We start from the raw sequence: 56,135 nt of genomic DNA, 5'->3' as shown, positions 1-56,135 counted from the left end.
CGCTCCGGCTGCGGAGAGAGCGGCGCCGGCCGCGCAAGGCAGACTGCAGGCGCAGCAGACCGCATCCGCTTCGACCGATGTCGAGATTGCCGAGGACGAGAGCAACGATCTCAATCTCAGCATCGAGGACAATGTCATCCGCGAGTTGGCGCGCTCCCTGCGGCCTCAGCGGCGGTCGTAATTCGAAAAGCCCGGATCCTTCGATCCGGGCTTTTTCGTCAGCTCGGCAGAACGATGCAGCTTCCGCCGAGTGAACGGATCTTCTGGCACAGATCCTCCGCATCCTTACGGGTCTCGGCCGGCGCGCGGACGCGATAGAATGTTCGTGTCCCCCGATAGCGCAGCCTCGTTCCGATGATCATGGGCCGCGTATCCTTCAGCACGGACGCATAGGCCGTGCTGGCTCGCCGGTATGTGGAGAGGGCCTGATCCTTAGAAAAGTTGCCTGCCAGCTGAACGCCCCAGGGCGCGAAGGGGGCCTCGACGGCACTGGCATTGCCGCGTCCAGGCTGGCGAAGTACCGCGACGATCTGCCGGCAGCTCTCCGGCTCCGGGTCGTTCCCGCGCGGGTCCTGCGGGTCCTGGCTCTTCTTCAGGTCCTCCGCCCATGCCTCCGCGCTGCGTCCCGTGATCGAGGCGACATAGTTTCTCGTCTCGGCCGGCAGTTCCCCGCGTCCTTCGAGCCATGACGAAACCCGGGCGGGGCCGCCATTATAGGCGGCGGCCGCAAGTCCCAGATTGCCGAAGCGCCCCGAGAGCTCGGCGATCAGCTCGGCGGCTTTGGGGATTGCCTGCTCGGGATCGAACGGGTCTGTTAGTCCCCGATCCCTCGCGGTCCCCGGCATGAACTGCGCCACGCCCTGGGCTCCGGCAGAGCTCACCACGCCCGTGCGGAACGAGCTTTCCTGCCAGATGAGTTTGGTCAGAAAATCCTGCGGCAGATCCTGCTGTCGCGCCGCTCCTTCGATGAGGCGGCACAAGGCCTGCTCGACGCTCTCCCCGGAGCTGAATGGCGCCGCCGAAGCCGCTTCGCAGAGAGCGAGAACCCCGCAGAGTGGCAGCAGCCAGACGCGCATGTCACATCCTGTGAAAAGAAACGTGCCGTGAAATGAACTGGCAACCGCAGACGATCGAACCTTGAAAGATAGGCGATCGTTCGCGAGGCCAAGAGGACGCCGATCGACGTGATCGGTGATACGAGGGCATCCTGGCATGGAACCCCGTCAGCCCTGATCCGGGACTTGCGATTGCATGCGACAGGCTTGACCCTTAAAACCTCCCCAGGGCCATGCTGGCTCGAACGAATCAGAACTCCGCGTCGGTGATGTCATGGCCTCGTTTTTGAAAGATCTCTGGACCCGCCTTTCAGGGGCAAGCGACCGTGAAGACACGCGCGAGGTCACGGCCGAGGCCGTGGAGTACAAGGGCTTTCGCATCCGGCCTGCGCCCTATCCCTCGAAGGGACAATATCAGACCGCTGGAGTCATCGAGAAGGATTCCGAGGCTGGCGTGAAAGAGCATCGCTTCGTACGGGCCGAAACTCATCCGAGCAAGGATGACGCGGTCGCCTTCGCCATTGTCAAAGGCAAGCAGATCATCGACGAGCAGGGTGAGCGCATCTTTGATTGAGAGAGATTGTTTCAATTCTCTCTCGTCTATTTCCTTTCGTGCTGTCTGCATCAAGTAACCCCTTTCGCTGCATCTGAACGAGGCCGCATACCCGCGGTGGCGCCGATTGTTGGAACGGCGCCGACCATCGGCCGCATCAGCAAGGGAGCACCAGATGGCCAACAGCCCTAAAGACCCCAAATCCGGCAAGTCCCCAGCAACGAAAGGCCCGGATCAGGTTCTGACGAACCGGCAGGGGCATCCGATCGCCAACAATCAATCGCAGCGCACGGTCGGCTCGCGTGGCCCGGCGACGCTGGAAAATTACCAGTTTCTTGAAAAGATCACCCATTTCGACCGCGAGCGTATTCCGGAGCGCGTGGTCCATGCGCGCGGCTTCGTCTGCTACGGAGAGTTCGAGGCGACCGGCAAGATCGGCGACGAACCCGCATCCAAATTCACGCGGGCCAAGCTGTTCCAGCAGGCCGGCAAGAAGACGCCGCTTGCCATCCGCTTCTCGACCGTGATCGGCGGCCGTGACTCCTCGGAAGTGGCGCGTGACCCGCGCGGCTTCGCGGTAAAGTTCTACACGGAAGACGGCAACTGGGATCTCGTCGGAAACAACTTGGCTGTTTTCTTCATTCGTGACGCCATCAAGTTTCCGGACGTCATTCATTCGCTCAAGCCGGATCCGGTCACGTTCCGCCAGGAGCCGAACCGCATTTTCGACTTCATGAGCCAGACGCCGGAATCCATGCACATGCTGACGCATCTGTTCAGCCCGCGCGGGATCCCGGCGAGCTACCGGCACATGGAGGGCTTCGGCGTCAACACCTACAAGATGGTCAATGCGCAGGGCGGAACGGTGCTCGTGAAGTACCATTTCCATCCGCGCTGCGGCCTGGCGAGCCTGACCGCCGAGGAAGCCGCCAAGGTTCAGGCCCAGGACCTCGGCTCCGCTTCGAAGGACCTCTATGAGGCCATCGAACGCGGCGAGCATCCGCAATGGGACATGTATGTGCAGATCATGGAGGATCATGATCATCCGGAACTCGACTGGGATCCGCTGGACGACACCAAGGTCTGGCCGGAGAAGGATTTTCCGCTCCGCCATATCGGCGTGATGACGCTCAACCGCAACGTTCAGGATCATTTCAACGAGAACGAGCAGATCGCCATGGGGACGGGCGTGCTCGTCGATGGCCTCGATTTCTCGGACGACAAGATGCTCGTCGGGCGCACTTTTTCCTACTCGGATACGCAGCGCTATCGCGTCGGCACCAACTATCTGCAACTGCCCGTGAACCAGGCCAAGAACGCCAAGGTCGCCACGAACCTGAACGGCGGCCAGATGTCCTATGGCCGCGATCTCGCGCCGGGGCAGAACCCGCATGTGAATTACGAGCCGTCCATTCACGACGGCCTCCACGAGTCGCCTCGGGAGGAGCCGAACAATCCTCCCGAGATCCGCGGACGCCTCACCCGCAGCGTGATCGAGCGGCGAAACGACTATCTTCACGCGCGCGGGCGCTACTGCACCATGATGGACTGGGAGCGCGACGATCTGGTGCTCAACATGGGCACGCTGCTCGGCCAGTGCGAGCGCGACGTGCAGGAGCGCATGGTGTGGCACCTGTTCATGGTTCACGACGATTACGGCCGCCGGGTCGGCGACATGCTGGGCATCACGGCCGATCATGTCAAACAAATGCCGCCGTTGGCGAAACAAGTCCTCACGGAGGATGAAAAGCGCAGGCTCCAGAACCTGGGCAAGAACGGCGACAAGATCGACCCGACCGTCTGGGGCCAGTGGACGAGTTCCGTGAAGAACTACAAGGCCTCCGCCGCTGAGGTCCTGGGCGGCATGCGCAACGTGCCGACCGAGCCCGCGACCCGCCAGGCCGCGGAGTAGCGAAGCGACGAGCGGGCCGGTTCGCCGGCCCGCTCCTTCATGTCCCGTTTCCGTTGCCGGCGCTTTGGCTTCCATGCCTCTCGGCATACACCTTCGTGAATTCCGCGCCGAAGAGCAGGATGAGGGACGAGTAGTAAATCCAGAGCAGGATCGTGATCAGGGAAGCCGCCGCGCCATAGCTCGAGGCGATGTTGCTCTTGCCGAGATAATACCCGATCAGGAACTTGCCGAAGGTGAAGAGAAGGGCCGTCACGAGGGAGCCGGTCCAGACGTCGTTCCAGGTGATGTCCACGTTCGGCAGCAGCTTGAAGATCATGGCGAAGAGCAGAGTGGCGATCACGAAGGCGACGAGGCTGTTGAGAAAGCGCAGGATCGCCGTCGCGCCCGAGAAGCTCGGTTCGATATAGGCGCTGACGGCGGACAGCCCGGCGTCGATGACCAGGGAGACGAGGAGCAGAAAGCCGATCCCCAGGACGAGGGCGAAGCTGATGAGGCGCGTCCGCAGGAAGCTGAGGAGACCGAAGCTGCTCGGCGACTTCGCCTTCCAGATGATGTTCAGATCGTCCTGCAGCTCGATCACCGCGCCCGTGACGAGCACGAGAAACGTGACGATCCCAATGGCCGTGCCGATGATGCCGGAGCCCACGTTGCTGGCGCTGGCGATCATGGTTTCCAGGGTGGAGGCCTCCGTCGTTCCGATCATCCCGCCGAGTTCGGAGACGATGGCGCCCTGCGCGGCCTCGCGGCCGAAGGCCAAGCCCGCCACGGCAATGGCTGCGAGCAGGATCGGCGCGAGGGAGAACACGGTGAAGAACGCGATCGAAGCCCCAAGGCTCATGGCGCGATCGTTCCACCATCCCTCGAACGCGGCCCTGATCAGCCGCCCTGTTTCGGAAAGCATGCCTGCCCGTCTTCTGCCGCCGATACCGGCGGATACGTGTGTCGGTCGCCTTGGCTGTTAACCGGCAGGAACCTTGTCTTGTTCCTCGCCGAAGCCGAGCCGGTCGGGACGATTGAGACAGGCCTGCAGCAATCCTGCATAACGCTGGGCAGCGCCGCGCAGGCGGGCCTCTTCTTCGCTGCCCCTCAGCGCATCCGCCGCCATGGCATGAGCGCCGAGTTGGAAGGCGAGGTAGCAGGGAAGCATGAACGAGAGCAGCGCAAGGGAGACGGGAAGGCCGCTTTCCCGCTGAACCAGGCCGCAAAGATGCCGCGTGTCGGGATCCGGCAGGTCGAATTCGACGGCGGCTGCGGCAATGTCCCAGGTGATGTCCTGGCAACCGACAAGATCGTGCGTCGCGCAATGGTCGAGCGCGTCGGTCTTGATCGGTCGATCGCCGGTCAGAAGCCACTCCCAGGGGAGCATCCGGTTGTCGGTCGAGACCCGGTTCATCGCGCCCGACAGGAGATCGATGTCCAGAAGAACGCCCTCCAGAGCCCGTGCGGCGGTTTCTCCCAGGGCTTGCTCCGCGTTGTGGAGCGCCATGGTGCGAAGCTCGGCCAGCGAGGCGCCTTCATGCGGCTGCGCGGGACAATGCCGGGCCCGAAAGCCGAGATACGCGCCGATCCGTTTCACTAGTTCGGCCCGGGCGATCGGATGCCGGTCGAGGGACGATGCGTCGCCGTGCCAGCGTTCGACGAGGAAGCCGTGGCAATAGCCTGCGACGTCCGGCGTGAAGCCGGCCTGATGAAGCTGCCGGGCCGCCGCATGTTTCCTCAGGCCGTTCTCGCCGAGGCCCGCGAATTTGACCAGCCAGGTTGCGCGCTCGGTCCGGGCCAGGAATTTTCTTCGCTCCTGCTGAAGATTCGCCGCGGGCCAGAGGGTATGATCCGGGTATCGCAGCATCCGCCATGCGCCGCCCGAAATGTCCTCCAGGTCTCCCGTCAGCGGCCCGACGATGCTTTCGACCCAATCCCTGAGACGGTTCGGCGAGCCGCAGAGAAGCTCGTCCATGCCGACCACATGCCGTGACGCGCGATCCCAGCGCTCGCGATGATCGGCACCGGCCCGCGGCCCCGGCGGCCCCGGATGGCTCGGAAAGAAATGGATGCGCTCGCGGGCGACCCCGGCGTCCTCCAGCCAGTCCGCCACCGCGCCGAAGGAGCTGCCGGAGAGGCCGGGGCCTTCATCGACGACCGCGAAGGAGGCGTCCGGATCCTCCCTCAACATCGCCGTCACCCGGGGATCGACGTTGACCTCCCGGTGAAACGGATGCCCGACAGGGCGCACGGTGAAGGGAGGGCGGGCTCCAAGAGTCGTCGCGACGAGCGCGGCCAGGCCGGCGCCGATGCTGCGAATGCCGATGACCCGCGTCCGGGGACCGAGGCCCGAGCGGGCTGCAGCTTCCACATAGCTCTCCGGATACAGGGCGTAGAACGCGTAGCCTTCCGCCTGCTTGGTCCGGATCGCCAGGTCGGGATCGAAGCTCAGCAGCTTATCCCTGAAGACGTCCGGCAGGGCGGCCTGCGAATAGCCGCTCTGCCAGGATTGCGCGACGCTGCGCGCCACGAGGGACAGGCATTCGACGCCCCTGACATGAACGGGCGAAAGTGCGTCGAACCCGCGCGCACGAAAATCGTCATCGAGAATGGCCTGGATCAGCTCGCTCGTGCCGATGAAGGCGGAGACCAGCGCCGCGTGCCGTTCGCTCCCGGGCGGCAGCGTATTCAGCCGGTCGAGATGGGCCTCGATGGCCGTTTGCTTGTCGCGCACCGTCCCGGTGCATTCCACATCGCCATAGACCAACATAGGGGCTGACCGGGTGCCGTTCCGACTAGGCCGCCTCCTGCTTCAATGAGGTCATGTCGATGACGAAGCGGTATTTGACGTCGCTCTTGAGCATGCGCTCGTAAGCCTGGTTGATGTACTGGATCGGGATCATCTCGATCTCCGATGTAATCCCGTGCTGGGCGCAGAAGTCGAGCATCTCCTGCGTCTCCGCGATGCCGCCGATCAGCGAGCCGGCGAGCTGGCGCCGCTTCATGATGAGGTTGAACACCGTGGTGGCCGGGTGTGGTTCTGCGGGGGCGCCGACCAGCACCATGGCCCCGTCGCGGGCCAGGAGCACGAGGTAGGAATCGAGGTCGTGAGGAGCCGCGACTGTATCGAGAATGAAGTCGAAGCTGTTGCGCTGGGCCGCCATGGCGTCCTTGTCTCTCGAGACGACGACTTCGTGCGCGCCGAGGGCCAGGGCATCCTCCCGCTTGTTGGGCGAGGTGGTGAAGAGCACCACGTGCGCGCCCATGGCGCGCGCGAGCTTGACGGCCATGTGGCCGAGGCCGCCGAGACCCACGACGCCGACCTTCTGGCCGGCCCGGACGCGCCAGCGGCGCAAGGGAGAATAGGTCGTGATTCCGGCGCACAGGAGAGGAGCGGCGGCGGCCGGGTCGAGACCTTCGGGAATGCGTAGGACGAAACTCTCGTCGACCACGATGACGTCGGAATATCCGCCATAGGTGTTGGCGCCGGTGTCCTGTTCCGGCCCGTTATAGGTGCCCGTGAAGCCGACCTCGCAATACTGCTCCAGTCCCTCGCGGCAGCTGCTGCAGGTGCGGCAGGAATCGACGATGCAGCCGACGCCGACGAGATCACCCACCTTGAATTTCTGAACGCCGCTTCCGACCTGGGTGACCCGGCCGACGATCTCGTGACCCGGCAGGCTGGGATAGAGCGTGCCGCCCCATTCGCCGCGAACCGTATGGAGATCGGAATGGCAGACGCCGCAATACAGGATATCGATCTGAACGTCGTGCTCCCGCGGCTCTCGCCGTTCGAAGCTGAAGGGGGCAAGCGGCGTCGTGGCGTCCTGGGCGGCGTAACCGAAAGCTTTGATCACGGGAAGCTCCGTTGCTGGAATGAGCGATGGAAGAAGCGACAGCGCGACAGGCCGCAATCTTCTGCTGCAGCAAACGATAGGTTAGACGGGAGTGGCGTCAATGAGCCGCCGCCATTCTCATTCGCTCTCGCGTCATCAAGCGCTAGACTTGATGTGAAGTTTCAATATAACATGAAAAAGTGAGCGGTTGGTTCTAGTATTTGCCGCTTCGCGATCTACCTCCATATCAAGAGGGTTTTTCATGCCGAGCGGACACTGGTGCCTTGAATCAGGCGGCAAAGCGGCACATCGGAATCCGGTGTTTGAGAAAAACTTTAACTTGCCGTGTCAGCATCAATCCGCGAGGCTGTGTGAGAAAGACGGCTCGCTATCGTCACGAGCGCTCCCTTGCAGATCCGAGCATCGTGATCATAACGCGCAAGCTGCTAGCGAAGAGGGGAAGCTGCCATAGGCACGTTCTGACGCATCCTCGCACCGTCCGGTCTGGGCAACCTTAGCGGTGCAGAATCGTTATCTCTGAGAGGGATCTGAATTCGGTGGCGCCATGCATCATTCCGACGACCTGTTCTCGAGTTTCCTGAAGTCCTACGAGAACCGCCGCGAGGCGGAATTGTCCCTTGCGGAATACCTGGAAGGGTGCCGCGACAATCCCATGATGTATGCCAGCGCTCCGGAGCGCATTCTGGCGGCGATCGGCGAGCCTGAACTCGTGGATACGTCCAAGGATGCGCGCCTCGGCCGCATTTTCATGAACCGAACGATCCGCGTTTATCCGGCCTTCTCCGAATTCTACGGCATGGAAGAAACGATCGAGATGATCGTGAGCTTCTTCCGGCATGCGGCTCAAGGGCTGGAGGAGCGCAAGCAGATCCTTTATCTCCTCGGCCCTGTGGGCGGAGGCAAATCCTCTCTCGCCGAGCGCCTCAAGGCGCTGATGGAGGTCCATCCGGTCTACGTGCTCAAGGCCGGCGACGAGATCAGTCCCGTCTTCGAGAGCCCGCTCGCGTTGTTCGATCCGGAGCAGATGGGGCCGGTCCTCGAAGAGCGCTACGGAATCCCGAGCCGGCGCCTGACCAATCTGCTGAGTCCCTGGGCGATCAAGCGGCTCGATGAATTCCGAGGGGACATCACGAAGTTCCGTGTCGTGAAGATCAATCCTTCACGCCTCCGCCAGATCGCGATCGCGAAAACCGAGCCGGGTGACGAAAACAATCAGGATATTTCCTCCCTCGTCGGCAAGGTTGATATCCGCAAGCTCGAGACCCACTCCCAAGCCGATCCGGATGCCTACAGCTATTCCGGCGGACTCAACCGCGCGAACCAGGGCGTTCTCGAATTCGTGGAGATGTTCAAGGCGCCGATCAAGATGCTTCATCCCCTCCTGACGGCGACGCAGGAAGGAAACTATGTCGGGACTGAGAATATCGGCTCCATTCCGTTCACCGGCATCATCCTGGCGCATTCCAACGAAGCGGAGTGGCAGAGCTTCAAGGCGAACAAGAACAACGAGGCGTTCATCGATCGCATTTACGTGATCAAGGTGCCCTACTGCCTGCGCGTCGCCGAGGAGCAGAAGATCTACGAGAAGCTGATCCGCGGCTCCGAACTCGCGGAGGCGCCGTGCGCGCCTGCCACGCTCGAGATGCTGGCGAGGTTCTCGGTTCTGTCACGGCTGCGCCCCCACGAGAACTCAAACTTCTATTCCAAGATGCGGGTCTATGATGGCGAGAGCTTGCGGGAAGTCGACCCGAGAGCCCGCAGCCTGCAGGAATACAAGGACGCCGCCGGCGTCGACGAGGGCATGGACGGGATTTCCACCCGCTTCGCCTTCAAGGTCCTAGCGGCCACCTTCAACCACGACACCATCGAGGTCGCGGCCGATCCGGTTCACCTCATGTACGTCCTCGAGCAATCGCTTCGCCGCGAGCAGCTCCCGCAGGATGTGGAAAGGCGCTACCTGGAATTCATCAAGGGTGAACTGGCGCCCCGCTACGCGGATTTCATCGGGCACGAGATTCAGAAGGCCTATCTGGAATCCTACCACGACTACGGCCAAAATCTCTTCGATCGTTATGTCTCCTACGCGGATGCCTGGATCGAGGATCAGGACTTCAAGGATCCGGACACGGGACAGCTCCTCAATCGTGAACTCCTCAACCAGGAGCTCACCAAGATCGAGAAACCGGCAGGAATCGCAAACCCGAAGGATTTCCGCAACGAGGTGGTGAAGTTCTCACTGCGGGCGCGGGCCAGCAACCACGGGCGCAACCCCTCCTGGACGAGCTACGAGAAGATCCGCGACGTCATCGAGCGGCGCATGTTCTCGCAAGTCGAGGAACTCCTGCCGGTCATCAGCTTCGGCTCGAAGAAAGACAGCGAGACCGAGAAGAAGCACGGCGAATTCGTGAAGCGGATGATGGAGCGTGGCTATACCGAGCGGCAGGTACGGCGCCTTGTGGAGTGGTACATGCGCGTGAAGCAGGCGGGCTGACAGAAAGCGGAGGCGGAGCAGGCGTTCCTATGTACATCATCGACAGACGCCTCAATCCTGGCGGCAAGAGCCTTGCTAATCGCCAACGCTTTCTTCGCCGTGCCAAAGCGCAGATCCAGCGGGCCGTGCGCCAGACGGCAGGCGAGCGTGACATTACCGATCTCGAAAGGGGCGGGGAGGTGTCGATCCCCGCCGATGGCGTGCGCGAGCCCAGCTTCCGCCGCTCGGGGGAGGGCGGCGTGCACGACCATCTCCTGCCGGGCAACAAGCGGTTCGTGGAAGGCGATACCATCGACCGGCCTCCGGGCGGAGGCGGCGGAGGCTCCTCCGCAGGCAACAGCGGCGAGGGAGAAGACGATTTCCGCTTTGCTTTGAGCCGCGAGGAGTTCCTCGACCTTTTTCTTGAAGATCTGGAATTGCCCGATCTGGCCAAGCGCCGCCTTGCAACGGTCGAGGTGCAGGGAATGCGGCGCGCCGGCTACTCGGTCACCGGGTCGCCCGTGAATCTGGCCCTGCTGCGCTCCATGCGCAACGCGCTCTCCCGCCGCATCGCCATGCGGCGGCCCAAGCCCAGTGAGCTTGCGAAGCTCGAGGAGGAGATCGCGCTCCTCGAAAAGGAAGGCGAGAGCGAGGAACTTCTCGAACTGCGCCGGAAGCTGGAGAAGCTGCAGCTCAGGTCGCGGCGGTTCCCTTATATCGACCCGTTCGACCTGCGCTATCGCCGGTTCGAGCCGGTCTCCCGGCCCGTGGCTCAGGCCGTCATGTTCTGCCTCATGGACGTGTCGGGCTCCATGACAGAGCACATGAAGGACCTCGCCAAGCGGTTCTACATGCTGCTCTATATTTTCCTGACGCGGCGCTACAAACACGTCGAGATCGTCTTCATCCGACACACCCATGAGGCGAAGGAGGTGGACGAGGATACGTTCTTCCACAGCCCGGAGACCGGCGGCACGGTCGTCTCCTCGGCTTTACGCGAAATGCAGCGGGTGGTGGCCGAGCGCTACCCGCCGGAGAACTGGAACATCTATGCCGCCCAGGCTTCCGATGGCGACAACTCGCCCAACGACGGCGCGACCAGCGCGGCCCTGCTGCGGGATGTCATTCTCCCTGCCTGCCAGTACTACGCTTACCTTGAGGTCGGCAGCGATCACGACCGGATGCAGGCGGGGTTCATCAATCACAAGACGGCCCTGTGGCAGACCTACGAAACCCTCCAGGAGGAGGGCGTCAATCTCGCCATGCGCAAGGTCAATCACCGCCGCGAGATCTATCCCGTCTTCCGTGAGCTTTTCCGACGCCGCGATGTTGAGGCAAGGGCCCCATGAGCCTGATCGAGGAAGACACCCTGCTGTTTCATGGCGCCGACTGGGATTTCGGGGCCATTCAGCGCGTCTACGACGCCATCGAGCGGATCGCGGTCGGCGAACTCGGCCTCGACGTCTATCCCAATCAGATCGAGGTGATCACGGCCGAGCAGATGCTCGATGCCTATGCGTCGATCGGCATGCCGCTGTTCTACAAGCATTGGTCATTCGGCAAGCGCTTCGCCACGCACGAGGCCGGCTACCGGCAGGGCCTCATGGGCCTGGCCTATGAGATCGTCATCAATTCCAACCCGTGCATCTCCTATATCATGGAGGAGAACACGGCGACGATGCAGACTCTCGTGATCGCGCATGCGGCGTTCGGGCACAACCACTTCTTCAAGAACAACTATCTCTTCAAGGAATGGACGGACGCGGACGGCATCCTCGATTATCTCGAATTCGCCAAAAGCTACATCGCCCGTTGCGAGGAGCGCTATGGGCAGGGTGCGGTGGAAAGGGTTCTCGACGCCGCGCATGCGCTGATGTCGCACGGAGTCCATCGCTATCCGCGCAAGAAGCGGCCCGACCTTCGCTCCGAGGAGCGCCGCGAGCGGGAGCGTCAGATTCACCGGGAGCAGACCTTCAACGATCTCTGGCGCACGGTTCCGTCGAAGGCGGGCGCACCGAAGCCCCCACTGAGCGACGACCGCCGCCGCGCCCTTCTCGAGTTGCCGCAGGAAAACATCCTTTATTTCCTCGAGAAGTCCGCGCCGCGCCTTCAACCGTGGCAGCGCGAGATCCTGCGCATCGTCCGCCAGATCGCCCAGTATTTCTATCCGCAGCGTCAGACCAAGGTCATGAACGAGGGATGCGCCACCTATTGCCATTACCGCATCATGACCCGGCTCCACGAGACGCGGCAGATCAGCGACGGCGCATTCCTCGAATTCCTGCAATCGCACACGAACGTCACGCGTCAGCCGGAATATGACGATCCGTATTATGGCGGGATCAATCCTTACGCTCTCGGCTTCGGAATGATGCAGGACATCGAGCGCATCTGCACACGCCCGACCGCCGAGGACCGGGAGTGGTTCCCGGACATCGCGGGCTGCGACGATACCATGAGGGTGCTGCGCGACGTGTGGGCGAACTACCGGGACGAGAGCTTCATCTCGCAATTCCTGAGCCCGCATCTGATGCGGCAGTGGCGCCTGTTCCATCTGGTGGACGATCCGGACAGCCCGGAACTGGTCATCGAAGCCATTCACGACGAGCGCGGCTATCGGCGTCTGCGCCGCTCGCTCTCTCGTCAGTACGATGTCGGATGGAGCGACCCGGACATTCAGGTCGTGGACGTCGACCTCGCGGGGGACCGGCGCCTCATCCTTCACCACCATGTTCTCAACCGGACCCTTCTGCACAAGGACGATGCGCAACGCGTCCTGCAGATGATCGCCAATCTTTGGGGCTATGACGTCGTGCTCAAGGAGGTCGAGGCTGCCACGGGAGCCATCTTCCAGGAGCATGTCGCTCATCCTCACGAGACGCTCTTTTGATCGCCGTTGACGTAAAAAAGCCTATGACTCCTTTCAAACTCTGACCTCCAGGGCTTGGCCTTGGCTTCAGGGCCGGCTCCCATTGCGGAGAATACCGATGGAACATAAGCCTGTAGAGACACTGCGTGGCGTTGCTGAGGTACACGAGTTCAAGCAAGGTTTCCTGTCCCGGCGCGAGCGCCTTGAGCGCTGGGCGGAATTACTGGAGCGTCAGCCGAAGCGGCGGCTGCGCTCCCTCGGAGAGATCGAGTTCACGCCCGAGGAGAAAAGGCCTGAACTGAGATCGGACGAATCTCCGATTACGATTGCTTTCGAAGATCCGATTCTCCGTGCGGACGGGTTGAAGGGCGATCGGCTCGGAGATGCGATGGATTATTTCGATCTCTCCGAGCGGTCGGCTCACCGACTCCTCTGCTCCTGCATGAACGGCTGGAGCATGGAGGCGAGCGTCACGGCCCGCAAGGTGCGCCGCCTGGTCAATCCCGATCATCGCATGATGCTGTTTACATCGGCCAGCCTTCTGGCCGCGGTCCCGGCGGCGTTCTATTTCTTGAGCTGATGATGCGATGCGGCGTCGAACTCTTGCCTCGCACGGACGGCGAGGGTTCGATGCCCGTTCTTTTACAGGGAAGCCCGGGTGCCGGAGACGAAGAAAATTGCGCTGCCGTGGTACAACCGCGAGGATTACGCGGATATTCGCGGCATGATGGCCGATGCCCATAATCTTGCTCCGACATACGAGCAATGGCTTGCCGCCGCCGAGAACAACGAGAGCGTGGGGCGGCAATCGGGTCTCGAGATCGAGCGGATCCTGATCGAGCCCTCTTCCTTCGCCCGCTGGTGCGCCGCTCAAGGAGTGGCTCCGGACAGCGCAGCGCGCATGCGCTATGTCGCGGACATGCAGGACCAAACAGCCAAGCCTTGAAGTCTCCTGTCCCGTCTCTAGTTGCTCGGACAGAGCAATGGAGACGGTGGACTTGTTGAACGATAAGCTCTTGGAGAACGACGCATTTGCCGCTTCCGGAGAGACCGGTCAGGGCTCCGCGGAAGGCTCTGCGAGCCGGGCGGCGGCGACCATGCGGGCGGCCATTCTGACGGGCCCCGGGCAGATCAGGATCGAGGAGACGGGGCTGCCCGAACCGGGTGCGCGACAGGTGCGCCTGCGCCTTGAAGGATGCGGCGTGTGCGCATCCAACCTGACGCCCTGGGCGGGGCCGGACTGGATGCAGTTTCCCACGGAGCCCGGTGCGCTCGGGCACGAGGCCTGGGGCATCGTCGATGCCGTAGGCGAGAACGTCGAGGGATTGGCGGTCGGCGACAGGGTCGCGGCCCTGACGTACAAGTCCTATGCGGAATACGACATCGCCGATGTGGACGCGGTGGTGCGTCTGCCCGAATCCCTCGCGGGCCAGCCCTTCCCCGGCGAGCCTCTCGGCTGCGCCATGAACATCTTCCGCCGCAGCGAGATCGCGGCCGGGCAGACGATCGCCATCATCGGGATCGGTTTCCTGGGCGCCCTTCTCACGCGCCTCGCGGCCAATGCCGGCGCGCGGGTGATCGCGATCTCGCGGCGTCCCTTCTCGCTCGATCTCGCACGGCGCATGGGCGCCGCCGAGGTGATTCCGATGGAGGATCACCAGGCGATCATCGAGCAGGTGAAGGAGCTGACCGGCGGTGCGTTCTGCGATCGCGTGATCGAGGCCGTGGGCAAGCAATGGCCCCTCGATCTGGCGGGCGAGCTCACCCGCGAGCGCGGCAAGCTGATCGTGGCGGGCTACCATCAGGACGGGCCGCGGCAGGTCAACATGTGGCTCTGGAACTGGCGCGGGATCGATGTGATCAATGCCCACGAGCGCGATCCGAACATCTACATGCAGGGCATCCGCGAGGCGATCGACGCCATCGCCTCGGGCCAGATCGATCCGAGCTCGCTCTACACCCACACCTATCCGCTCGACCGCCTGGGCGAAGCGCTCGATGCCACGCGCGATCGGCCCGACGGCTTCCTCAAGGCCCTGGTGACCTTCCCATGACGCAGCAGGCTCTCATCGACATCTCCGCCGAGACGCCTCTGGTCCGGCCGCGTCTCGGCTTCCTGGGCGTGGGCTGGATCGGCCGGCATCGCATGCAGGCGATCATCGGCACGGATGCGGTCGACGTCGCCGCCATCGCCGACCCGTCTCCCGACATGGCGGCCGAGGCGGGAAAACTCGCGCCGGATGCAAGGCTCGTCTCGTCGCTGGACGACATCCTCGATCTCGGCGTCGACGGCGTGGTGATCGCCACACCCAGCGCCATGCATGCGGAGCAATCGATCCGGGCTCTGGAGCGCGGCGTCGCCGTGTTCTGCCAGAAGCCCCTGGGCCGTCACGCGACGGAGGTGAAGGCCGTCGTGGACGCGGCCCGGCAGGCCGACCGGCTGCTTTGCGTCGATCTGTCCTATCGGTTCACGGACGGCATGCGCCGCATCCGCGAGATCGTCGCCTCCGGCGAGCTCGGCCACATCTATGCGGTCGATCTCGTGTTCCACAATGCGTATGGGCCCGACAAGCCGTGGTTCTACGATCCCGCCCTGTCGGGCGGCGGCTGCGTCATGGATCTCGGCGTCCACCTGGTCGATCTCGCCTTGTGGACCCTGAGCAATCCAGGCATCGGCTCGGTCTCCGGAAAGCTCTTCGCAGGCGGTCGGCCGCTCAAGGACATCGCGTCCCAGGTGGAGGATTATGCGGTCGCGACTGTGGAGCTCGACACCGGCGCGGTGGTTCAGCTCGCCTGCTCCTGGAAGCTTCAGGCCGGTTGCGACGCCGTCATCTCGGCGACCTTCTACGGAACGCAGGGCGGCGTGTCGCTGCGCAACGTCAACGGCTCGTTCTATGACTTCACGGCCGAGCGGTACTGGGGCACGTCACGGGAAACGCTCACCGCGCCACCCGACGAATGGGGCGGACGCGCCGCGGCCGATTGGGCGTCCCGCCTCGCGGCGGGAGAGCGCTTCGACCCGGCGGCCGACGAGCTCGTCACCGTCGCCCGCGTGCTGGACGGGATCTACGGACGATAAGCCGCCATCAGGCGAGCGGGCATGACAAAAGGCGGCTGAGACTTCAGCCGCCTTTCTCCTTTAGCTCGTGTGTCCGATGCAATCAGCCTCGGAAAAGAAAGACCTCTTACAGCGCTTCGAGCACCTTCGTCTCGGTCCGGCCCGCGCCCGTGTGAGGCGCGTAGCGCCGGATCATGCTCGCGCAGAACTCCGCGAACTCCTCCTTCACCTGCGGCGGGCTGGTGTGATGCGGTGCAATCCCGCGATGCTCCGGGGTGAAGCAGAAGGTGACCGTGACGTCGAAATCCGCGAGCGCCTCCATCTGGCGGTCGAACCAGTCGAGCGCGTTGGGACGGAAGCTGTCGGCCCAGGAGAGGCCCGTGCGCAGGTACTTCACGCCGAGCCGCTTCATCCAGGCAACCGCATCGTCGAGGCGGTGATCCTCGAAATGGAACCACTGGCACAGGCCCATCTGCCCGGCGTATTTTTCATATTCCGCGAGGGCGGGCTTCGGCGTGCCGTCCTCCCGCAGAAGCCCCATGTAGAAGTGCCGGTAATAGGACGAGCCTTCCGCCTCGCGATGACGGGTGGTGGCTTCCCACGCGCGCGGCAGATCGTAGAGGCTATACCAATGGATCTTCGGCACCTTTCCGATGAGCAGCTCCGCCGTGCGGTTCAAGCCCCAGACCTGCACCTCTTCGGCCCCGAAGGTGGAGATGCCTACCTCCGACACCCAGATCGGCTTGTCGGTGACGGCGCGGATCTCGTCGATCTTCGCGGGCCATTCATGGATCTGCCACAGGTTCCAGTCGAGCGGGAAGCCATGGACCGCGACCACGTCCACGTGATCGAGAACGCCGCGCCGCTTCAGGTTTTCGACGAAGCCGGGATCGATCGGCGACATGCCTCCGAGAACGCGCGGCAGGTCGGGGTTGGCCTCCCTGATCGCCTGGCCGGCTGCGATCGCCATCTCGGAAAAGAGCCGCCAATCCGGATCGATCTCCGGATCCCAATGGGACTTGTTGTTGGGCTCGTTCCAGATCATTGCAGCTTCAATCATGCGGTTCTCCTCTGAGCCGGATAGACCGCACCCGCTCCCGGCGGGGCGTCGATACGGCGGCAAATGTAAACTTCTTCTTCCGGATGCTGGGTGATCTCAAACCCGGCGCTGCGGAGCATGGCTTCCACGCAGGCCGCATTCGGCGCCCACCAGTTGGTCGGATCGTCCGCATAGCGGTGCTCGATGAAATGCATCTTGGGATAGCGCGGATCGTCGAAATGGTCCGTCTGCCAGAAGGTGTAGTTCTCCTCGACCGGCATCGTTTCGCTCGATCCGCGCTGCATGGATTGGAACACCAGCAGATCCTTGGCCACATGCTCGTGGATCAGGTCCAGCGCGAGCAGCGGATGACGCAGGTGATAGAGGACGCCCATGAAGATGACGACGTCGAACCTCTCGCCGAGCTGGCCGAGATCATAGACCGAGAGCCTGCGGAACTCGATGTCGTGCCCCGTCACCTCGGCCGCGAAGCGCGCCTGGGCGAGATAGGAATCATCGAAGTCGATTCCGAGCACGCGCTCGGCCCCGCGCTTCTTCATCTCGATGGAATAGAAGCCTGCATTGCAGCCGATGTCGAGGACGCTCTTGCCCGTCAGATCCTGCGGAATCGCCTGCGCGAAGTTCTTCCACTTGATGGCCGGGTAGTTGCCGAGGAAGTGGTTGGGGGCCGTCCAGATCCCTTCCCTGATCTCCATGTTGTGAAACCAGGGGCCGAGCGCCTCGGCCTTTCGTTTGATCTCCTCGGGGGACATCGGATCCATGGCATTCATCGAAAACTACTCCCTGCTCAAATCATGGAGGCCACGGGGCAGGCGTCCTGCGGGCCAGCCGAGGGCGACGCGCGCGCCGGTGATCGTATCGTGCTGGGCGGCCTCGCTCAGAAGGCCGATGGCGGATCGGTAGCCGTGAAGGGTTCCCACATCGACATAGGATTCGCCCGCCTTGACGCCGAGGGCCTGTCCGCCCTGCGCGAGATAGGCGTTGACGAGAGTGCCGAAGAACTCGTCCTGGCGATTGCGCGAGAGCCAGAGCTGGCGCAGCGATTGAAGAATGTGGCCGGGCATCTTGAAGGCGCCCCAGATCCATTTCGACGAGGCATCCTCCCGCTTCACCTGGATTTCCTGGACGCGCATCGATTCATCGAGGACGACGGCATCGAAGACCTGCGGGTTCTCGACGGGAAAGAGGAGGAAGGACAGCGCGTCGTCCGGAAGCTCCGCCAGCGCCTTTTCGGGAAACCAGACCGTATCGGGCAATCCGACGATGACGCTCTCGTCCGAGGGAATGAGCGGAGCCGCCTGGAAAATCGCGTCGCACAGGCCGGCGGCCTGCGGCTGAACCACATAGGCGATGGAGGCGCTGCCATAGCTCGCGCCGTAATATTCCATGATGTCGGACTTGCCCGGCGAGATGACGAAGCAGATCTTGTCCGCTCCGCCATGGATCATGCGCTCGACGAGATACTCGCTCACGGCGCACGGGCGCTCGACGCCATTGTCGAGACGGCTCCCGACCGGGAGCAGCTCCTTCGAGAAGGCCAAGGGCTGAATGCGGCTGCCCAGCCCGGCTGCGGGTATGATGCCCCACATGGTTCACGCCTCCATCATGGCTGTCGGTTGTCCCAATGCGGACGATGCGGACCTGGCGCTCGCAAGGAGAGCTTCAAGCTCTCTGGCGCGATGTTCCGACGTGTGTTCGGCCATGGTCCGCTCCCGGCTGGCGCGAGCGATCCGGTTCAGCTCCGCATCGGAGAGATCGAGCGCCGCGACGGCATCGTCGGTCGTCTTCGCGATGAGGATCTCGCGGCCCGGATCGAAGAACTGATCGAGGCCTTCCCAATCGTCGGACAGAAGGGGGACACCGCACGCCGACGCCTCGAAGAGCCGTCCGGATGGACACCATCCCATTTCGGCCATCGCCTGGCGCGTCACGTTGAGGGTCAGGCGCGAGGACGAGAAGAAGGCCGGATGCTCGGACGGCGGCAGATGCCGAACGAAGTGGATATTCGGCTGCCATGGAAAATCGTCGGGATACTGCGCGCCTCCGATCAGGAAGCGCTGCTCGGGACGGCGGGCGGCGGCGTCGATGAAGAGACGCTGGAGCGTCGCCTGGCGGTCGGCCGCATAGGTTCCGAGATAGGAGAGATCGGATCCGTAATGAGCCATCGGCTCGGCTGGGCGATGAACATCCGGATCCACGTGTCCGTAGAGGGGAGCCACACGCTGCGCTCCGAGTTCCGCCCGCAGCTTGTCCAGCGCGCCTCCACCCGTATAGCTGAGGACGAGGTCGAACTCGCGAAGGCCCCGAGGGCCGATATAGTTCAGGGCTTCCCCGGCCTGGAGTTTCGACAGGGTGACGGGAGTGTCGAGATCGTAGAACGTGCGGACGGCCTTCGACGCATCGAGCACGAGATCCGTGGCCTCGATCCCGTCCGGGCAATAGGACGTGATCATGGCCGCATCGGCGTCGGCAAGCTCAGATACGGCACGGTGCCTGATCGAATCCCAGGTGTCGTAGAGAACGAGGGCGCCGTTCGGAATCGAAAACACATCCCTGTCGGCCGCGTAGTAAGGAACGTCCTTCTCGAAGAACACGACGTGATGTCCATGGCGGGCGAGCGCCCTGCACAGGCCGCGCCAGAGCGTGGCGTGGCCGTTGCCCCAGGAGGACGAAATGGTGAGCCCGAACACGACGAGTTTCATGCGGCGATCACCTCGTTCATGTGAAGAATCCTGGAGCCCCAATCACCGACGACGAGCGTCGTGATGGAGGCGGGCGAAATGTCGAGGCGGGCATATGAATCGATGGGCATGCCCAGGTAATAGAGGAGGGCCGCCTTGATCACGTCGCTATGGCTGACGAGAACGACGGCGCGTCCTGGGTGCAGGCTTCGCAGTTTCTCCATGGCATGGACGATGCGCGTCTGCGCCTCCAGCATCGTCTCGCCTTCCGGCGGGCGGCTCGTGCTGCGACTGTTGTTCCAGGCGGACCAATGGGGGTCGTCGGCCAGGCTGTCGAAGCTCTTGCCCGACCATGCGCCGAAGTCGATCTCGATGATGTCGTTAAGATGCTCGACCGGCTTGCCGAGGCGCGCCGCGATGGGCTCAGCCGTCTCGACCGCCCTTTCGAGCGGGCTCGTGAGAATGCTCGCGACGTTTTCCCGCGCCAGGCGTTCGGCCACGGCCTGCGCCTGAGCCTTGCCCGGATTGCCGAGGTGGACTCCCGGAATGCGCCCGCACAGTTCGGTTCCCACACGGTCGTGGGCGGCATGACGCACAAGGAAGAAGGTGGTGGTCACGCCCGACGCCTCCTCACGCCTCTTCGTCATCGCCCGCAACGAAGCGCAACGTCCTCTCCCGCGCCTCGTTGTCCGTGAATTGCTGCGGGGGAGACTTCATGAAATAGCTCGAAGGTCCCGTGAGCGCCCCGCCGATCTTGCGGTCCATGGCGATCTTAGCGCAGCGCACGGCGTCGATGACGATTCCGGCGGAATTGGGCGAGTCCCACACTTCGAGTTTCAGTTCCACGTTCAGCGGAACGCCGCCGAAGGAGGTTCCCTCCATGCGGATATAGGCCCATTTGCGGTCGGTGAGCCACGGCACGTGGTCGCTCGGCCCCACATGCACGTCTTCCGGCGGAAGGGGAATGTCGAGCTGGCTCGTCACGGCCTGAGTCTTGGAAATCTTCTTCGATTCCAGGCGCTCGCGCTCGAGCATGTTCTGGAAATCCGTGTTGCCGCCGAAATTGAGCTGATAGGTCCGGTCGAGACGCACGCCGCGCTCGCGGAAGAGATTGGCCAGCACCCGGTGCACGATGGTGGCGCCGACCTGGCTCTTGATGTCGTCGCCCACGATCGGAAGGCCGCGCTCCTCGAAGCGCTTTCGCCATTCGGGATTGGACGCGATGAAGACGGGAATGCAGTTCACGAAGGCGCAACCGGCCTCGAGCGCCTGCTCGGCGTACCACTCGGTCGCCTTCTGGGACCCGACCGGAAGATAGGAAACGAGCACGTCGGTCTTGGACTGGCGCAGGACCTCCGCAACATTCGCCTCGTCCTCCGGCGCCTCCTCGATTTCGTCGCGAAGATACTTGCCGAGACCGTCGAGAGTCTTGCCGCGACGGACGATGATGCCGCTCTCGGGCACTGCGGAAAATCGCTGAGTGTTGTTGGGCTTGGCGAAGATGGCCTCAGAGACGTCGCGGCCGACCTTCGAGGCGTTCACGTCGAAGGCTGCGGAAATCTCCACGTCGCTGATGTGATAACCGCCGAGCTCGGCATTCATCAGGCCCGGAATGGGCTCGTTGCTCTGGGCATCCCGGTAATAGGAAAGGCCTTGCACGAAGGATGAGGCGCAGTTGCCGACGCCGACGATTCCGACGCGGACCTTTCGTGAGCTCATGGTGGATCTCCCTGATGGGGCCTTGTCGGCAAATCGGCTGAAATTTCGAAGCAGAATGCACACGTGAGGCCCGGTCGCATGTCCCGAAGCTTGGCCGTCAACGCGGGAAAAGTGTTTGTTGTTCCCTGGAGGATTCCTGGGCTTGAGACTCTTGTCTTCGCGACGAAGCGCCCAAGCTAGAGGTAGGGTCGAGCGGCCAAGTTCAAGCCCAAGGAACAAAGATGATGATGGAGCGTTTGCTCCGTGAAATGCCAAGCTTTGAGAGGGATGAAGAGGGCGGTCGGCCTGCGCGCGCTTCGCCCTGAGCCCTGCGTCCGCCTGGATCATGCGCATGTCACGCGTCGCTTCTTCCAGCTCAGGCGGTGGGATTCTCCCGGCTCGATCCTGGCATGATGCCCATCAACAGATCCGGAGACCTCTCGTGACGGATACGATCCTCATTACTGGCGGCGCTGGTTTCATCGGCCGCTACGTCGCGCGCGCCTGCCTGGAGCGCGGGCACCGTGTGCGCGTGCTCGACAGCCTTATCGAGCAGGTTCACGGCGACAAGACGCAGGTCGACGGGCTCGATTCCGATGTGGAGATCGTCGTCGGGGACGTGCGCGACGAGGCGGCGGTGCTCAAGGCCCTCAAAGGGGTCACGAAGGTGGTGCACCTCGCGGCGGAGGTCGGTGTCGGCCAGAGCATGTACGCGGTCGACCGCTATGTTTCCGTGAACGATTACGGCACAGCCGTGCTGTTCCAGCAGCTCATCGACAATCCCGTGCAACGGGTCGTCGTCGCCTCTTCCATGAGCATCTATGGCGAGGGTCTCTACAAGGATGCCGACGGGCGCCTGACGGAGGACGTCGCGCGGGTTCCCCGCACCAGCGAGAGCGATCCCTGGGATCCGCTGGAAGCGCAGGGCAGGCCGCTCGTTCCGGTGCCGACGCCGGAATGGAAGAAGCCGGCGCTCGCATCCGTCTATGCGCTGTCGAAATACGTGCAGGAGCGCCTGACGCTCACGCTTTGCCCGGCCTACGGCATGGAGGGCGTCGCGCTGAGGCTCTGGAACGCCTACGGCCCGGGCCAGGCCCTGTCCAATCCCTATACCGGCGTTCTCGCCATCTTCGCGTCGCGGCTCCACAACGGGCAGCCGCCCATGATCTTCGAGGACGGCCAGCAACGCCGCGACTTCGTCCATGTGGAGGACGTCGCGCAGGCCTTCGTGCTGGCGCTGGAGCACGAGAAGGCGCCGGGCGGCGTGTTCAATGTCGGCAGCGGCGTGGATCGCACCGTTTCGGAGGTGGCGGAGCTTCTGGCGAAGGCCATGAACCGCCCCATCGCTCCCGAAATCGCCGGCAAGGCGCGCATCGGCGACATCCGCCATTGCATCGCCGACATTTCGAAGATCCGGCAGGAGCTAGGTTACGCACCGAAGAAGGACTTCTCGGAAGGCTTGGCCGAACTCGCCGAATGGGTGGCCAAGCAGGAGGCCAAGGACCTCGTCCAGGAAGCCCGCAAGGAACTCGAAGCGCGAGGCCTCGTCGCATGACGGAAGCGGATTCAAGGACTGGCGCGCCCGCCATTCTTCGCCGCCGTCCCGTCCTGGTGACGGGAGGCGCCGGCTTCATCGGCTCCAACCTGGCGGATCGCTTCGCCAGCGAAGGGCATGACGTTCTCGTCTACGACGCTCTGGCCCGCCCCGGCGTCGAGCGGAATCTCGAATGGCTGAAGAAGCGCCACCCGTCGAAGATCTCTGCGGCCGTCGGCGATATTCGCGACGAGACGGCGGTGGCCGATGCAGCTTCTGACGCTCAGGCGGTCTTTCACATGGCCGCGCAGGTCGCGGTGACGACGAGCCTCGCCGATCCTCGCGAGGATTTCGAGATCAACATCCGCGGCACCCTGAACCTGCTCGATGCGCTGCGCAAACGCGGCGAGCCCGTTCCCCTCGTCTTCGCGTCCACGAACAAGGTCTATGGCGATCTCGCGGACGTGGAACTCGACATGACGAACGACGCCTATGTGCCGCGCGATCCGGCCATTCGCGACAACGGAATCGGCGAGAGCCGCCCGCTCGATTTCCATACGCCGTACGGCTGTTCCAAGGGAGCGGCCGATCAGTACGTTCTCGATTATGCGCGCTCCTACGGCATTCCCACCTGCGTGCTGCGGATGAGCTGCATCTACGGCCAGCGTCAGATGGGAACGGAGGATCAGGGATGGGTTGCCCATTTCCTGATCCGCGCCCTCGAAGGCAGGCCGATCTCCATTTACGGCGACGGCTGCCAGGTGCGCGACATTCTCGACATCTCCGACGCGGTCGACGCCTATGCCGGGGCGTGGAAGCGGATCGACGTCGTTCAGGGACGCGCCTTCAACCTGGGCGGCGGGCCCGCGAACGCGATCAGCCTGAGGCAGCTCCTCGTCCATATCGAGGAGATCATCGGCCGCCCGGTCGAGACGGACTATTCCGAGTGGCGCGCGGGCGATCAGCGCTACTACGTCTCCGACACCCGTCAGGTCGCACGCGAGCTCGGCCTGAAGGCTCCGACGCCGTGGCGCATGGGCGTGGCCGCTCTGGCGCAATGGCTGCAGGAGGAGAGAGGTCTCTCCGGAACGGTCCGGCAAAGTCCCCGGCTCCAGGCCGCCGCGACCGCGCCATGAGAGGCCGACCGGGAGACGGATCATTTGGCGCGGCGCGATGCATTGCCCGAACCCGTTCAGCGTGAAGGGGCTGGAAGAGACATGTCTGCATTGAAACAGGCCAAGTCCGCTCCTCGTGTTCTCATGACGGCCGATGCGGTCGGCGGTGTCTGGCAATATGCGCTCGACGTCGCCGAAGGCACGCGCAGGCACGGAGTCGAGACGATCCTCGCCGTGCTCGGCCCTTCGCCTTCCGAGGATCAGCGCGAGAGGGCGAGGACGAGCGGCATCAATGTGATCGACACCGGACTTCCCCTCGACTGGACGGCCGAGCGGGCCGACGAGGTGAAGGAAGCCGGGCGTGCGATTGCAAAGCTCGCCGCCGACATCCGGCCCGACATCGTGCATCTCAACTCTCCCGCACTTCTCGCCGATGCGCCATTCGCCTGCCCTGTCGTGGCGGTCTGCCATTCATGCGTCGCCACCTGGTGGGAAGCCGTGCGCGACGGTCCTCTTCCCGAGGCGTTCGCGTGGCGCACGCAACTCGTTCACAGGGGTTATCGCGCGGCGGACATGCTTCTGGCCCCAACAGCGGCCTTCGCCGGCGCCACGGCCCGCGTCTACGATCTCGCCGTGGCGCCGACAATCGTCCGCAACGGACGCCGGGCTGTCCGTGGCGACGAGCCGAGGAGGCGCGACCTCTTCGCCTTCACGGCGGGACGCCTCTGGGACGAGGGCAAGAATGTCGCGGCGTTCGACCGCGCCGCGTCGCGCCTGTCCATTCCGGCTCTCGCGGCGGGCCCCCATGACGGGCCCAACGGAGCACGCGTTGCAATCCATCATGCCACAGCGATCGGGCGGCTGAGCGACGATGAAATTGCCGGGCATCTGAGCGCGCAGCCCATCTTCGTCTCCGCCGCGAAATACGAGCCGTTCGGTCTCTCCGTCCTGGAGGCTGCGCAGGCGGGTTGCGCGCTGGTCCTGTCCGACATCCCGACGTTCCGCGAATTGTGGGATGGCGCGGCCCTGTTCGTGCATCCGGATGACGACGAGACCATCGCACGGCTCGTCGAGCGCCTGAGCACGAACGAAACGGAGCGCCGCGCGATGGGAGAGGCGGCGAGGACGCGCGCGGGAACCTACGGCGTGGAGGCCATGACCATGGGGGTCCTGTCGGCCTACCGATTCCTGCTTCCGTCCAAGATCAGTTCCATCTCCCTCAAGGGGGCCGCTGCATGAAATTCGTCTATTTCACTCACTCCCTCGCATCCTGCTGGAATCACGGCAACGCGCATTTCTTGAGAGGCGTGCTGCGCGATCTCGTCCACCGGGGGCACGAGGTCGTGGCTTACGAGCCTGAAGGCGCGTGGAGCCTGGACAATCTTCTGCGCGATCATGGAGAGAGCGGTCTCGAGGCTTATCGCAGCCTCTATCCCGAATTGTCGTCGATCGTGTTCGGCGCTGATGCCGATCTGTCCGAGATGGTGGCGGATGCGGACGTGGTGATCGTCCATGAATGGAACGAGCCGTGGCTCGTCGCGGCCATCGGCAGGCTGCGACGCGAGGGAGCGCGGTTCACTCTTCTCTTCCACGACACGCATCACCGGGCCGTCAGCGATCCGAATGCGATCCGTCAATTCGACCTGAGCGGATACGACGGCGTTCTCGCCTTCGGCGAGACGCTGGCCGAGGTCTATCGCCGTTGGGGCTGGGGCGAGCGCGTTCATGTGTGGCACGAGGCGGCCGATACGCGGCTCTTCCATCCGCCTGCGCAAGAAGGCGAACGCAAGGGCCTCGTCTGGATCGGCAATTGGGGCGACGACGAGCGCAGCGCGGAACTGGAAACCTATCTCTTCCGTCCGGCCCGAACCGTCGGGCTGCCCCTCGACATCTACGGCGTGCGCTATCCCGAACAGGCGCTTGAGACCTTGGAGCGCTACGGCGTGACGTATCGCGGCTGGCTGCCGAATGCGCGGGCTCCGGAGGTGTTCGCGCGCCATCTCGCCACCGTGCATGTGCCGCGCCGCTTCTACGTGAACATGCTTCCCGGCATTCCCACGATCCGTGTCTTCGAGGCGCTCGCCTGCGGAATTCCTCTCATCTCCGCGCCCTGGAGCGACTCGGAAGGTCTTTTCAATCCGGGCGAGGATTATCTCGTCGCACGGGACGAGGCCGAAATGGAGCGCCATCTGAAGGCCGTCAGCGGCGATCCCGATCTGCGGCGCTTCCTCGTGACCAACGGATTGGCCGCCATTCGCAACCGTCACTCCTGCGCGCACCGTGTCGATCAGCTGCTCACGATCCTGAAAACCTACGGTGCCGAAGCACCGATGGAGATGTCCGCATGAAGATAGCCTTTTACGGTTCCAGCCTTCTCTCCTCCTATTGGAACGGAGCGGCGACCTATTACAGAGGCATGCTGAGCGAGCTCGCCCGACGCGGCTACGGCATCACCTTCTACGAGCCCGATGCGTTCGACCGTCAGAAGCATCGCGACATCGATCCGCCGAACTGGGCTGAGGTCAAGGTCTATCCTGCCACCGAGGAAGCCATGCGCGGCGTCGTGGCCGAGGCGGCGAAGGCCGATGTGGTGGTCAAGGCGTCCGGCGTCGGCGTGTTCGACAACGAGTTGCTGGAAGGCGTCGTCGCCGCTTCGCGTCCCGATGCCATTCGCATCTTCTGGGACGTGGATGCCCCGGCCACCCTCGCGGAGCTGCGGGAGAACCCGGATCATCCGCTGCGCCGCACGCTTCCCGCCCTCGACTTCGTCCTCACCTATGGCGGCGGCCCGCCGGTGATCGAAGCCTATGAGGGTTTCGGCGCGCGGCGCTGCATTCCGATCTACAATGCGCTCGATCCTTCGACCCATCACCCGGTCCCGGCCGATGAGCGCTTCACGGCCGATCTTTCGTTCCTCGGCAATCGCCTGCCGGACCGCGAGGCGCGCGTCGAGCAGTTCTTCCTGGAGCCCGCCGCACGCCTTCCGAACCGCAGCTTCCTGATCGGCGGCAACGGCTGGGAGACGAAGGGCATGCCGTCGAACGTGCGCCATATCGGGCACGTCTATACGCGCGATCACAACGCCTTCAACACGAGCCCGCTCGCGGTCCTGAACATCGCGCGCGATTCCATGGCGACGACAGGCTACTCGCCGGCGACGCGCGTGTTCGAGGCGGCGGGCGCGGGCGCATGTCTCATCACCGACGCATGGGTCGGCCTCGAACTCTTCCTGAAGGAAGGGGAGGAGGTTCTGGTCGCGCGCGACGGCAAGGATGTGGCCGACCATGTGGAGATGCTGAATCCCGAGCGGGCGAAGGCCATCGGCGATGCTGCCCGTCGCCGCATCATGGCCGAGCACACCTATGCCAGACGAGGAGCCGAGGTGGATGCGATCCTGCGCGACATGGCCTCCCGGAAACGCGAAAGGAGCGTCGCGTGAGCGGATTGCGCATCGTCGTCCTCGGCCTGAGCCTTTCGTCATCCTGGGGCAACGGCCATGCCACAACCTTCCGCGCCCTGCTCAAGGCGTTCGCCGCCCGAGGGCACGACGTGCTGTTCCTGGAGCGCGACGTGCCGTGGTATGCCGCGCACCGGGACCTGATGAATCCCGATTTCTGCCGCCTCAAATTCTATACCAGCCTGGAGGACCTGGAGCGCTACCGGACAATCATCGCATCGGCCGATGCGGTGATCGTGGGCTCCTACGTGCCCGAGGGCGTCGCTGTCGGGCGCTGGGCTCAGGAGGTGGCCAAGGGAACCGTCGCCTTTTACGACATCGATACGCCCGTGACGCTCGCGAAGCTGGAAAGGGGCGATTACGAATATCTCTCGCCGGATCTGATCCCGCATTACGACGTCTATTTCTCCTTCACGGGCGGCCCCACGCTCGACCTGCTGATGGAGCGATACGGTTCTCCTGCGGCGCGGGCGCTCTACTGCTCGGTCGATCCTGAGCTGTATCCCGTGCTCGACCGGCCGAAGCGCTGGGACCTGAGCTATCTCGGCACGTACAGCCCGGACCGCCAGCCGACTCTCGAAACGCTTCTGATCGAGCCGGCCCGGCGCGCGCCGCATCTGCGCTTCGTGGTGGCCGGGCCGCAATATCCCGCCGACATCGCGTGGCCCGCGAACGTGGAGCGCATCGATCACGTGCCGCCCAGCGAGCACCCGGCTTTCTATGCTGAAAGCCGCTTCACGCTCAATGTCACGCGCGCCGACATGATCCGCGCGGGCTACAGCCCCAGCGTCCGTCTGTTCGAGGCCGGGGCATGCGGAACGCCGATCATCTCCGACACCTGGGACGGCATCGAAACGATCTTGAAGCCCGGCCGCGAGATCGCTCTCGCCCGGCAGGCCGACGACGTGCTGCATGTGCTTGAAGGGTCGGATGGGGTCAGTCGCGACCTGATGGGACGGGAAGCGCGGCAGCGCATCCTGGCCGAGCACACGGCCTCCCACCGCGCCGCTTCCATGGAGCGGGATCTGATCGAAGCGATAGACCGGCGGAAGCAGGACCATCGTCCCGCTCGGGAAGCGAGAGCATGAGAGCCGTGAATAGTTTCTGAAGCCGGCATTGAACCAATGCCAAGCTTCGGCGTTGGACCGGATAAAGGTTTGTACATCGGGGCCGTGACCGGCGGTCCGATACGGAGATGGTCTTCATGAAGAATGGCAAGAGCAAACTCGTCCTTGTCGCGGGTGGAGCCGGCTTCCTTGGATCGCATTTGTGTGACGCTCTGCTGAGCGAAGGCGCGCATGTGGTGGCTGTCGACAACTTCCAGACCGGGCGGCGACAGAACCTTCGGCATCTCGAGCGTGAACCGCGTTTCGATCTCGTCGACACGGACATCATCAAGCCGCTTCCGCCGCGCCTGCGTTCGAAGAAGATGAAGTTCGACGAAGTCTTCAATCTCGCCTGCGCCGCCTCTCCGCCCCATTATCAGGCCGATCCCGAGCACACCATGCTCACGAGCGTGGTCGGAACCCACAATCTCCTGACATTCGCGAAAACGATCGGAGCCCGTTTCTTCCTGGCGTCCACCAGCGAGATCTATGGCGATCCCGAGGTTCACCCGCAGAAGGAAAGCTATTGGGGGAACGTAAATCCCACCGGCCCGCGCGCCTGCTATGACGAGGGCAAGCGCGCAGCGGAAACGTTGACCTTCGATTTCGAACGCTCCGGCCGCGCGGACGTGCGCGTCGCGCGCATCTTCAACACTTACGGGCCGCGCATGCGCGCCGACGACGGGCGCGTGGTTTCGAACGTCATCTGCCAGGCTCTGTCCGGCGACGACATCACCGTTTACGGAGACGGAAGCCAGACGCGCTCCTTCTGCTACGTGTCCGATCTGGTGGACGGCTTCATGCGGCTCATGGCCTATGAGGGGGCGTTCCCCGGCGCGGTCAATCTCGGCAATCCGAACGAGCTCACCGTCGGCGATCTGGCGCAGAAGGTTCTGGCGATGACCGGGTCCTCGTCCCGCATCGTGTCGCGTCCGCTCCCGGTGGACGATCCGCGTCGCCGCCGTCCGGACATCACGCTCGCCAAGCAGCTTCTCGGATGGTCGCCGAAGACCTCCCTGGAAGCGGGCTTGAAAGACACCATCGCCTGGTTCTCCGACGAGCGCTCCGACGCCAGCAAGGCGGCCCGCGCGCCGACCATGCTCCACGGAGCCGTTGCGGCAAGGCAGGCGTGACGGCCCGATATCATTGATTTCGACAGAAGAGGTGCCGGGATATTCCGGCGCCTCTTCTTTTGGGTGCTACTGATGGGGCGATCCGGATGCCGGGCGGGCAAGGATCGGCGCACTCGGTCATCGTGCGTCAAAAGCGGACCTGCACTTTCAGGATCGATCCGATGCTCCACTCTTTGGAAGAGCGCGTCGCGCGGGCGGCCCTCCGGCTCCGCACGATGCATGAGAAAGGGCGCTCCTTGCGGAGCGCCCTTTCTCATCGATCGGAATGGCGTCAGGCCTTTGCGACGCCGACCGTATCGGCCATCGTCGCGCCCCGCGTGCCCATGGGCTGCTGGACGCCTTCCGTCGTGTCCTTGACGGTCTGGTGCTCCATCTCCGCGTTGATCTCGGCGCCCAGAAGGACGACGATGCTCGAGAGCCAGATCCAGGTCATGAAGCCGATGACGGCGCCCAGCGATCCGTAGGTTTCGTTGTAGCTGCCGAAATTCGAGACATACCACGAGAAGAGCATAGACACGGCGATCCAGAGCACGGCGGCGACGATGCCGCCCGGCGTGACCCAGCGCCATTCGGCCTTGTCCCGGCTCGGGCCGAAGCGATAGATCAGCGACAGGGCGAAGGTGACGCCGACGAGAAGAATGGGCCAGCGCAGAAGCGACAGCAGCCATTCCTTGCCTTCTCCGAGACCGATGAATTTGAGAACGATCGGCAGGACGACGATGCCGCCGAGAGCGATCAGAATGAACAGGATGGCGCACAGGGTGAAGGTCAGGGAGGTCAGGTTCAGCCGGATGAAGCTGCGCTTTTCCTCCTCGTCGTTCACGATGTTGAGGGCGTCGAACACCGCTTTCATGCCCGCGTTCGCGCTCCAGAGGGAGATGGCGAGGCCGAAGATGAAGCCGAAGCTGAGTGCGCCGCCTCCCTTGGAGGCGATCCGCTTCACCTGGTCGCCGATCACCTCCATCGCGCCGCCCGGCAGGACGCCCGACATCGCGTTGAGGTGCTCCTGGATGGTGGTGGGATCCGCAAAGAGGCCGTAGATGGAGACCAGCGCGCCGATGGCGGGAAAGACGGCGAGCAGGGCATAATACGTCACGCCCGCGGCAACGGATGTGACGCGGTCCTTGCCGAATTCCTCATACGTCCGCCAGAGAATGTCCTTCCAGCCCTTCGCGGGAATTTCGGTGGGCTTGTCGGCCTCGCGTCCGCGCCCCTTCTCGGCGGCCGCGGCATGGGGATCGGCATGCTGCTTCTCGGCGAAGCCGGTATCCTTTTGCGACGTAGCGTGGCCTGGTCTGCGCGCGGTCGGGCGCGCCGAAGCCGGCGCGGGATGGCGCTCGCCTCCGGCGACGAGCCTCACCAGCGCCCATCCGACCACGACGGCGGCCATCGTTGCGAGTGCCGAGGGAGGTTGGGGCGAACCCGTTCGCTGGACTGCCGGATTGTTTGCCATTGACGGATCGAACCTCCTCACTAACGCCCGCGCCGAAAGGCCCGGCTCATGCTTAAACATCGTTGCGGAGACGGCGGTTCCACGGTCCGCACGGAGGCGGCCGGCGATCGGCTTCCGATGGCGATCCGGGAGAGGCAGCCCGTCACAAAACTGTATCAGACCTTAGTCTAAACCCACTTGAGCGCCTTGGGCTAAATCGAGCATAGTTTGCACGGCTGTGCAAAAACGCCCGAAGAGGCTTCAGCCGGGGAGAGGAAACCATGAACGCCTTCCTTGAAGTCGTCGATGCTCGTGTTTTCTATGGGCAGAACGAGGTGCTGAAGGGCGTGAGCCTGGCGGTCGGGAAGGGGGAGTTCGTCGCCCTTCTCGGCTCTTCAGGGTGCGGGAAGACGACTCTTCTGCGCAGCATTGCAGGGTTCAATGCCCCCGCTTCCGGGGCGATCCGCGTCGGCGGGCGGGACGTGACCCGGCTGCCGCCCGACAAGCGCGGCATGGCCCTCGTCTTCCAATCCTATGCGCTCTGGCCGCATATGACCGTCGACCAGAATATCGGCTATGGCCTCAAGCTCAGGCGGATGCCCAGGGCCACGATCGAGGCGCGCGTCGCCGAGATCAAGACGCTGCTGGGCCTGGAGGCGCTCGGCGCCCGCAAGCCGGCGAACCTGTCGGGCGGGCAGCGCCAGCGCGTGGCGCTCGGGCGGGCCCTGGCGATCGAGCCGGACATCCTTCTCCTCGACGAGCCCCTGTCCAACCTCGACGCGAGGATACGTCTGACGGTGCGCCACGAGATCAGCGCGCTCCAGCGGCGCCTCGGGATCACGGCCGTGCACGTCACGCACGATCGCGAGGAAGCCATGGTGATGGCGGACCGGATCGTCATCCTCAACAACGGCGCGATCGCGCAGGTGGGGACGCCCGAGGAGGTGTACAACCGTCCCGCTTCCGACTTCGTCGCCGCCTTCATGGGAGCGGAGAACCTCATCGCGCTCTCGGCGAAGACGAGCGGCGACCGGATCGAGATCGCCGCCGGTCCGTTCAACGCGCCCGCCGTCCTGCCGGCCCGGGGGCGGACCTTGACCGGTCTCGTGAACGCGCGCTTCCGGGCGGAATCGGTGGAGATCGGCGATGCGGGAGAGACGGTCCCGTCCGCGGCGGACAAGCCGTGCCTGACGCTGACCGGAACCGTCGAGCAGACGAGCTATCCGGGCGGCCTCTGGCGCCATGTGGTCGCCGTCGGCTCCTCGCATGTCATCGTCGATTCCCCCCGTAGCATCGATATCGGCAAACGCGTCTCCATCCGCATTCCGGAGGAATCGCTCTTCCTGTTTCCACAACAATAGACCGGCGGAATCCAACCGCCGGCGAAGGCACAGGGCACCCGATGGGCGCCATAGGAGAAGGACCATGAAAGCCAAGTTGATTGCCTCCACGCTCGTGGCAGGCATGTTCTGCACACCGCTCTCCGCGGCGGAACTGACCGTCCTCACCGCAGGCGATCAGAATATGGTCGATTACGTGAACGAGTATCTGGGGCCGCTCTTCGAGAAGGAGAATCCCGGCACGAAGGTTCGCGTCGTCGGGACGGGTCCGGGCGACGCCGGATCGCAGAAGATCCTCGAGCGCTTCGAGGCGCAGAGCAAGGCGGGCGTCGCGAAGTGGGACGCCGACGTCGCCGTCGTCCACGAGAAGTTCGTCGGCCCCATGGTCGAGCAGAAATTCCTCGAGGCCTATCGCAGCAAGATCCCGACCGGATCCCTGGTGACGCGCGAGAACGCCAAGATCGCCCTCGGCGCGAACGTGGACGGCTATGTGATGCCCATGTTCAACAGCCAGACGGCGCTCGCCTACAACCCGGCCCTGGTGCCCAACCCGCCGAAGAGCTACGACGAGATCGTCGAGTTCGCGAAGAAGAACCCGAAGCAGTTCGGCTACAACGGCATCAAGGGCGGAGCCTCCGGCGTCAGCTTCGTCATGGGCTGGGTCTATGCCTATGGCGGCGGCGATGCGCAGAAGCTCATGAACGGCCCCTTCGATCCGAACGAGGCCAAGAACTGGGAGAAGGCCTTCGCGTCCCTGAAGGAGTTCACCCGCAACGCCACGCTCACGCCGGGCAATGCCGGCACGCTCGACATGCTCAGCCGCGGCGAGATCGCCATCGGGCCGGTCTGGGTCGACATGTTCTACTCCTGGAAGGCGAACGGCCAGCTGCCGCCGGACATGAAGCTCGTCCTGCCGTCCCCGGGCATGCCCGGCCAGCCGATGCATTACGTCGTTCCGGAAAAGAGCGGCAACAAGGAGCTCGCCGAGAAGTTCGTGGCGCTCGCCACCAGCCCGAAGGTGCAGGCGGAAGGCATCGTCAAGCGCTTCAACTGGTATCCCGGAATCGACGCGCAGCACGTTCAGGCTAACCTCGACAAGGCGACCTGGGAGAAGCTCTTCACGGATATCTCGCCCGAGGAGCTTGCCAAGTACGGCAAGCCTTTCCCGATTGCTCCGTACAACAGCGCGATCCTGGAAGCCTATGAACGCCAAGTTGGAAACTGAGGCCGGCAGCGGCTGGGGAAGCGAGAGGCTTCCCCAGCCCGGCTCCCACGGCGCCCTGCGCCCGACGCAGCCCGGGCACCTGAACACGGGGGGAGGACGATTGGCTCTTCCGATCCCGCTTCTGGGATTCCTGCTCGTCGCTCCGGCGCTGGCGATCGTTCTTCTCCTCTTCATCGTGCCGCTCGCCAGCTCGGTCACGGGCGCCTTCGACGTCGGAGGCGCATTCAGCTTCGGCAATTTCACGAAGGCCTTCGAGCTCTACAGCGGCGACATGCTCTTCACGATCGCCATCGTGACGCTGTCCTCGGCCCTGATCGGCCTCTTCTCCATCATGATCGGCGGCTATCTCACGCTCGGCTCGAATCCGCGCGCCGTCGCCGCCTTAAGATGGGTCTACCGCTGGCCGCTTTTCATTCCGTTCATCGTCGTGGGCCAGATCCTGCGCACGTTCCTCGCCAAGAACGGCCTGATGAACAACATCTTCATCGAGCTGGGCCTGATGACGCCCCTGTCGGCCATGTCCTTCCTCGACTGGCGCGGCATCGTCATCGCCTTCGTCTGGAAACAGACGCCCTTCGTCGCCCTGCTGCTCTCCGGCGCCATGGCGTCCATCGATCACAGCACCATCGAAGCGGCGCGCAACCTGGGCGCCAACCGCCTGCGGATCCTGATCGAGATCGTCCTGCCTCAGGTCCGCACCACCCTTCTCGTCGGGCTGATCCTGAGCTTCGTGACGATGATGTCGGTGCTGTCGGTCCCGCTCATGATCAACGCGCAATCGCCTACGATGATCACCGCCAACATGGCGTTCCGCATCAACGCCTACCGGGATTACGGCGTCGCCAACGCGCTCGGGCTGATCTCGCTGCTGATGACCAGCGTGGTGGCCTGGATCTACCTGCGTCAGACCATGAGGGAGCACAGCCGATGAGCGCCCGTCTCGACTGGAAATGGATTCCCCGTGGGATCGGGCTCGGAATCCTGGCCTTCATCATCTTCGGGCCCCTGGTGAACCTGCTGCTCTGGACCGTGGCGGAGCGCTGGTATTTTCCGCATGTGCTGCCGTTGAAATACGGCTTCTCGTTCTGGGCGAACGTCTTCTCGCCGCGCGGAAACGCCATGTCGTCCTTAGGGACGAGCATCTTCATCGCCGCCCTCACGGTGGTCCTGTCCCTGGGGCTCGCCATTCCGGCAGGCTACGCCCTGGCCCGGCTCCGCCTGCCGTTTCGCGGCCTCATCCTGCTGGCGCTGCTCATCCCCCAGGCTTTTCCCAACCTGCCGGTCTATGTGAACATCGCGCGCATCTTCTATCAATACGGCCTCAACGGAACGATTCTCGGCGTGGTGCTCGTTCATGTGACGCACGGCCTCGTCTATGCGGTCTGGATTGCGACCGCGGCTTTCTCCGCCATCGATCGGGAGCTGGAGGAGGCCGCGTGCTCCATGGGCGCGAGCGCGCTGCGCGGCTTCTGGGACGTCACGTTGCCGATCGCGGCGCCCGGGCTTCTCGCCAGCGCCATCTTCGTGTTCCTGGAATCCCTCGACGAGTTCACGGGCACCTACTTCGTCGGCGCTCCCGATGTCTTGACCCTGCCTCTTCTGCTCTACACGGCAGGCTCGGGCGGCAATTATCAGATCGCCTCCATCACGGCGCTGATCCTGCTGATCCCGTCGATCGCCTTCATGTTCGTGGTCGAGCGTTTCCTTCGCTCGGACGTGCTCTCCAAGGTCGGGCATTGAGACGATGATGCGGGATACGGATGCAGATGCCGCGGAGGCAGGGCCGCAATTCGTCAGCGCCCATATGGTGGCCGAACGCGCCGGCGTGTCGCGCTCGGCCGTTTCGCGGGCCTTCACGCCGGGGGCGAGCATCGCTCCCGCAACGCGCAAGAAGGTGATGGAGGCGGCCGCGGAGCTGGGCTATCAGGTCAACGATCTGGCGCGGGGGCTGCTCGCCAATCGCAGCCGGCTCGTGGGCCTCGTGGCCTCGGATCTCGCGAGCCCTTTCCGGACGCAGCAGGTCGCGGCCTTGTCCCGGCGCCTCGTCGAACGGGGAAGCGTCCCCGTGCTCATTCCCACCGGTCCCGGAGAGGACCGGGTGTGCGCCGCCCACGCGACGCTTCTGCGCTACAGGGCCGAGGCGACGATCGTCCTGTCCGGCATGCCGTCCTCGTCCATTGTCGAACTGGCGCAGCGCAACGGGCAGCCGCTCATCGTCGTGGGCCGGACGGAGCATGGCCCGGATCACATCCGGATCAACAACGTCCGCGCGGCGCAGGTGGCCGTGGAAGTCTTTCACGCGCGGGGGATGACGAAGCTCGGCCTCGTCACGTCGACCGTCGGCAGCCCGAACCTGGTCGAACGGGAGGAGGCCTTCATCGCGGCGGCCAGGGAGCGGGGCCTGGAGGTCCGCGTGCAGCGGGCGGGTTACACCGATTACGACGGCGGCCAGGCCGCCGCGTCCCTGCTTCTGGGAACGGGAGATGCGGTCGAGGCGGTCTTCTGCGTCAACGATCTCATGGCGCTCGGATTGATGGATTACGCCCGGGACGTTTTGAACCTGTCGATTCCCGAGAACCTTTCGGTAATCGGTTTCGACGGCATTCCGCAGACCCGTTGGGGCGCCTACCGGCTGACGACCTTCCATCAGGACGAGGAAGCGCTCGCCGCCGAAACCATCCGGATTCTGGACCGGCGGCAGGCCGATCCGAAGGCCCCGCCCATCGTGTCGGTGCTCGACGTGCCGTTGATCTATCGCGGAAGCGTCCGCCCGCTGAAGGATGGTTTGTGAGAGGCCGGCCATCGGCCGCCCGCTGCGAGGAACGACATGAAGACCGAGTACCATTCCATTTGGCTGATGCCGTGCATCGAGCACGAGAGGATGTTTTCGGACATCGTCCGGGAACTGGCGCGGCGCTTCGGCAGTCCGGTCTTCCAGCCGCACCTGACGCTCGTGGAGGACATGCCGAGGACCTGCGCGGAGCTGCAGCCTCTTCTCGCACCGGTCGCGGAGGGGATGAGCGCATTCGACGCGCCTGTCGAGACGGTCGAGGAAAGTCCTCTTTACTATCGCTCGTTCTACGCCCGCTTTCCGGTCGTTCAGCCTCTCGGCGTCATGAAGAGGAAGGCCGTCGAGAGCTTCGGCGTGGGAAGCGTCGAGACTTTCATGCCGCATATCTCGTTGGCTTACGGCGTTCAGGAAAGCCTCGAGAAATCTCACGCCATCGGAGACTTGAGAAGCAGACTCACGGGCGTGAGCGTGCATTTCGACCGCGTCTGCATCGTGTCTTCCTCTCAACAGACCCCGATCGAGGAATGGGCGATCCTATCCAGCATCGCGTTGCCCGCACGATGATGGCGACGGGCTCTGTCCGTCATGGCCGTCCTCGTCTTGGGGCTACGACAGGCTAAAGACGTGGATCCCCGGGACGAGCCCGGGGATGACGGGGGAGAGTGGCTTGGCCCCACGGGATCCGCTTCTGCCGACGCAAGTCGGGAACACCCGACTTGCGGTGGGGAGAACCTCCGGATTCAGAATAAGGCGCAGGTTTCCCTCCCCCTTGTGGGGAGGGCCAGGGTGGGGGTGTGAGCGCTACGCTGGTTTGAGTTCAGCGCCGACACCCCCACCTCCCACTCCTCCCCACAAGGGGGAGGAGAGCACCCGCGTTCTGCTGGATAAGGTGCGCAAGCCCGAGGCTTGGGGAAGGAGAGACCGCGCGGCACTGCCCCTGCCTTTCTCCGTAGAGGGCAGGGGCGTCGTGAGGCGTTCTACAGCGTGGAGGTCACCTCCTCAATGGCGCCCTTCGCGGCGTTCACGATGATGTCAGCTTCGTCCCTGGTCAGGCAGAGCGGCGGCGCGAAGCCGAGGATGTCGCCCTGGGGCATCGCGCGGCCGATGACGCCGCGCTCCAGAAGGGCCGCGGTGATGCGCGGGCCGACCTTCTCGGAAGCATCGAAGAAGACCCGGTCGTCCCGGTCGCGCACGAATTCGACCGCCGCCATCAGGCCCTCGCCGCGCACCTCGCCGACGAAGCGGTTCGAGCCGACCGCGTCCTTGAGAGCGTTGTTGAAATAGGCGCCGATCTCCCGCGCATTGGCGACGATGTCGAGTTCGTCCACCACCTCGAGATTGGCCACGCCCGCCGCCGCGCAGAGCGGATGGGACGAGTAGGTCCAGCCGTGGCCGATGGGCCCGTAGGCGTCGGAGCCCTGCTCCAGCACGCGCCAGACCTTCTCCGACACGATCACGCCGGAGAGCGGCGCATAGGCCGAGGTCAGCCCCTTGGCGATGGTGATGAGATCCGGCCTGATGCCGTAATGGTCGGAGCCGAACATGGAGCCGAGACGACCGAAGCCCGTGATGACCTCGTCGGCGATGAGCAGGATGTCGTGCTTGTCCAGAACCGCCTGGATCTTCTCCCAATAGCCCTTCGGCGGAGGCACGATGCCGCCGGTTCCGAGCACCGGCTCGCCGATGAAGGCCGCGATGGTTTCGGGTCCCTCGGCCTCAATCATCTCCTCGAGCTTGTCGGCGCAATATTGCGAGAATTGCTCCTCGCTCATGTTCCTGTCCGGGCGACGGAAATAATAGGGCGCTTCCGTGTGCAGGATCGGCGAGAGCGGCAGGTCGAACAGGTTGTGGAAGGCGGCCAGACCCGTGAGGCTGCCGCTCATCAGGCCGGAGCCGTGATAGCCGCGCCAGCGCGAGATGATCTTCTTCTTCTCGGGCCGCCCCAGCACGTTGTTCATGTACCAGACGAGCTTGATGTTGGTCTCGTTCGCATCCGATCCCGACAGGCCGAAGAACACGCGGCTCATGCCCTTCGGAGCGCGGTCGATGATCATCTTGGCGAGGCGGATCGAGGGCTCGGAGCCATGGCCCACATAGGCATGGTAATAGGGCAGGGCGGCCGCCTGCGCCGCGATGGCGTCGGTGATCTTGGTGCGGCCGTAGCCGACATTCACGCAATAGAGGCCGGCAAACGCATCGAGGCTGCGCTTGCCCTGCCGGTCGACGATGTAGACGCCTTCGCCGCCCGCGATGATGCGGTTGGGCGTTTCCCCGCGCGCATGCTGGGCCATGTGGGTGGAAGGATGGAAGAAATGGTCCCGGTCCCAGGCGTTGAGTTCGTTGTCGAGAGTGGTGGTTTCGTTCAGCATGGCTGGCTCCGGTCAGTGAATGTCGAGGCAGAGGTATTTCAGGTCGGTGAAGGCCTCCAGGCCGTGGCGCGAGCCCTCGCGGCCGAGGCCCGATTGCTTCACGCCGCCGAAGGGAATGGGCGCGCCGGTGATCTTCACCCGGTTGACGGCGACCATGCCGTATTCGAGGGCCCGGCCGAGGCGCAGGGCGCGTGCGCCGTTCTCGGTCACCACATAGGCGACGAGGCCGTATTCGGTGGCGTTGGCCCGCGCCACCACTTCGCCTTCCGTGTCGAACGGCGTCACGGCGGCGATCGGCGCGAAGGTTTCTTCATGCATGATGAGAGCATTGTCCGGCACGTCGGCGAGCAGCGTGGGCGGCACGAAGAGCGGCCCTTGCGCCTGGGTGTCTCCGGTGACGCGGCGCGCGCCGAGGGTGAGCGCGTCGTCGATCTGCGCCTTCGCCTTTGCGACCGCGTTGGGGTGCATCAGCGGGCCGATCTCCACGTCCCTGTCGAGGCCCGGCCCCGATTTGAGCCCGGCGATGCGTTGGCCGAAGGCCTCGCAGAAGGCTTCGTAGATCGGGCGCTGGACATAGATGCGGTTGGCCGCGAGGCAGTCCTGGCCGGAGGTCGCGAATTTGGCCCCCATGGCGATCTCGACCGCCTTGTCGAGGTCCGCGTCGTCGAACACGATCAGCGGCGCGTGGCCGCCGAGCTCCATCACGAGGCGCTTCATGGTGGGCGCGCAGCGCATGGCGATCTTGCGCCCGATTTCCGTCGAGCCCGTGAAGCTGACGACACGCACGCGCGCATCGTCGCAGAAGCGGTTGGCGATGGGCTCGGCGTCGCCCGTGACGAGGTTGAACACGCCCGCGGGCAGGCCCGCGCGCTCGGCAAGCTCCGCGAGCGCCAGCGCCGAGAGCGGCGTGTAGGAGGAGGGGTGCGCGACGATCGTGCAGCCGGCGGCGAGCGCCGCGGCGGCCTTGCGCGTCAGCATCGCCGAGGGGAAGTTCCAGGGCGTCAGCAGGGCCGCGACGCCGAGCGCCTCGCGGCGCACCAGCATCTCGGCGCCGGGCAGGTGGCTCGTCACGCTCTCCACGTTCAGGCGCTTGGCCTCTTCCGCGTACCATTCCACGAAGGAGGCCGCGTAATCGATCTCGCCGAGGGATTCCGAGAGCGGCTTGCCCTGTTCGAGGGTCATGATGAGCGCGAGATCCTCGCGGTTCTCCAGCATCAGCGCGTGCCAGGCGCGAAGGCGCTGCCCGCGCTCCTGCGGCAGCAGGGCCTTCCAGGCGGGAAGGGCGCGGGCGGCGGCGTCGATCGCCCGTCCAGCGGCATCGGCGCCGAGGCGCGACACGCGGGCGACGTTCAGGCCGGTGGCCGGATCGTTCACCTCGAAGCGCGCATCCGCGTCGGCTCCCGTCCAGCGCCCGTCGATATAGGCCATCTCGCGCAGCAGGCGCGGATCCCTCAGCCGCCCGAGCGCCGGGTGGCTGTCCGCCTTGGCCGGACCTGCGGCTCTGGTTTGCGTCATCGCGTTCATGCCTCGCCCTCCTGGAAATAACGCCGATGGGGGAAGGCTAGCCCGTCATGCGGCGAGACAGTTTCGGTTCTTCGGCCGGGAGGCCGAGACTCTCTCTGTTTTTCACGGCACCGACCGGAGACTTTCTCGCGCCGCGGCGGGCGGCTGCTCGCCGAGGATCGAGCTCAGGAACTCGCGGGTGCGCGGCTGCTGCGGGTTGCTGAACAGCAGTTCCGGGTCGCCCTGCTCCACGATGCGGCCCTTGTCGAAGAAGCAGACGCGGTCCGACACCTCGCGGGCGAAGCGCATCTCGTGCGTGACGAGGAGCATGGTCAGGTCGTGCTCCTGCGCGAGGTTGCGGATGACGCCGAGCACCTCGCCGACGAGCTGCGGGTCGAGGGCGGAGGTGGGCTCGTCGAACAGGAGCACGCGCGGGCGCATGGCGAGGGCGCGGGCGATGGCGACGCGCTGCTGCTGGCCGCCGGAGAGCTGGCTCGGGAAATGGTCCTTCTTGTCGTAGAGGCCGACCATGCGCAGCAATTCGGTGGCGCGGCTCTCGGCCTCCTCGCGTTTCATCTTCAGGACCGCGACGGGGGCCTCCACGATGTTGCGCAGCACCGTCATGTGCGGGAACAGGTTGAAGCTCTGGAACACCATGCCGACATTGGCGCGGATGGTGTGAAGGTGCTTCTCGCTCGCCTTGAACGGGCCGTGTCCGTTGGGCTCGTGATAGCTGATCCCGTCGATCTCCAGATGGCCCTCCTGGAAGGGCTCCAGCGTCATCAGGATGCGCAGGACCGTCGACTTGCCGGAGCCCGACGGGCCGATGAGGGTCACCTTCTCGCCGCGCTGGACCTCGAAGTTGAAATTGTCCAAAACGGTCAGCGCGCCGAAGCGCTTGGTGACGTTCTCGAAGCGGATAATCGGTGTCATCGCAGGGGAATCCCACTTTTGGGCAGGGCTCTCTCGATCAGGTAGATGAGGGCCGAGCAGATGAGCGTCATCGGCAGGAAAATGAGGCCGACCATGGAGAGCGGCACGAGATATTCGAAGGTGCGCTCGCCGATCATGTTGGCGAGCCCCAGCATGTCGAGCACGGTCACGACGGAGAGGACCGGCGTTTCTTTCAGCATCGACACGAGGTAGTTGCCCATAGCCGGCACGATGCGCGGGATCATCTGCGGCACCACGATGTCGCGGTAGGTCCTCAGCCGCGTCAGGTTGAGGGCGGTCGCCGCCTCCCATTGCCCGCGCGGCACCGCGTCGATGCCCCCGCGATAGACCTCCGACGTATAGGCCGAATATTGCAGCCCGAGCGCCAGCGCTCCGGTCATGAAGGCCGGAAGCACGATGCCGAAATCCGGCAGCACGTAATAGAGGAAGAAGAGCTGGACGAGCAGCGGCGTGTCGCGGACGAACTCGGTGAAGCCCGCCACCGACCAGGAAATGACCTTGAACCGGCTGCGGCGCAGAAGCGCCAGCACGAGGCCGAGAACGAGGGCGATGGCGTAGCCGACCGCCGCCGCCTGAAGCGTGACCAGAAGGCCGATCCCGAGGATCGGCAGAATGGACAGCGCGAAGGTCAGCGGCGTCGTCGTATCCCAGGCGTAACCGTACATCATGAATGGGCGCTCCGGGGAAAGGCCGGTCCGCGCCGCAGCTTCATCTCGATGAAGCGCACGGCCAGCATCATGCACAGGGCAATGATGAAATAGCCGGCCAGGGTGAGGGTATAGACCGTCGCGCTGTCGAGGGTGATGTTGCGCACGGACTGCGCCTGAAAGGTCATGTCGGCGATGGAGATCAGCGAGACCAAAGCCGTGTCCTTGAGGTTCTGGATCGCGAGATTGCCGAAGGCCGGCATCATCTCGATGATCGCCTGGGGCATCGAGATATGCCAGAGCGTGTAGGTCTTGCTGAAGTTGAGCGCCCGCGCGGCTTCGAGCTGCGTTTGCGGCACGGCGAGCAGGGCGCCGCGCACCACCTCGGCCCCGAAGGCGCCGGTGAGCAGCGACAGGGTCATGATGCCCGTCGTGATCGGATCGAAGGAGATCCCGATCAGCGGCAGCGCGTAATAGAACCAGAACAGCTGCACGAGCAGCGGCGTGCCGCGAAACAGCACGATATAGACGAAGGCGATGCCGGACAGAATCCGGTTGCTCGACGTGCGCGCGATGCCGGCGGCGAAGGCCAGGATCGCGCCGAGGGCGATCGATGCGAGGGAGATCGTCACCGTCACCTGCGCCCCCTTCAGGAGGGGGACGAGATATTGCGTCCATGTCATCGTCGAAACTCCTGACGGGTTGTCCACCCGGCGAAGCCATGCTCCGCCGGGCGGTTCGAACGATGCCGGATTACTTTCCAGCGCAGAGGTCGGCGACGGACTTCGCCGCCGCGGCCTTGATGCTCTCGTCGCTCAGGCCATAGGAGGTGAGGATCTTCCGGTAATCCTCGGTCTTGCGGAATTCCACGAGCGCCTTGTTGAACGCGTCGTGAAGCTCCTTGTCCTCGAGACGGAACGCGAAGCCGCCATAGTTGCGCACCGGCTTGCCGTTGACGATCGGGTCGGTGAAGGGCTTCACCTGCTCCACGCCTTCGCTGCCTTCGGCGAGCTTGGAGACGGTGAGCTCGGTCGCCGCATAGGCGTCCACGCGGGACTGCACCGTCGCGGGCGCGTCGGCATTAGCCTGGATGATGACGATCTGGTCGTCCTTCACGCCGACGGCGCGCAGGAAGTCGATGTTGTTGGCGCCCGAGACGACCGCCACCTTGAGGGACGGATCCTTGGCGATATCCGCATAGGTGGTCAGCTTCTTCGGGTTGCCCTTCTTCACGAGCAGGCCTTCGCCGTAGCTGGAATTCGGCTCGGTGAACGCCACCTGCTTGCAGCGCTCGGGCGAGATGTTCTGCTCGGCGGCCGCGAAGGCGAAGCGGCGGGCCTTCAGGCCGGGAATGAGCGTGCCGAACGGCGTCACGGTCCAGTTCACCTCGTTGACGCCCATGCGCTTGAAGACCGCGATGGCCACATCGGGGCCGATGCCCGCGGCCGTGCCGTCTTCCTTCATGTAGCCGTAGGGCACTTCGTTCGCCGTCGCGCCCTGGATGTATCCGGCGCTCTTCACCTCTTCGAGGGTGAGCGCCTGCGCTCCCCCGATGGCGGCTGCGAGAGCGAGAGCGGCGACGCCGTAACGGATCATGGTCTTCATCTGTTCTTCTCCTCTGGTGTTCTCAAGCCGGATGTGATGTCGAGCCCACATCCGATGCTTCGACTTTTTGGTTTCGAGCATCGTTCCACGGTCGATGCTCCGATCTCCGCGTGCCGGTTGATCCGGCTTGCAGCGATGTCGCTGGCGGTCGGGTTTAGGTGTCCTCCTCCACGGTTGCGACAACGGCGAGGCAATCGCCGGTCTTGATGAGGCCCGGGAAATGCCGGGCGGCGAGAATGCCGTCGAGGGCCGCCCGGTATTCGGCCGGAGCCTGTCCCGTGCGCCCGACGGGGTGAATCCTGGCGATCACGTCGCCCTTGCGGACAGGATCGCCGAGATCGACGCAAGGTTCCATGAGGCCGTCGTCCTCCGCGAAGCGGAAGCAATCGGCCGACGGCATGTCGAGCCAGCGCGTCGGCCCGGTGTCCGGCTCGCCCGCGACGATCCCCGCATGCTTGAGCACGTTCATGACGCCGCGCTTGGCGATGCCGATTGTTCTCGCCGAGGCCGTGCCGCCGCCCGAAAGCTCCGTGGTGACGAACACCTTGCCCATCTCTTCCGCGGCGGTGTCGTACATGCCCACCGCGTCGATCTCGATCATCCGCATCGAATAGGGCGCCGCGAAGGCCGCGACCGCATCGAAGCAGCGCTTCTCCTGCGCCTTGTCGGGCAGTTCGTGCGCGGCCGCATAGGGCAGGAAGTCGAGGGTGCGCCCGCCCGAATGGAAATCGAGGACGATGTCGGCGAGCGGCAGAAGATGACGCTGGAAGTAATCGGCGATCTTCTCCGTCACCGTGCCGTCGGGGCGGCCGGGGAAGCTCCGGTTGAGGTTGCCGCGATCGATCGGCGACGTCCGCGTCCCCGCCCGGAACGCCGGATAGTTCATCGCAGGCACGATGATGACGCGGCCCTGGACCGCATCGGCGCGAAGCGTGCGGGCGAGATCGAACAGGGCCACCGGCCCCTCGTATTCGTCGCCGTGGTTGCCGCCGGTGAGAAGCGCCGTCGGCCCGTCGCCGCGCTTGACCACCGTGATCGGGATCATCACGGAGCCCCAGGCCGAATCGTCCCTGCTGTAGGGCAGGCGCAGGAACCCGTGCTGCACGCCGTCAGCGTCGAAATCGACGCTGGGGCTGATCGGGGAGGGGCGCTGGATCGGGGCGTGCACGTTCATGGCTTCACGAAGAGCTGGCGCGGCACGTTGGAGAGGCATTCCACGCCCGTTTCGGTGATGAGAATGCTCTCGGTGATCTCCAGGCCCATGTTTTCCAGCCACAGCCCCGTCATGAAGTGGAACGTCATGCCGGGCTTCAGCTCGGTTTTGTCGCCGGGGCGCAGGCTCATGGTGCGCTCGCCCCAATCCGGCGGATAGCTCAGGCCGATGGGATAGCCGGTGCGGTTGTCCTTCACGATGCCGTAGCGCTTGAGAACCGCGAAGAACGCGTTGGCGATGTCCTCGCAGGCATTGCCGGGCTTCGCGGCGGCGAGGCCCTCCTCCATGCCTTCCAGCACGGCCTTCTCGGCGTCGAGGAACGCCTGTGTCGGCTTGCCTAGGAAGACGGTGCGCGAGAGCGGGCAGTGGTAGCGCTTGTAGCAGCCCGCAATCTCGAAGAACGTGCCCTCGCCCTTCTGCATCGGGCGGTCGTCCCAGGTCAGGTGCGGGGCCGAAGCCTCCTCGCCCGAGGGCAGGAGCGGCACGATGGCCGGATAATCGCCGCCGTAGCCGTCGACGCCGCGCAGGCCCGCATCGTAGATCTCGGCCACGAGATCGCATTTGCGCAGGCCCGGCTCGACCGTCTCCAGAATGCGCCGGTGCATCGCCTCGACGATGCGGCCAGCCTTGCGCATGTAGTCGATCTCGGTCGCGCTCTTGACCGCGCGCTGCCAGTTCACGAGCGACAGGGAATCCTTGAACGTGGCGTTCGGCAGATGCTTCGTCAGCGACAGGAAGGCGGCCGCCGAGAAATAGTAATTGTCCATCTCGACCGCGATGACGCCCTTGTCCCAGCCGCGCGCCTCGATGATGCCCGACAGGTAGTCCATCGGATGGCGCTCCGTCGACTGCACGTAATGGTCGGGATAGCCGATGATGTTGTCGTAGGCGAGATAGGCGGTGCGCTTCGCGCCGTTGGCGTCCTGGCCCCGGCCGAACCAGATCGGCTCGCCGTCCGGGGGCACCAGCACGCATTGATGCACGTAGAACGACCAGCCGTCGTAGCCCGTCAGCCAGTGCATGTTGGACGGATCGGTGACGATCAGGAGATCGATCCCGGCTTGTTCCATCGCCTTTCGCGTCTTGGCGAGGCGCTCGGCATATTCCGCTCGGCTGAAATTGAGATTGGGCGCGCTCACAGAAGGTCTCCCGTTGGTTTCTTGGTGTCGATGGATCGGCCCGCTCCGGCCTGACGGGCGCGGGCATGGGCCAGGGTGGCGATGGCGGTGTCCTGCACGCCCGTTCCGGTGAGATCGCAGAGGGTGATCTCCTCGGGATCGGTTCGGCCCGGCGCCTGTCCGGCGATGACCTGCCCCAGTTCAGGGAAGGAGCGGCCGGCTTCGATCAGGCCCGTCTTGATGGCATGGTGCAGTTCGCCGAGGCGGCGCGTCTGCGCCACGCTGTCGGCGATGTAGCGGGCGCGGGCCAGGATCGCGGGATCGATCTCGTTCTTGTGCTCGGAATCGGAGCCCATGGCCGTGACGTGCTGGCCGGGGCGCAGCCACTCCGCCTTCAGAATCGGTTGTTCGGCGGGCGTCGTCGTGACGATGATGTCCGCGTCCGCGCAGGCGGCTTCCGGATCGCGGACGGCTTCGACATCGATGCCGAGGGAGGCCGTGAGGTCGCGCGCCGCCGCCTCGGCCTTGGCGGCATCCCGCGCCCAGATGCGCGCCTGCCGGATCGGCCGCACGAGCGTGAGGGCCTCCAGTTGCAGGCGGGCCTGGATTCCGGATCCGAAGATCGCGGCCTTCTGCGCATCCTGCCGCGACAGGTGCCTGGCGGCCACGGCTCCTGCGGCGGCGGTGCGCACGTCCGTGAGGTAGCCGTTGTCGAGCAGCAGCGCCTGGACGAGGCCGGTCTTGGTGCTGAACAGGATCATCAGCCCGTTGAGGCTCGGCAGGCCGAGCTTCGGGTTGTCGAAGAAGCCCGGGCTCACCTTGATGGCGAAACCCTCGAGGCCGGGCACATAGGCGGTCTTCACGTCGACCTCGCCGCGCTGCTCGACGATGTCGAGGCGCAGGATCGGCGGCATCACGACGGGCCGGGTTGCGAGCGCCGCGAAGGCCTCCTCGACGCAGTCCACGGCGCTCGAATCGAGTCGCACGATTTTGCGCAGGTCCGGTTCCGTGAGCACGAGCATTTCAGTCACCGGCTTCCCCCTTCTGCGGCTTGTGCCGAGGCGTTCACGATGCGCGCATGCAGCGCCTCGTCGATGTTGCGTCCCGAGACCAGGGCGACGGTCGGGCCTCTCACGGCGACCTTGCCCGCCAGGAGCGCCGCGATTCCGACCGCGCCCGCTCCCTCCACCGTCTCGCCTTCTTGAGCGAAAGCGTGGCGGATGCCTTCGGCGATCTCCTCCTCCGACAGCAGGACGACGTCATCGAGCAGGTCGCGGCACATCGCGAAGGTGTGGCGGTTCTCCAGGCCGATGCCGCCGCCGAGCGAATCGGCGAGCGTTTCCAGTTCCTCCACGAGGACGGGCTTTCCCGCCTGGAGGCTCGCGTGCATGGCCGCTCCGCGCGCCATGGAGACGCCGATCACCCGCGCCCGCGGGAGCCTGCCCTTGACGGCGGCTGCGACGCCCGCCGCCAATCCGCCGCCGGAGAGGGGCACGAGGACGAGTTCGGTGTCGGGGCGGGCGTCTGCGATCTCCAGGCCGATCGTGCCCTGGCCCGCGATGACGTCCGCATGATCGAAGGGCGGGATGGCCGTGAGGCCCTCCTCGCGCACGAGGCGGTCGACCTCTTCCTGCGCGTCATCCTGCGAGCGGCCGACGATGCGCACCTCGGCGCCGAGCGCGCGCACCGCGTCGACCTTGTTGGCGGGCACCAGCGCCGACATGCAGATCACCGCCCGCACGCCCTCGGCCTGCGCCGCGTGGGCAAGCGCGCGGCCGTGATTGCCGGTCGAGGCCGTCACGAGGCCGCGCCGCCGCGCTTCGTCGTTGAGCGAAAGAACCGCGTTCGTCGCGCCGCGCAGCTTGAAGCTGCCGGTGAGCTGATGATTTTCGAGCTTGAGGGAGACGGGAGCGCCGCAACGGGCGGAGAGGCTCGGGGACGAGACCAGCGGGGTGGGCCGGATGCGGCCGGCGATGCGGCCCTGCGCCTCCACGATCCTGTCGAGCCCCACCGTGGTCATGGCCGGGAGCTCCCTGCGACGAGGCGGCGGGGAGCGGTCGGGGCGGGGCCTGCGCTCCAGGCCTCACATTGACCTGTTCCGGGACCGGTAATCCTTACGTGGACCGCGTGCATCCATCACCTCTTGTCAGGACAAAGCGATGGTGTGGCGCACCAAGTTTCATGTCAATGTTTATATTGTCATGAAACAATTATACGCGCGGATGCGGCGGATCGACGGAGGCGAGGCGCGTTTCTACGCGCGGTCCGCGGCGGCGATGCGCGTGCTTCGGGCGCAAATACGACGCCTTGGCGCGCGTTTACGCGCACGTTTATGCGATGGTGCCCGCGTCGAACACGGGCGGCAATTGATCGAACGTCTCGGCGATGGCCTGCAGCGAGCGGCCGAGCGTCGCGTGGGACAGGCGTCCGCCGATGCAGATGCGGATGCCGCCGGGGCTGTCGTCGCCCGACCGGAACGGGTCGGAGGGCGTCACGGCGATGTTCTTCTGGGCGAGCATCCGCACGAGGCCGTCCTCGGTCCACCGGGGCGGCACCCTCAGCCAGGCGCAGAGCGACAGGGGATGGGTCTGGGCGAGGTGGTCCTTGAGGACCTCCGCCACCAGGGCCTGCCGCGCCCGGACCTCCTTGCGCTGCAAGGCGATGAGCCCCTGGGCGGTGCCGTCCTCGACCCACAGGGTCGCGAGTTCCGCCGGCAGGTTCGTGGCGCTCCACGACGTCACGCGCATGATGCTCGCGACCCGGATCGTGTATTGCGAAGGCACCACCAGGTAGCCGACCCGCAGGCCGGTCAGGACCGATTTCGTGAAGCTCGTCACGAAGAAGCCGAGGTCGGGAAGGAGCTCGGTGAAGGAGGGGAGCGGCGTCTCCAGGAGGGGCTTGTAGACCTCGTCCTCCACGACGAAGACGCCGTAGCGGCGGGCGACCTCCGCGACGGCTTTCCGCCGTTCGGCGCCCATGACGTGGCTCGTCGGATTGCCCAGGGTCGGGACGAGGACCAGGGCCGTGACGCCGCCGGCCGCGCAGGCCTCCTCGAACGCCTCCGCGAGGATGCCCTCCCGGTCGGTGGGCAGGCCGCGCAGGGTGAAGCCCAGCACGTTGGAAAGCCCGATGATGCCGTGATCCGTCAGGTTCTCGGTCAGCACGATCTCGCCGGGGCGGACGATGGCGGCGACCGCCAGGAACAGGCCGTGGGCCGCCCCGTTGGTGATCAGGATGCGGTCCGTCGCGGCCTCGACGCCGAGGCCCCGGAGCCAGCCCTGCGCCGCGGCCCGGTGGCGCTCCAGCCCGGCGATGGGGCGGCACGGGCGCATGAAGGCGCTGGTGTCCCCCTGGGCGAGCTGGCGCAGGACCGCCCGGGACGCGTCCTCGTGGGCCTCGGTGTAGATCGCCCTGACGATGGAGAGGTCGACGATCTCGCCCGGGTCCCGGTCGAGCATGAAGCGGTCCGCCTTCTCCGTGACCCGGCTGCGGACGAAGGTGCCCCGGCCGACCTCGCCCCGCAGGTAGCCGCGCCGCTCGGCCTCCTTGTAGCTGAGGCTCACCGTCTGCACCGACACCCCGAGCTGCCGCGCCAGGTCTCGATGGGTCGGCATGCGCGCATGGGCCGGCAGGATCTCCGCATCGATATCCGCAATGATCCGCTCCGTCAGAAGCCTGTGCTTCGTGACCCCCTTGCGCTTCGTCAGTGTCGGCCGCCAATCCACGACGGGCCCTTCCGCAGAGTGGATGAAGGCATCCCGATCAGCCCGGGGGCGAGGCAGCTCACGCATAGGATTGTCTCAAGCGATTGCAATGGAGTAATCATTACATTGTATTGGGGCTCTGGAATAGTCATGAAACTCGATAAAATCGACCTGAAAATCCTCGCGGCCCTCCAGAGCGATGGCCGAATGACCAAGTTGCGGCTCGCCGAGGCCGTCAACCTGTCGCCAACGGCCTGCTGGGAGCGTCTCAGCCGCCTTGAAAGAAATGGGGTGATTACCGGCTACACGGCCTGCATCAACGCTGACAAGCTGGCGCACCGAACAACGGTTCTTGTCGAGATTATGCTCAAGAGCCACCAGCAATCCGATTTCCAGCGCTTTGAGGCGGTTGTCCTCAAGGAACCCGCTATCGTCTCCTGCGATGCGACAGGTGGCGGCGTCGACTACATTCTCAAGGTCGTCTCAGAGGATATCGATTCCTACCAGCGCTTGATCGATAAGATGCTGAGGCTCGATTTAGGGATCGAGCGATATTTCACGTATGTGGTGACAAAAAACGTGAAGGCCGCCGATCCGCTCCAGGGCATGCTGTCGATAGAGGCGGGGTAGGGAACTGAGGACTGCGAGTTGATCTGACCTGAACCGGGCTTTGTGGTATGATGAGAAACAAACATGCCTCGATACTCGATAGGAGCGTAACATGCCGAGACCACCAGGAGGACGCCGGCCGGTTGATCCCATGAAGGCTGCTGAGGCCGCCTTCAGGAAAGTCACAACGAAACCGGTCGAAGGGCCCGTCAAAGCGGCCCCGATCCCAGGCGTGAAAGAGACCGTTACATTACGCATCGATCAGGATGTGCTCGAATTTTTTCAGCAGGATGGTCCCGGATGGCAGGACCGCATCAATGCAGCTCTCCGAAAGGCCTCGGGGAAGTCCGAGAGTTGAGAGGCGCTCCTTGCCCGAGCCTAACTCTTAATCGAGACATTCGCCGAATGGCTCAGGCCTCAGAGCTGCAACCGAGGGCCGGTCGGGGTTGCGTCTGACTGTGATGAAAGGTTGCGTCGACAATTGTGGTTAGGCCATGAGGCCCCTGATTGCCCGGTTTCCCCAGCGCCCCATAATGGATCCTTGGCATCAGTCAGCCAGCGGTAGCCATGACCACCGAGCTTGCATGTCTTGCCTGGACGCTCGTTCTTGCTCTCATCCAAATCCTCCTTCCTGCCATGTTGCGCACAGGCGAGACCGGCGTGAGCTACAATGTGAGTGCGCGCGACGCTGAAGGGCCACCCGTCGGGAAGATCACAGGACGCCTTCAGCGCGCCCAAAGAAACCTCTTCGAGACCTTGCCCGTCATCGCCGCCGCCATCATCATCGCTCATGTCGCTGGCCGAGACGGTGCTCTGACCTGGTGGGGGGCAGTGCTCTATTTCTGGGCGCGCGTCGTCTACCTGCCTCTTTATGCCTTCGGGATTCCCTATATCAGAACACTGGTATGGCTTGTGTCTCTGCTCGGGATCATCCTGGTCCTGGTTGCTATCCTGCGTCCTGGTGCGTGACCCGGAGAAAATACGGAAGTGGTCACGCCGAGTGCCGCTCGGTAGTCTCATCAATCAGCAGGCGATTTGGGCCCCGGTCATGTGAACAGGCGTAATGGGTTTGACGTCTCGACCACTGACAGTACATGTCAGGCGTGCCTCTGAACGGCATTGAGGGCCCTTCGGGGGGCCAACTCTCGGCCCTACGGAAAACTGAACCGTTACTTCTCCTGGAGCCGTTTCGAGGAAACCTTCCACCGAGGACAGCCAGGTTTGGGCGACAAGGTCATCCGTGGCACGGGCTTCATTCAGGGCCTGCTCGACGCAGGCAGCAGCAGCATCCTCGGGGCGGAGAGGCTCCGGCGCGACTGGCGCCGCAATTGCCGATGCCGTTTCAATATCCGGTCCGTGCGTCCCGGCGGATAGGTCAGGTCCGGAGGTCTCCGGATCACCACGGAACCCGTTGACCACCGAAAGCGCCAGAATGGCGAAGATCGACACTTGGATCGGGATGCGCTTCAGCTTGCTGAGAAGCGGAGCGCGACTGAAGAGAACCGCTCTGTAAATATAAGCGAATACGGCAATGAGTAGAATGAGAAGGATCGTTCGGAGCATAGGGGATCGTGCCTGCGCGAAATCGTGCGATGGGATCGGCTTATCGTGGGAACTCTGTGAGTCTAGCGCAGGATCCGTGATTGGATCCGGTCGGTCCCATTTCCAGCTTTCACGGTTAACGATGTCTGAAGAAGCACCTGTTGAAATAGGCTTTTGCGACAATCCATGATCCGCCGCTTGGTCGAGACGCGCAGTCGACCCGCTGACTCAAAGCGATGCGGCTTATACGACTAGGGTAGAGCCTTCTGGCGACTCGGCATGTTGGGAGGCGCAGCCCGTTTAGCTTTGGAAGCCGGAGCGCCAGCTCTGGGGGCTGCGTGTCTTGTGCTCTTCTCACCGGAGTTTGGAAAGCGAGGCTCTCATCGGCAGCGGGGGGAACTGTTCTTGCCGGTCAGCCGGTTCGCTGCGGAGAACGCGCTCGTGTCGCGTGCGGTCTGTCGCGCGTAATCCTTGCATGCGGGAACATAAGCCTCTGCTCAGCGCTGCGGCGATTAACTGCCCCCCATACAAAGCACCCGCTTCTCGTGGAAGAGTGCAGGATGCGAGGGAATGCTTATCAAAAAAGGTGCAAGGGAAGAGTATGCAGTCGGTGCATCAGCCTCGTACAAAGCGTATTTTATGCTGCTTTTCTTTTGTGTTGCCTCTTGGCGGTTGTCGAGTTCTGTTAATATCTTCTCAATGGCTGAGCATGCTATCCTTTCTATTGGGAATTGGGGGCGACAGATGACGGAAGATGAAGTTGAGGCGGTCGCGCAGGAGCTTGCAAAGGTGGGGGGCTCCTCGTGGTATCCCGGACGTACCACCGGGCCAATCCTAAGGGCTGTCAGCGAGCGGTATATAGATAGAGCTCGGGTCGCGATCGCTGCCCTCGATCGTTTCAGAGCCGCAGCGAATGCCGGTTTGCACTCGAAGGAGCCCGCGCCGGAGAGAGGGATGCCCACGGATAGGGCTCACACGCAGCAGCTCCAAATTGGAACGATCGTCGTCTATCGGCCGCCGGGCGATCAAAGAGCGATTTCCTGCAGGATAGAACGGATAGAGGCTCATCAAGCCTACCTTGTTCCTGTTCCCCAACCGGTCATCGGCTGGGTGTCTCTGGAGAGCCTTCAGCCCATGAATGTCCATGACAGCTCTGCCGGGCCAAAGGATTCGGCTTAGCGCTCCATTCCTGTTGTCGATGATTGCTGCTACAGGCAGTACCTTATTGTGAAGGCTCCAAGGATCTGTCGATGCGTTGTTTCTTCCACCTCGTGAATGGTGCAGAAACTATCCCGGACGATACGGGGATCGAGGTGAACAACCTCGAGACCGCTCGAGCTTGCGCCTTGGAAGTAATCAACGATCTGAGGCAGGACGCTGAGCATGAGCCTCAGGACTGGAGCGGATGGAGCCTGAACATCGTCTGTCCGGAGGGAAGTGTCCTTGACTCTATCACTCTTGGCATTTCCCTTCACTGATATGATCAAGTAACGACTGGAAAGCTGCTGCGCCTCTCCGCTGTCTAGGTGCACTACTGGCATCCCAAGGGTCTCGGCGGCCCTCGAACATCGCGAATGGCGAAATCGCTCATTGAGCAGTCGTCATCAGAAGACCAGGGTCCTTATTTCCTCGAACGGGCAGCCATACAGGCCCCGCACTTGCAGCCGATCGGCTTAATAAACGTATCGAAATAGTTTCGGCCATAGTTATAGGTAATTTCATCACCCGGCCTGATACGCTTGACGGCTTTGATACGGATCCGGCCTCGGGACACCACGGCCTCGGCATTCGGGCGACAGGAGTGATTGATATAACGAGCGATGTTCCACCGCGGCGATCCATCGATCGTCCAGCGGCTATTGACCTCGAAGAGATAGCGCGTGCTTCGCCGGCGACCGACCTCTTCGTGTGAGAGGCGCGGGCCCACATACTCGATGATGAACGCACCCTTTTTGATTTCGTCGGTCGCAAACAGGCCCAGGCCGGTGAGGGACCGGCCGATCCGGAAGGGCTTTTCTGAGGTTTCGGCTTTCATAGCAAGAAAAGCATTTCACTCGTTGGAACGGATGGCGACGTCTATGATCACTCTGAACCTGATCGGCCGGCCTCAAGGCAACGGCTGAAGCCGGCTGTTGGTTCTAGATTGTCCGTTCCGGCAATGCGTGAACGGACTATTCCGCATGGCATATGGAACACCGCTCTACAAGTCCCCGGCGCAAGCGTTCCGGTGATCGCCTTCGTCATGCACACGTCAGGCAATTCCAATTGAGATGATTGCATGGAAGAATTGTGGCACTCCGCTCGGCTTGAACGACAGAAGCGTTGTTGAGTTTTCGAGGAAAGCTGACTACAGATCTGGCGTGTTCCAAATCGAACAATTGCCATGCGTTTGCACTTCAAGTCCATCATATCGCACCGGCCAGTCTGGCGAAGTCTCGACTTCGCCGGAAGTCGTCGTCTGCTGAAGTACGAGCAGAAGCAGCGACCTGATTTCGGATCCGCACCCTCGCCGCAATCGATGGGCCTGCCACCAATCGGCACCATCAGCATGGTGCCTTACCCCTTACAGTCGGCATAGACGTTCATTGTCGCCGGCTGAAACCGGCGGCCTCCTCTCATTCCGCATCTCCTTTTGACTGTGATGCAGGACCGCCGGGATCCCAGCCTCACTGAAAGAAGGAGAACCCTGAAGTGAACAGGGTATGGACGGAAGAAGAACTCGAAATTCTGCGCCAGGACAGAGCGGCAAAAGTTCCTGTACCCGTGACTGCTGCGAAACTCGGGAGACCGGTGCCTGCAACCTATGCCAGAGCGCGTCTGATCGGTACTCTCGTCCAACCCCATCAGCCATGGGACGAGGCCAGCATGGCGCGCCTGCGCGCCTTAGTGTCATCTGATCCACCCATGACGGATAAGCGCATCGCGGAAGAGCTTGGGCGAACCGTGACTCAGATTCGCTGGAAGATGCAGGATCTTGGATTGATCGGCGTCAGAGATCTTTCGAAGCTTGCAAAAATTACGGCATCCGAAACGTCTCGGCCGCAGGCGGCAAAGCCTGCAGCGCAAAAATCTGTACCACAGAGGACGATCCTACCCGCACGCACGGCAGCTCCCGTCAGACCAGCAGAATCCGGACACAGGGTGCAACCCGCTCACGTAGCGCCTCCCGCGCCAGTCGACTTTCGCACTGCTTTGGAGCTTGCTCTCAAGCGCCTTGAGGCCACACTGTCAACGCGTTTGAAGAACTCCGTCTCGGAGGCGGAAGCAGGCATGGTGAGGGCTGCGACGGATGCCATCGCAGAGAAGCGTCGCATTGACCTGCGCCTTGCCGATCTCGGCAAGCAGATTGCGACTGCCAAAGGCGAGCAGATTGCAGAAGCTGGGCGTATGAAGGTTGAAACCAGGAGCGCCGAGGCGGTCATATCCGTGAACCCTCGGGTACGCGATGACGCATCAACTGTCGGCAAAAAAGAAATAACTTCGATCAACGCAAAACGCGCAGCGTCCAAGCCGGTACCCAGGAAGGTAGTTGGCTCCGCAGCGCCTGGTGCGTCTCAGGCTGCGGCTCCTCGCCGAGTGCAGCTGTCGCCACCGGCTCCAACCCCGAAGATCGTCGTGGTGGATACGCCCGCCGCCGTGCGGCCGGAAGCGGACGTGAGCGCGGAGCCCGCTCAGGTGTCGGGACGGGGAGGGTGGAAGTCCGTCCGCCGGGATCCGGCACGCGTCATGGCTCAGGCGAAAGCCAAAGCGAAGGCGACAAGTCGCGCGGATGCCGTCGATCTTGCTTTGGCTGCTCAAGCCGCCATTGATCGGTTCATCCGCGAGCGCGGTGTCACGAAGACGGAGACGAATGGAGTTCAAGCTCTCGTGTCCCGTCTACAGGCGCGGGGCTACATTGTCGTGCAGGATGGTGGTGGCTGGATGATCGATCAGCGCCATCGCGTCGACGGCGAATCCGCTCTCATCGAGTTTGCAGCAGCGCGCGGCATTTCGTTGGATTTGGCTGCGTGACGCCAGAAGGCGCGGTTCATGCGCGGCCGGAAGACGGAAGTAGCATCAATGCCGCGGCGTCTTTGTTGCTTCCGTCTTATTTTGTCGGCACTTGTCTGGTTTGGGCGGCGTGGTGTCGGGTGCGGGCGCAGTGGCGTTGAGTTTGTGGGGTCGCTGTGGCGGGTTCCAGACGAGTAAAAACCCTCGACGGACGAGCCGTTCGAGGGTTTTCGGGATCGTTGGTTGCGGGGACAGGATTTGAACCTGTGACCTTCAGGTTATGAGCCTGACGAGCTACCGGGCTGCTCCACCCCGCGCCATTCGGGCCTGGATCGCGGGCGATCCAGGCAATCTCGCGCATCTGTCAGCCCCAAGGCTTACAAATGCAAACGCGGCGCTTAAAAGGCGCCGCGAGAAGCATGGTCGAACATCATAAAGAGGCGTTTGTCCTTGGCAGGCCCGGCAATGACCTACTCTCCCGGGTCTTGAGACACAGTACCATCGGCGCTGAGGAGTTTAACGGCCGAGTTCGAGATGGGATCGGGTTCTTGGCTCC

General features: G+C 63.9%; 52 protein-coding genes, 1 tRNA gene and 1 rRNA gene (1 of these 54 running past the window's edge). 29 read left to right on the top strand and 25 right to left on the bottom strand.

The features are described from left to right. On the top strand, nt 1–181 hold the 3' end of the coding sequence (locus ACS5Q0_RS04100) for a hypothetical protein (RefSeq protein WP_473125326.1). Its footprint begins 590 nt before the window's first position; only the last 181 of its 771 coding nucleotides appear in the window; its start codon lies beyond the left edge, outside the window; its stop codon occupies nt 179–181. 37 nt (nt 182–218) lie between these two features. Here ACS5Q0_RS04100 and ACS5Q0_RS04095 read toward each other — a convergent pair whose 3' ends face one another. After that, on the bottom strand, nt 219–1,076 hold the full coding sequence (locus ACS5Q0_RS04095; protein ID WP_473125325.1) for a transglycosylase SLT domain-containing protein: 858 nt from the start codon (nt 1,074–1,076) through the stop codon (nt 219–221). A 253-nt stretch (nt 1,077–1,329) separates the two neighbouring features. On the opposite strand from ACS5Q0_RS04095, the gene ACS5Q0_RS04090 reads away from it, so the two are divergent. Next, nucleotides 1,330–1,629: an HlyU family transcriptional regulator gene (locus ACS5Q0_RS04090; protein WP_473125324.1), complete on the top strand. Its 300-nt coding sequence runs from the start codon at nt 1,330–1,332 to the stop codon at nt 1,627–1,629. A 154-nt stretch (nt 1,630–1,783) separates the two neighbouring features. Next, nucleotides 1,784–3,520, top strand: coding sequence for a catalase (locus ACS5Q0_RS04085; protein ID WP_473125323.1), 1,737 nt, complete (start codon nt 1,784–1,786; stop codon nt 3,518–3,520). 37 nt (nt 3,521–3,557) lie between these two features. Here the strand turns inward: ACS5Q0_RS04085 and ACS5Q0_RS04080 are convergent, their stop codons facing one another. Genes ACS5Q0_RS04080 through ACS5Q0_RS04070 form a run of 3 tightly spaced genes read right to left on the bottom strand, consistent with a single transcriptional unit; the run spans nt 3,558 to nt 7,356 of the window. Further along, nucleotides 3,558–4,421 carry a YihY/virulence factor BrkB family protein gene (locus ACS5Q0_RS04080; protein WP_473125322.1) on the bottom strand — a complete coding sequence of 288 codons (864 nt, stop codon included), beginning with the start codon at nt 4,419–4,421 and terminating at the stop codon, nt 3,558–3,560. 57 nt (nt 4,422–4,478) lie between these two features. Continuing rightward, nucleotides 4,479–6,269 carry a hypothetical protein gene (locus tag ACS5Q0_RS04075; protein ID WP_473125321.1) on the bottom strand — a complete coding sequence of 597 codons (1,791 nt, stop codon included), beginning with the start codon at nt 6,267–6,269 and terminating at the stop codon, nt 4,479–4,481. Nucleotides 6,270–6,294: 25 nt separating this feature from the next. After that, on the bottom strand, nt 6,295–7,356 hold the full coding sequence (locus ACS5Q0_RS04070) for an NAD(P)-dependent alcohol dehydrogenase (RefSeq protein WP_473125320.1): 1,062 nt from the start codon (nt 7,354–7,356) through the stop codon (nt 6,295–6,297). 544 nt (nt 7,357–7,900) lie between these two features. On the opposite strand from ACS5Q0_RS04070, the gene ACS5Q0_RS04065 reads away from it, so the two are divergent. The 7 genes from ACS5Q0_RS04065 (at nt 7,901) to ACS5Q0_RS04035 (ending at nt 15,774) form a co-directional block, all read left to right on the top strand. Then, nucleotides 7,901–9,847, top strand: coding sequence for a PrkA family serine protein kinase (locus ACS5Q0_RS04065; protein ID WP_473125319.1), 1,947 nt, complete (start codon nt 7,901–7,903; stop codon nt 9,845–9,847). A 29-nt stretch (nt 9,848–9,876) separates the two neighbouring features. Beyond that, nucleotides 9,877–11,175: a YeaH/YhbH family protein gene (locus tag ACS5Q0_RS04060; protein WP_473125318.1), complete on the top strand. Its 1,299-nt coding sequence runs from the start codon at nt 9,877–9,879 to the stop codon at nt 11,173–11,175. Further along, on the top strand, nt 11,172–12,716 hold the full coding sequence (locus tag ACS5Q0_RS04055; protein ID WP_473125317.1) for a SpoVR family protein: 1,545 nt from the start codon (nt 11,172–11,174) through the stop codon (nt 12,714–12,716). Before ACS5Q0_RS04060 ends, ACS5Q0_RS04055 begins: the two co-directional genes overlap by 4 nt. 97 nt (nt 12,717–12,813) lie before the next feature. Then, the gene (locus tag ACS5Q0_RS04050; protein ID WP_473125316.1) at nt 12,814–13,275 is read left to right on the top strand and encodes a hypothetical protein; all 462 of its coding nucleotides are present in this window, start codon (nt 12,814–12,816) and stop codon (nt 13,273–13,275) included. A gap of 78 nt (nt 13,276–13,353) precedes the next feature. Next, the gene (locus tag ACS5Q0_RS04045; protein WP_473125315.1) at nt 13,354–13,641 is read left to right on the top strand and encodes a hypothetical protein; all 288 of its coding nucleotides are present in this window, start codon (nt 13,354–13,356) and stop codon (nt 13,639–13,641) included. A 151-nt stretch (nt 13,642–13,792) separates the two neighbouring features. Further along, a complete protein-coding gene (locus ACS5Q0_RS04040; RefSeq protein ID WP_473125497.1) occupies nt 13,793–14,749 on the top strand; it encodes an MDR/zinc-dependent alcohol dehydrogenase-like family protein in 957 nt (318 codons plus the stop codon). Continuing rightward, complete coding sequence (locus ACS5Q0_RS04035; RefSeq protein ID WP_473125314.1) at nt 14,746–15,774, top strand: Gfo/Idh/MocA family protein; 1,029 nt, start codon at nt 14,746–14,748, stop codon at nt 15,772–15,774. Before ACS5Q0_RS04040 ends, ACS5Q0_RS04035 begins: the two co-directional genes overlap by 4 nt. Before the next feature lie 106 nt (nt 15,775–15,880). On the opposite strand, the gene ACS5Q0_RS04030 is transcribed toward ACS5Q0_RS04035, so the two are convergent. Genes ACS5Q0_RS04030 through ACS5Q0_RS04005 form a run of 6 tightly spaced genes read right to left on the bottom strand, consistent with a single transcriptional unit; the run spans nt 15,881 to nt 21,213 of the window. Further along, entirely contained in the window at nt 15,881–16,813 is a 933-nt protein-coding gene (locus ACS5Q0_RS04030; protein WP_473125313.1) for a glycoside hydrolase 5 family protein, read from the bottom strand. Beyond that, nucleotides 16,810–17,583 carry a TIGR04290 family methyltransferase gene (locus ACS5Q0_RS04025; protein WP_473125312.1) on the bottom strand — a complete coding sequence of 258 codons (774 nt, stop codon included), beginning with the start codon at nt 17,581–17,583 and terminating at the stop codon, nt 16,810–16,812. The genes ACS5Q0_RS04030 and ACS5Q0_RS04025 overlap by 4 nt, the downstream gene beginning before the upstream one ends. Before the next feature lie 6 nt (nt 17,584–17,589). Beyond that, the gene (locus ACS5Q0_RS04020; RefSeq protein ID WP_473125311.1) at nt 17,590–18,402 is read right to left on the bottom strand and encodes a nucleotidyltransferase family protein; all 813 of its coding nucleotides are present in this window, start codon (nt 18,400–18,402) and stop codon (nt 17,590–17,592) included. Nucleotides 18,403–18,405: 3 nt separating this feature from the next. Continuing rightward, nucleotides 18,406–19,515, bottom strand: coding sequence for a CgeB family protein (locus ACS5Q0_RS04015; protein WP_473125310.1), 1,110 nt, complete (start codon nt 19,513–19,515; stop codon nt 18,406–18,408). After that, a complete protein-coding gene (locus ACS5Q0_RS04010) occupies nt 19,512–20,111 on the bottom strand; it encodes a histidine phosphatase family protein (RefSeq protein WP_473125309.1) in 600 nt (199 codons plus the stop codon). The genes ACS5Q0_RS04015 and ACS5Q0_RS04010 overlap by 4 nt, the downstream gene beginning before the upstream one ends. Nucleotides 20,112–20,124: 13 nt before the next feature. Further along, nucleotides 20,125–21,213 carry an inositol-3-phosphate synthase gene (locus ACS5Q0_RS04005; RefSeq protein WP_473125308.1) on the bottom strand — a complete coding sequence of 363 codons (1,089 nt, stop codon included), beginning with the start codon at nt 21,211–21,213 and terminating at the stop codon, nt 20,125–20,127. A gap of 421 nt (nt 21,214–21,634) precedes the next feature. Here ACS5Q0_RS04005 and ACS5Q0_RS04000 point away from each other — a divergent pair, with 421 nt between their 5' ends. From ACS5Q0_RS04000 to ACS5Q0_RS03970, 7 genes are all read left to right on the top strand, one after another. Next, entirely contained in the window at nt 21,635–22,747 is a 1,113-nt protein-coding gene (locus ACS5Q0_RS04000) for an NAD-dependent epimerase/dehydratase family protein (protein WP_473125307.1), read from the top strand. Further along, entirely contained in the window at nt 22,744–23,862 is a 1,119-nt protein-coding gene (locus tag ACS5Q0_RS03995) for an SDR family NAD(P)-dependent oxidoreductase (protein WP_473125306.1), read from the top strand. Before ACS5Q0_RS04000 ends, ACS5Q0_RS03995 begins: the two co-directional genes overlap by 4 nt. 81 nt (nt 23,863–23,943) lie before the next feature. Beyond that, nucleotides 23,944–25,080 (top strand): glycosyltransferase family 4 protein, encoded by a 1,137-nt coding sequence (locus ACS5Q0_RS03990; protein ID WP_473125305.1) that lies wholly within the window; start codon nt 23,944–23,946, stop codon nt 25,078–25,080. Then, entirely contained in the window at nt 25,077–26,189 is a 1,113-nt protein-coding gene (locus ACS5Q0_RS03985; protein WP_473125304.1) for a CgeB family protein, read from the top strand. The genes ACS5Q0_RS03990 and ACS5Q0_RS03985 overlap by 4 nt, the downstream gene beginning before the upstream one ends. Continuing rightward, nucleotides 26,186–27,280, top strand: coding sequence for a CgeB family protein (locus tag ACS5Q0_RS03980; protein ID WP_473125303.1), 1,095 nt, complete (start codon nt 26,186–26,188; stop codon nt 27,278–27,280). The genes ACS5Q0_RS03985 and ACS5Q0_RS03980 overlap by 4 nt, the downstream gene beginning before the upstream one ends. Continuing rightward, nucleotides 27,277–28,386, top strand: a complete 1,110-nt coding sequence (locus ACS5Q0_RS03975) for a CgeB family protein (protein WP_473125302.1) — start codon at nt 27,277–27,279, stop codon at nt 28,384–28,386. The genes ACS5Q0_RS03980 and ACS5Q0_RS03975 overlap by 4 nt, the downstream gene beginning before the upstream one ends. A 116-nt stretch (nt 28,387–28,502) precedes the next feature. Further along, entirely contained in the window at nt 28,503–29,537 is a 1,035-nt protein-coding gene (locus ACS5Q0_RS03970; RefSeq protein ID WP_473125301.1) for a UDP-glucuronic acid decarboxylase family protein, read from the top strand. Between the two features lie 271 nt (nt 29,538–29,808). Here the strand turns inward: ACS5Q0_RS03970 and ACS5Q0_RS03965 are convergent, their stop codons facing one another. Further along, the gene (locus tag ACS5Q0_RS03965) at nt 29,809–30,990 is read right to left on the bottom strand and encodes a YihY/virulence factor BrkB family protein (protein WP_473125300.1); all 1,182 of its coding nucleotides are present in this window, start codon (nt 30,988–30,990) and stop codon (nt 29,809–29,811) included. 260 nt (nt 30,991–31,250) lie between these two features. Between ACS5Q0_RS03965 and ACS5Q0_RS03960 the strand changes: the two genes are divergently transcribed. The 6 genes from ACS5Q0_RS03960 to ACS5Q0_RS03935 all read left to right on the top strand — a co-directional run bounded on the left by ACS5Q0_RS03960 (nt 31,251) and on the right by ACS5Q0_RS03935 (nt 36,889). Then, on the top strand, nt 31,251–32,330 hold the full coding sequence (locus tag ACS5Q0_RS03960; RefSeq protein WP_473125299.1) for an ABC transporter ATP-binding protein: 1,080 nt from the start codon (nt 31,251–31,253) through the stop codon (nt 32,328–32,330). A 64-nt stretch (nt 32,331–32,394) separates the two neighbouring features. Continuing rightward, entirely contained in the window at nt 32,395–33,534 is a 1,140-nt protein-coding gene (locus ACS5Q0_RS03955) for an ABC transporter substrate-binding protein (protein WP_473125298.1), read from the top strand. Further along, a complete protein-coding gene (locus tag ACS5Q0_RS03950; protein ID WP_473125297.1) occupies nt 33,512–34,465 on the top strand; it encodes an ABC transporter permease in 954 nt (317 codons plus the stop codon). The genes ACS5Q0_RS03955 and ACS5Q0_RS03950 overlap by 23 nt, the downstream gene beginning before the upstream one ends. Further along, nucleotides 34,462–35,274, top strand: coding sequence for an ABC transporter permease (locus ACS5Q0_RS03945; RefSeq protein ID WP_473125296.1), 813 nt, complete (start codon nt 34,462–34,464; stop codon nt 35,272–35,274). The genes ACS5Q0_RS03950 and ACS5Q0_RS03945 overlap by 4 nt, the downstream gene beginning before the upstream one ends. Nucleotides 35,275–35,281: 7 nt before the next feature. After that, on the top strand, nt 35,282–36,325 hold the full coding sequence (locus ACS5Q0_RS03940) for a LacI family DNA-binding transcriptional regulator (RefSeq protein ID WP_473125295.1): 1,044 nt from the start codon (nt 35,282–35,284) through the stop codon (nt 36,323–36,325). A gap of 36 nt (nt 36,326–36,361) precedes the next feature. Then, a complete protein-coding gene (locus ACS5Q0_RS03935) occupies nt 36,362–36,889 on the top strand; it encodes a haloacid dehalogenase (protein WP_473125294.1) in 528 nt (175 codons plus the stop codon). A gap of 413 nt (nt 36,890–37,302) precedes the next feature. Here ACS5Q0_RS03935 and ACS5Q0_RS03930 read toward each other — a convergent pair whose 3' ends face one another. From ACS5Q0_RS03930 to ehuR, 11 genes are all read right to left on the bottom strand, one after another. Further along, the gene (locus ACS5Q0_RS03930) at nt 37,303–38,694 is read right to left on the bottom strand and encodes an aminotransferase (RefSeq protein WP_473125293.1); all 1,392 of its coding nucleotides are present in this window, start codon (nt 38,692–38,694) and stop codon (nt 37,303–37,305) included. Nucleotides 38,695–38,706: 12 nt separating this feature from the next. After that, on the bottom strand, nt 38,707–40,218 hold the full coding sequence (locus ACS5Q0_RS03925; protein WP_473125292.1) for an NAD-dependent succinate-semialdehyde dehydrogenase: 1,512 nt from the start codon (nt 40,216–40,218) through the stop codon (nt 38,707–38,709). 102 nt (nt 40,219–40,320) lie between these two features. Next, nucleotides 40,321–41,130 (bottom strand): ectoine/hydroxyectoine ABC transporter ATP-binding protein EhuA, encoded by an 810-nt coding sequence (ehuA, locus tag ACS5Q0_RS03920; protein ID WP_473125291.1) that lies wholly within the window; start codon nt 41,128–41,130, stop codon nt 40,321–40,323. Continuing rightward, on the bottom strand, nt 41,127–41,819 hold the full coding sequence (gene ehuD / locus ACS5Q0_RS03915; RefSeq protein ID WP_473125290.1) for an ectoine/hydroxyectoine ABC transporter permease subunit EhuD: 693 nt from the start codon (nt 41,817–41,819) through the stop codon (nt 41,127–41,129). The genes ehuA and ehuD overlap by 4 nt, the downstream gene beginning before the upstream one ends. Further along, nucleotides 41,816–42,481 carry an ectoine/hydroxyectoine ABC transporter permease subunit EhuC gene (gene ehuC / locus ACS5Q0_RS03910; RefSeq protein WP_473125289.1) on the bottom strand — a complete coding sequence of 222 codons (666 nt, stop codon included), beginning with the start codon at nt 42,479–42,481 and terminating at the stop codon, nt 41,816–41,818. Before ehuC ends, ehuD begins: the two co-directional genes overlap by 4 nt. A gap of 70 nt (nt 42,482–42,551) precedes the next feature. After that, on the bottom strand, nt 42,552–43,394 hold the full coding sequence (ehuB, locus tag ACS5Q0_RS03905; protein WP_473125496.1) for an ectoine/hydroxyectoine ABC transporter substrate-binding protein EhuB: 843 nt from the start codon (nt 43,392–43,394) through the stop codon (nt 42,552–42,554). A gap of 163 nt (nt 43,395–43,557) precedes the next feature. Beyond that, nucleotides 43,558–44,577: a N(2)-acetyl-L-2,4-diaminobutanoate deacetylase DoeB gene (gene doeB, locus ACS5Q0_RS03900; protein ID WP_473125288.1), complete on the bottom strand. Its 1,020-nt coding sequence runs from the start codon at nt 44,575–44,577 to the stop codon at nt 43,558–43,560. Further along, entirely contained in the window at nt 44,574–45,755 is a 1,182-nt protein-coding gene (gene doeA / locus ACS5Q0_RS03895; RefSeq protein ID WP_473125287.1) for an ectoine hydrolase DoeA, read from the bottom strand. The genes doeB and doeA overlap by 4 nt, the downstream gene beginning before the upstream one ends. Further along, nucleotides 45,752–46,765 carry an ectoine utilization protein EutC gene (gene eutC / locus ACS5Q0_RS03890; protein WP_473125286.1) on the bottom strand — a complete coding sequence of 338 codons (1,014 nt, stop codon included), beginning with the start codon at nt 46,763–46,765 and terminating at the stop codon, nt 45,752–45,754. The genes doeA and eutC overlap by 4 nt, the downstream gene beginning before the upstream one ends. Next, nucleotides 46,762–47,754: a hydroxyectoine utilization dehydratase EutB gene (gene eutB / locus ACS5Q0_RS03885; RefSeq protein ID WP_473125285.1), complete on the bottom strand. Its 993-nt coding sequence runs from the start codon at nt 47,752–47,754 to the stop codon at nt 46,762–46,764. The genes eutC and eutB overlap by 4 nt, the downstream gene beginning before the upstream one ends. A 310-nt stretch (nt 47,755–48,064) precedes the next feature. Further along, on the bottom strand, nt 48,065–49,459 hold the full coding sequence (gene ehuR, locus ACS5Q0_RS03880; protein WP_473125495.1) for a MocR-like ectoine utilization transcription factor EhuR: 1,395 nt from the start codon (nt 49,457–49,459) through the stop codon (nt 48,065–48,067). 129 nt (nt 49,460–49,588) lie between these two features. Here ehuR and ACS5Q0_RS03875 point away from each other — a divergent pair, with 129 nt between their 5' ends. The 5 genes from ACS5Q0_RS03875 (at nt 49,589) to ACS5Q0_RS03855 (ending at nt 53,067) form a co-directional block, all read left to right on the top strand. After that, the gene (locus tag ACS5Q0_RS03875; RefSeq protein ID WP_473125494.1) at nt 49,589–50,068 is read left to right on the top strand and encodes an Lrp/AsnC family transcriptional regulator; all 480 of its coding nucleotides are present in this window, start codon (nt 49,589–49,591) and stop codon (nt 50,066–50,068) included. Nucleotides 50,069–50,159: 91 nt separating this feature from the next. Beyond that, nucleotides 50,160–50,405: a BrnA antitoxin family protein gene (locus ACS5Q0_RS03870; RefSeq protein ID WP_473125284.1), complete on the top strand. Its 246-nt coding sequence runs from the start codon at nt 50,160–50,162 to the stop codon at nt 50,403–50,405. Nucleotides 50,406–50,614: 209 nt separating this feature from the next. Further along, entirely contained in the window at nt 50,615–51,016 is a 402-nt protein-coding gene (locus ACS5Q0_RS03865) for an MAPEG family protein (RefSeq protein WP_473125283.1), read from the top strand. A gap of 1,143 nt (nt 51,017–52,159) precedes the next feature. Next, nucleotides 52,160–52,768, top strand: a complete 609-nt coding sequence (locus ACS5Q0_RS03860; RefSeq protein ID WP_473125282.1) for a hypothetical protein — start codon at nt 52,160–52,162, stop codon at nt 52,766–52,768. 71 nt (nt 52,769–52,839) lie between these two features. Beyond that, nucleotides 52,840–53,067: a DUF6894 family protein gene (locus tag ACS5Q0_RS03855; protein ID WP_473125281.1), complete on the top strand. Its 228-nt coding sequence runs from the start codon at nt 52,840–52,842 to the stop codon at nt 53,065–53,067. A gap of 143 nt (nt 53,068–53,210) precedes the next feature. Here the strand turns inward: ACS5Q0_RS03855 and ACS5Q0_RS03850 are convergent, their stop codons facing one another. Further along, nucleotides 53,211–53,624: an SET domain-containing protein gene (locus ACS5Q0_RS03850; protein WP_473125280.1), complete on the bottom strand. Its 414-nt coding sequence runs from the start codon at nt 53,622–53,624 to the stop codon at nt 53,211–53,213. Nucleotides 53,625–54,454: 830 nt separating this feature from the next. Here ACS5Q0_RS03850 and ACS5Q0_RS03845 point away from each other — a divergent pair. Continuing rightward, nucleotides 54,455–55,600, top strand: coding sequence for a hypothetical protein (locus tag ACS5Q0_RS03845; protein ID WP_473125279.1), 1,146 nt, complete (start codon nt 54,455–54,457; stop codon nt 55,598–55,600). 219 nt (nt 55,601–55,819) lie between these two features. Here the strand turns inward: ACS5Q0_RS03845 and ACS5Q0_RS03840 are convergent. Both ACS5Q0_RS03840 and rrf read right to left on the bottom strand, forming a co-directional pair. Next, nucleotides 55,820–55,896 (bottom strand) — tRNA-Met (locus tag ACS5Q0_RS03840). A 140-nt stretch (nt 55,897–56,036) separates the two neighbouring features. Then, nucleotides 56,037–56,135: ribosomal RNA gene (gene rrf, locus ACS5Q0_RS03835) — 5S ribosomal RNA — on the bottom strand; the annotation flags it as partial.

The organism is Microvirga sp. HS2, assembly GCF_055792805.1.
The sequence above is the reverse complement of the archived record's forward strand: the minus strand, read 5'-3'. Positions and strand labels throughout refer to the sequence as shown.

Bases quoted from the DNA above. Each gene is read 5' to 3' on its own strand.
- ACS5Q0_RS04095 (WP_473125325.1), bottom strand. From the start codon at position 1,076: ATGCGCGTCTGGCTGCTGCCACTCTGCGGGGTTCTCGCTCTCTGCGAA.
- ACS5Q0_RS04090 (WP_473125324.1), top strand. From the start codon at position 1,330: ATGGCCTCGTTTTTGAAAGATCTCTGGACCCGCCTTTCAGGGGCAAGC.
- ACS5Q0_RS04085 (WP_473125323.1), top strand. From the start codon at position 1,784: ATGGCCAACAGCCCTAAAGACCCCAAATCCGGCAAGTCCCCAGCAACG.
- ACS5Q0_RS04080 (WP_473125322.1), bottom strand. From the start codon at position 4,421: ATGCTTTCCGAAACAGGGCGGCTGATCAGGGCCGCGTTCGAGGGATGG.
- ACS5Q0_RS04075 (WP_473125321.1), bottom strand. From the start codon at position 6,269: ATGTTGGTCTATGGCGATGTGGAATGCACCGGGACGGTGCGCGACAAG.
- ACS5Q0_RS04065 (WP_473125319.1), top strand. From the start codon at position 7,901: ATGCATCATTCCGACGACCTGTTCTCGAGTTTCCTGAAGTCCTACGAG.
- ACS5Q0_RS04060 (WP_473125318.1), top strand. From the start codon at position 9,877: ATGTACATCATCGACAGACGCCTCAATCCTGGCGGCAAGAGCCTTGCT.
- ACS5Q0_RS04055 (WP_473125317.1), top strand. From the start codon at position 11,172: ATGAGCCTGATCGAGGAAGACACCCTGCTGTTTCATGGCGCCGACTGG.
- ACS5Q0_RS04050 (WP_473125316.1), top strand. From the start codon at position 12,814: ATGGAACATAAGCCTGTAGAGACACTGCGTGGCGTTGCTGAGGTACAC.
- ACS5Q0_RS04040 (WP_473125497.1), top strand. From the start codon at position 13,793: ATGCGGGCGGCCATTCTGACGGGCCCCGGGCAGATCAGGATCGAGGAG.
- ACS5Q0_RS04035 (WP_473125314.1), top strand. From the start codon at position 14,746: ATGACGCAGCAGGCTCTCATCGACATCTCCGCCGAGACGCCTCTGGTC.
- ACS5Q0_RS04030 (WP_473125313.1), bottom strand. From the start codon at position 16,813: ATGATTGAAGCTGCAATGATCTGGAACGAGCCCAACAACAAGTCCCAT.
- ACS5Q0_RS04025 (WP_473125312.1), bottom strand. From the start codon at position 17,583: ATGAATGCCATGGATCCGATGTCCCCCGAGGAGATCAAACGAAAGGCC.
- ACS5Q0_RS04020 (WP_473125311.1), bottom strand. From the start codon at position 18,402: ATGTGGGGCATCATACCCGCAGCCGGGCTGGGCAGCCGCATTCAGCCC.
- ACS5Q0_RS04015 (WP_473125310.1), bottom strand. From the start codon at position 19,515: ATGAAACTCGTCGTGTTCGGGCTCACCATTTCGTCCTCCTGGGGCAAC.
- ACS5Q0_RS04005 (WP_473125308.1), bottom strand. From the start codon at position 21,213: ATGAGCTCACGAAAGGTCCGCGTCGGAATCGTCGGCGTCGGCAACTGC.
- ACS5Q0_RS03995 (WP_473125306.1), top strand. From the start codon at position 22,744: ATGACGGAAGCGGATTCAAGGACTGGCGCGCCCGCCATTCTTCGCCGC.
- ACS5Q0_RS03990 (WP_473125305.1), top strand. From the start codon at position 23,944: ATGTCTGCATTGAAACAGGCCAAGTCCGCTCCTCGTGTTCTCATGACG.
- ACS5Q0_RS03985 (WP_473125304.1), top strand. From the start codon at position 25,077: ATGAAATTCGTCTATTTCACTCACTCCCTCGCATCCTGCTGGAATCAC.
- ACS5Q0_RS03980 (WP_473125303.1), top strand. From the start codon at position 26,186: ATGAAGATAGCCTTTTACGGTTCCAGCCTTCTCTCCTCCTATTGGAAC.
- ACS5Q0_RS03970 (WP_473125301.1), top strand. From the start codon at position 28,503: ATGAAGAATGGCAAGAGCAAACTCGTCCTTGTCGCGGGTGGAGCCGGC.
- ACS5Q0_RS03965 (WP_473125300.1), bottom strand. From the start codon at position 30,990: ATGGCAAACAATCCGGCAGTCCAGCGAACGGGTTCGCCCCAACCTCCC.
- ACS5Q0_RS03960 (WP_473125299.1), top strand. From the start codon at position 31,251: ATGAACGCCTTCCTTGAAGTCGTCGATGCTCGTGTTTTCTATGGGCAG.
- ACS5Q0_RS03955 (WP_473125298.1), top strand. From the start codon at position 32,395: ATGAAAGCCAAGTTGATTGCCTCCACGCTCGTGGCAGGCATGTTCTGC.
- ACS5Q0_RS03950 (WP_473125297.1), top strand. From the start codon at position 33,512: ATGAACGCCAAGTTGGAAACTGAGGCCGGCAGCGGCTGGGGAAGCGAG.
- ACS5Q0_RS03945 (WP_473125296.1), top strand. From the start codon at position 34,462: ATGAGCGCCCGTCTCGACTGGAAATGGATTCCCCGTGGGATCGGGCTC.
- ACS5Q0_RS03940 (WP_473125295.1), top strand. From the start codon at position 35,282: ATGCGGGATACGGATGCAGATGCCGCGGAGGCAGGGCCGCAATTCGTC.
- ACS5Q0_RS03935 (WP_473125294.1), top strand. From the start codon at position 36,362: ATGAAGACCGAGTACCATTCCATTTGGCTGATGCCGTGCATCGAGCAC.
- ACS5Q0_RS03930 (WP_473125293.1), bottom strand. From the start codon at position 38,694: ATGCTGAACGAAACCACCACTCTCGACAACGAACTCAACGCCTGGGAC.
- ACS5Q0_RS03925 (WP_473125292.1), bottom strand. From the start codon at position 40,218: ATGAACGCGATGACGCAAACCAGAGCCGCAGGTCCGGCCAAGGCGGAC.
- ehuA (WP_473125291.1), bottom strand. From the start codon at position 41,130: ATGACACCGATTATCCGCTTCGAGAACGTCACCAAGCGCTTCGGCGCG.
- ehuD (WP_473125290.1), bottom strand. From the start codon at position 41,819: ATGATGTACGGTTACGCCTGGGATACGACGACGCCGCTGACCTTCGCG.
- ehuC (WP_473125289.1), bottom strand. From the start codon at position 42,481: ATGACATGGACGCAATATCTCGTCCCCCTCCTGAAGGGGGCGCAGGTG.
- ehuB (WP_473125496.1), bottom strand. From the start codon at position 43,394: ATGATCCGTTACGGCGTCGCCGCTCTCGCTCTCGCAGCCGCCATCGGG.
- doeB (WP_473125288.1), bottom strand. From the start codon at position 44,577: ATGAACGTGCACGCCCCGATCCAGCGCCCCTCCCCGATCAGCCCCAGC.
- eutB (WP_473125285.1), bottom strand. From the start codon at position 47,754: ATGACCACGGTGGGGCTCGACAGGATCGTGGAGGCGCAGGGCCGCATC.
- ACS5Q0_RS03875 (WP_473125494.1), top strand. From the start codon at position 49,589: ATGAAACTCGATAAAATCGACCTGAAAATCCTCGCGGCCCTCCAGAGC.
- ACS5Q0_RS03870 (WP_473125284.1), top strand. From the start codon at position 50,160: ATGCCGAGACCACCAGGAGGACGCCGGCCGGTTGATCCCATGAAGGCT.
- ACS5Q0_RS03865 (WP_473125283.1), top strand. From the start codon at position 50,615: ATGACCACCGAGCTTGCATGTCTTGCCTGGACGCTCGTTCTTGCTCTC.
- ACS5Q0_RS03860 (WP_473125282.1), top strand. From the start codon at position 52,160: ATGCTTATCAAAAAAGGTGCAAGGGAAGAGTATGCAGTCGGTGCATCA.
- ACS5Q0_RS03855 (WP_473125281.1), top strand. From the start codon at position 52,840: ATGCGTTGTTTCTTCCACCTCGTGAATGGTGCAGAAACTATCCCGGAC.
- ACS5Q0_RS03850 (WP_473125280.1), bottom strand. From the start codon at position 53,624: ATGAAAGCCGAAACCTCAGAAAAGCCCTTCCGGATCGGCCGGTCCCTC.
- ACS5Q0_RS03845 (WP_473125279.1), top strand. From the start codon at position 54,455: ATGGCGCGCCTGCGCGCCTTAGTGTCATCTGATCCACCCATGACGGAT.